The 57,671-nt window shown below is 57.1% G+C and carries 53 protein-coding genes, 3 tRNA genes and 2 pseudogenes (2 of these 58 cut by a window edge); 29 read left to right on the forward strand and 29 right to left on the reverse strand.

What is annotated here, in order from left to right:
• The 3 genes from Q1B13_RS00265 to Q1B13_RS00275 form a co-directional block, all read left to right on the forward strand.
• On the forward strand, window positions 1-70 hold the 3' portion of the coding sequence (locus tag Q1B13_RS00265; RefSeq protein ID WP_299076796.1) for a class I SAM-dependent methyltransferase. It extends 761 nt beyond the left edge of the window; the window shows 70 of its 831 coding nt (coding positions 762-831); its start codon lies beyond the left edge, outside the window; it ends in the stop codon at window positions 68-70.
• Between the two features lie 155 nt (window positions 71-225).
• Window positions 226-585 (forward strand): group 1 truncated hemoglobin, encoded by a 360-nt coding sequence (locus Q1B13_RS00270; RefSeq protein WP_299076799.1) that lies wholly within the window; start codon window positions 226-228, stop codon window positions 583-585.
• 3 nt (window positions 586-588) lie between these two features.
• Entirely contained in the window at window positions 589-1,611 is a 1,023-nt protein-coding gene (locus Q1B13_RS00275) for an adenylate/guanylate cyclase domain-containing protein (RefSeq protein ID WP_299076802.1), read from the forward strand.
• 147 nt (window positions 1,612-1,758) lie between these two features.
• On the opposite strand, the gene Q1B13_RS00280 is transcribed toward Q1B13_RS00275, so the two are convergent.
• From Q1B13_RS00280 to Q1B13_RS00320, 9 genes are all read right to left on the reverse strand, one after another.
• Window positions 1,759-2,352, reverse strand: a complete 594-nt coding sequence (locus tag Q1B13_RS00280; protein ID WP_298936904.1) for a GNAT family N-acetyltransferase — start codon at window positions 2,350-2,352, stop codon at window positions 1,759-1,761.
• Complete coding sequence (locus Q1B13_RS00285; protein WP_299076805.1) at window positions 2,345-2,743, reverse strand: ketosteroid isomerase-related protein; 399 nt, start codon at window positions 2,741-2,743, stop codon at window positions 2,345-2,347. The genes Q1B13_RS00280 and Q1B13_RS00285 overlap by 8 nt, the downstream gene beginning before the upstream one ends.
• Window positions 2,744-2,745: 2 nt before the next feature.
• Window positions 2,746-3,198: a low molecular weight phosphatase family protein gene (locus Q1B13_RS00290; protein WP_298936906.1), complete on the reverse strand. Its 453-nt coding sequence runs from the start codon at window positions 3,196-3,198 to the stop codon at window positions 2,746-2,748.
• Between the two features lie 3 nt (window positions 3,199-3,201).
• On the reverse strand, window positions 3,202-3,681 hold the full coding sequence (locus Q1B13_RS00295) for a UPF0262 family protein (protein WP_299076808.1): 480 nt from the start codon (window positions 3,679-3,681) through the stop codon (window positions 3,202-3,204).
• Window positions 3,682-3,777: 96 nt separating this feature from the next.
• A complete protein-coding gene (hisD, locus tag Q1B13_RS00300) occupies window positions 3,778-5,079 on the reverse strand; it encodes a histidinol dehydrogenase (protein WP_299076810.1) in 1,302 nt (433 codons plus the stop codon).
• Window positions 5,080-5,138: 59 nt separating this feature from the next.
• Window positions 5,139-5,657, reverse strand: a complete 519-nt coding sequence (locus tag Q1B13_RS00305; protein ID WP_299076813.1) for a GNAT family N-acetyltransferase — start codon at window positions 5,655-5,657, stop codon at window positions 5,139-5,141.
• Window positions 5,658-6,134: a DUF2948 family protein gene (locus Q1B13_RS00310; RefSeq protein ID WP_299076816.1), complete on the reverse strand. Its 477-nt coding sequence runs from the start codon at window positions 6,132-6,134 to the stop codon at window positions 5,658-5,660.
• Window positions 6,131-7,399, reverse strand: a complete 1,269-nt coding sequence (gene murA, locus Q1B13_RS00315) for a UDP-N-acetylglucosamine 1-carboxyvinyltransferase (protein WP_299076819.1) — start codon at window positions 7,397-7,399, stop codon at window positions 6,131-6,133. Before murA ends, Q1B13_RS00310 begins: the two co-directional genes overlap by 4 nt.
• A 6-nt stretch (window positions 7,400-7,405) precedes the next feature.
• Window positions 7,406-7,561: a hypothetical protein gene (locus Q1B13_RS00320; protein ID WP_298936911.1), complete on the reverse strand. Its 156-nt coding sequence runs from the start codon at window positions 7,559-7,561 to the stop codon at window positions 7,406-7,408.
• Window positions 7,562-7,644: 83 nt separating this feature from the next.
• Here Q1B13_RS00320 and Q1B13_RS00325 point away from each other — a divergent pair.
• Window positions 7,645-7,719: transfer RNA gene (locus Q1B13_RS00325), tRNA-Thr, on the forward strand.
• Window positions 7,720-7,904: 185 nt separating this feature from the next.
• Complete coding sequence (locus Q1B13_RS00330) at window positions 7,905-8,729, forward strand: FkbM family methyltransferase (RefSeq protein WP_299799550.1); 825 nt, start codon at window positions 7,905-7,907, stop codon at window positions 8,727-8,729.
• A 640-nt stretch (window positions 8,730-9,369) separates the two neighbouring features.
• Here Q1B13_RS00330 and Q1B13_RS00335 read toward each other — a convergent pair.
• Window positions 9,370-10,320, reverse strand: coding sequence for a GlxA family transcriptional regulator (locus Q1B13_RS00335; RefSeq protein ID WP_298936913.1), 951 nt, complete (start codon window positions 10,318-10,320; stop codon window positions 9,370-9,372).
• Window positions 10,321-10,487: 167 nt separating this feature from the next.
• Between Q1B13_RS00335 and Q1B13_RS00340 the strand changes: the two genes are divergently transcribed.
• From Q1B13_RS00340 to Q1B13_RS00355, 4 genes are read left to right on the forward strand one after another with little or no spacing between them, the layout of a single operon-like run.
• Window positions 10,488-11,198: a GntR family transcriptional regulator gene (locus Q1B13_RS00340; protein ID WP_299076825.1), complete on the forward strand. Its 711-nt coding sequence runs from the start codon at window positions 10,488-10,490 to the stop codon at window positions 11,196-11,198.
• 7 nt (window positions 11,199-11,205) lie between these two features.
• The gene (locus Q1B13_RS00345) at window positions 11,206-12,123 is read left to right on the forward strand and encodes a dihydrodipicolinate synthase family protein (protein ID WP_299076828.1); all 918 of its coding nucleotides are present in this window, start codon (window positions 11,206-11,208) and stop codon (window positions 12,121-12,123) included.
• A gap of 19 nt (window positions 12,124-12,142) precedes the next feature.
• Window positions 12,143-13,639 carry an aldehyde dehydrogenase gene (locus Q1B13_RS00350; RefSeq protein ID WP_299076831.1) on the forward strand — a complete coding sequence of 499 codons (1,497 nt, stop codon included), beginning with the start codon at window positions 12,143-12,145 and terminating at the stop codon, window positions 13,637-13,639.
• Complete coding sequence (locus Q1B13_RS00355) at window positions 13,636-14,976, forward strand: FAD-binding oxidoreductase (RefSeq protein WP_299076834.1); 1,341 nt, start codon at window positions 13,636-13,638, stop codon at window positions 14,974-14,976. Before Q1B13_RS00350 ends, Q1B13_RS00355 begins: the two co-directional genes overlap by 4 nt.
• Window positions 14,977-14,985: 9 nt before the next feature.
• On the opposite strand, the gene Q1B13_RS00360 is transcribed toward Q1B13_RS00355, so the two are convergent.
• The 6 genes and pseudogenes from Q1B13_RS00360 to Q1B13_RS00385 form a co-directional block, all read right to left on the reverse strand.
• On the reverse strand, window positions 14,986-15,720 hold the full coding sequence (locus tag Q1B13_RS00360) for an SDR family oxidoreductase (protein ID WP_299076837.1): 735 nt from the start codon (window positions 15,718-15,720) through the stop codon (window positions 14,986-14,988).
• Complete coding sequence (locus tag Q1B13_RS00365) at window positions 15,717-16,448, reverse strand: SDR family NAD(P)-dependent oxidoreductase (RefSeq protein WP_299076840.1); 732 nt, start codon at window positions 16,446-16,448, stop codon at window positions 15,717-15,719. Before Q1B13_RS00365 ends, Q1B13_RS00360 begins: the two co-directional genes overlap by 4 nt.
• Window positions 16,449-16,460: 12 nt before the next feature.
• A complete protein-coding gene (locus Q1B13_RS00370) occupies window positions 16,461-17,564 on the reverse strand; it encodes a mandelate racemase/muconate lactonizing enzyme family protein (protein ID WP_299076843.1) in 1,104 nt (367 codons plus the stop codon).
• Between the two features lie 71 nt (window positions 17,565-17,635).
• Window positions 17,636-19,198: a trimethylamine methyltransferase family protein gene (locus Q1B13_RS00375; protein ID WP_299799554.1), complete on the reverse strand. Its 1,563-nt coding sequence runs from the start codon at window positions 19,196-19,198 to the stop codon at window positions 17,636-17,638.
• A gap of 154 nt (window positions 19,199-19,352) precedes the next feature.
• Window positions 19,353-21,179 carry a BCCT family transporter gene (locus tag Q1B13_RS00380; RefSeq protein ID WP_299076848.1) on the reverse strand — a complete coding sequence of 609 codons (1,827 nt, stop codon included), beginning with the start codon at window positions 21,177-21,179 and terminating at the stop codon, window positions 19,353-19,355.
• A gap of 513 nt (window positions 21,180-21,692) precedes the next feature.
• Window positions 21,693-21,839 (reverse strand): annotated as a pseudogene (locus Q1B13_RS00385) (helix-turn-helix domain-containing protein); the annotation flags it as partial.
• A 514-nt stretch (window positions 21,840-22,353) separates the two neighbouring features.
• On the opposite strand from Q1B13_RS00385, the gene Q1B13_RS00390 reads away from it, so the two are divergent.
• The 6 genes from Q1B13_RS00390 (at window position 22,354) to Q1B13_RS00415 (ending at window position 27,530) form a co-directional block, all read left to right on the forward strand.
• The gene (locus Q1B13_RS00390; protein ID WP_299076851.1) at window positions 22,354-23,259 is read left to right on the forward strand and encodes a LysR substrate-binding domain-containing protein; all 906 of its coding nucleotides are present in this window, start codon (window positions 22,354-22,356) and stop codon (window positions 23,257-23,259) included.
• Between the two features lie 99 nt (window positions 23,260-23,358).
• A complete protein-coding gene (locus tag Q1B13_RS00395; RefSeq protein ID WP_299076854.1) occupies window positions 23,359-24,513 on the forward strand; it encodes an aromatic ring-hydroxylating dioxygenase subunit alpha in 1,155 nt (384 codons plus the stop codon).
• A 43-nt stretch (window positions 24,514-24,556) separates the two neighbouring features.
• Complete coding sequence (locus Q1B13_RS00400; protein ID WP_299077889.1) at window positions 24,557-24,796, forward strand: hypothetical protein; 240 nt, start codon at window positions 24,557-24,559, stop codon at window positions 24,794-24,796.
• Between the two features lie 124 nt (window positions 24,797-24,920).
• A complete protein-coding gene (locus tag Q1B13_RS00405) occupies window positions 24,921-26,393 on the forward strand; it encodes an NAD(P)/FAD-dependent oxidoreductase (protein WP_299076857.1) in 1,473 nt (490 codons plus the stop codon).
• Window position 26,394: 1 nt separating this feature from the next.
• Window positions 26,395-27,381 carry an alpha/beta fold hydrolase gene (locus tag Q1B13_RS00410; RefSeq protein WP_299076860.1) on the forward strand — a complete coding sequence of 329 codons (987 nt, stop codon included), beginning with the start codon at window positions 26,395-26,397 and terminating at the stop codon, window positions 27,379-27,381.
• Window positions 27,382-27,453: 72 nt separating this feature from the next.
• Window positions 27,454-27,530 (forward strand) — tRNA-Met (locus tag Q1B13_RS00415).
• Window positions 27,531-27,633: 103 nt separating this feature from the next.
• On the opposite strand, the gene Q1B13_RS00420 is transcribed toward Q1B13_RS00415, so the two are convergent.
• Window positions 27,634-28,194: a DUF2796 domain-containing protein gene (locus Q1B13_RS00420; RefSeq protein WP_299076863.1), complete on the reverse strand. Its 561-nt coding sequence runs from the start codon at window positions 28,192-28,194 to the stop codon at window positions 27,634-27,636.
• 248 nt (window positions 28,195-28,442) lie between these two features.
• On the opposite strand from Q1B13_RS00420, the gene Q1B13_RS00425 reads away from it, so the two are divergent.
• From Q1B13_RS00425 to speB, 10 genes are all read left to right on the forward strand, one after another.
• Window positions 28,443-29,714 carry an imelysin family protein gene (locus Q1B13_RS00425; protein WP_299076866.1) on the forward strand — a complete coding sequence of 424 codons (1,272 nt, stop codon included), beginning with the start codon at window positions 28,443-28,445 and terminating at the stop codon, window positions 29,712-29,714.
• A 134-nt stretch (window positions 29,715-29,848) separates the two neighbouring features.
• Window positions 29,849-30,142: a bacterioferritin-associated ferredoxin gene (locus Q1B13_RS00430; protein ID WP_299077892.1), complete on the forward strand. Its 294-nt coding sequence runs from the start codon at window positions 29,849-29,851 to the stop codon at window positions 30,140-30,142.
• The gene (gene bfr / locus Q1B13_RS00435; protein ID WP_299076869.1) at window positions 30,090-30,575 is read left to right on the forward strand and encodes a bacterioferritin; all 486 of its coding nucleotides are present in this window, start codon (window positions 30,090-30,092) and stop codon (window positions 30,573-30,575) included. The genes Q1B13_RS00430 and bfr overlap by 53 nt, the downstream gene beginning before the upstream one ends.
• Before the next feature lie 16 nt (window positions 30,576-30,591).
• Window positions 30,592-32,082, forward strand: a complete 1,491-nt coding sequence (locus tag Q1B13_RS00440; protein WP_299077896.1) for a di-heme oxidoredictase family protein — start codon at window positions 30,592-30,594, stop codon at window positions 32,080-32,082.
• Window positions 32,083-32,084: 2 nt separating this feature from the next.
• A complete protein-coding gene (locus Q1B13_RS00445; RefSeq protein WP_299076872.1) occupies window positions 32,085-33,095 on the forward strand; it encodes an imelysin family protein in 1,011 nt (336 codons plus the stop codon).
• A gap of 3 nt (window positions 33,096-33,098) precedes the next feature.
• Entirely contained in the window at window positions 33,099-34,187 is a 1,089-nt protein-coding gene (locus Q1B13_RS00450; RefSeq protein WP_299076875.1) for a DUF1513 domain-containing protein, read from the forward strand.
• Window positions 34,188-34,287: 100 nt separating this feature from the next.
• Window positions 34,288-36,177, forward strand: coding sequence for a biosynthetic arginine decarboxylase (speA, locus tag Q1B13_RS00455; protein WP_299076878.1), 1,890 nt, complete (start codon window positions 34,288-34,290; stop codon window positions 36,175-36,177).
• 23 nt (window positions 36,178-36,200) lie between these two features.
• Window positions 36,201-37,424, forward strand: coding sequence for a saccharopine dehydrogenase family protein (locus Q1B13_RS00460; protein ID WP_299076881.1), 1,224 nt, complete (start codon window positions 36,201-36,203; stop codon window positions 37,422-37,424).
• A gap of 104 nt (window positions 37,425-37,528) precedes the next feature.
• Window positions 37,529-38,698 carry a carboxynorspermidine decarboxylase gene (gene nspC, locus Q1B13_RS00465; protein WP_299076884.1) on the forward strand — a complete coding sequence of 390 codons (1,170 nt, stop codon included), beginning with the start codon at window positions 37,529-37,531 and terminating at the stop codon, window positions 38,696-38,698.
• A complete protein-coding gene (gene speB / locus Q1B13_RS00470) occupies window positions 38,695-39,537 on the forward strand; it encodes an agmatinase (protein ID WP_299076887.1) in 843 nt (280 codons plus the stop codon). Before nspC ends, speB begins: the two co-directional genes overlap by 4 nt.
• Here the strand turns inward: speB and Q1B13_RS00475 are convergent.
• The 3 genes from Q1B13_RS00475 to Q1B13_RS00485 all read right to left on the reverse strand — a co-directional run bounded on the left by Q1B13_RS00475 (window position 39,534) and on the right by Q1B13_RS00485 (window position 41,549).
• Complete coding sequence (locus Q1B13_RS00475) at window positions 39,534-40,124, reverse strand: HD domain-containing protein (protein WP_298933517.1); 591 nt, start codon at window positions 40,122-40,124, stop codon at window positions 39,534-39,536. The genes speB and Q1B13_RS00475 overlap by 4 nt on opposite strands.
• A gap of 75 nt (window positions 40,125-40,199) precedes the next feature.
• Window positions 40,200-41,339 (reverse strand): LPS export ABC transporter permease LptF, encoded by a 1,140-nt coding sequence (gene lptF / locus Q1B13_RS00480; protein ID WP_298933519.1) that lies wholly within the window; start codon window positions 41,337-41,339, stop codon window positions 40,200-40,202.
• Between the two features lie 134 nt (window positions 41,340-41,473).
• Window positions 41,474-41,549: transfer RNA gene (locus Q1B13_RS00485), tRNA-Trp, on the reverse strand.
• A gap of 102 nt (window positions 41,550-41,651) precedes the next feature.
• On the opposite strand from Q1B13_RS00485, the gene Q1B13_RS00490 reads away from it, so the two are divergent.
• Window positions 41,652-42,395 (forward strand): DUF374 domain-containing protein, encoded by a 744-nt coding sequence (locus tag Q1B13_RS00490; RefSeq protein ID WP_299076890.1) that lies wholly within the window; start codon window positions 41,652-41,654, stop codon window positions 42,393-42,395.
• Here the strand turns inward: Q1B13_RS00490 and Q1B13_RS00495 are convergent.
• The 5 genes from Q1B13_RS00495 to Q1B13_RS00515 form a co-directional block, all read right to left on the reverse strand.
• Complete coding sequence (locus tag Q1B13_RS00495; protein WP_120631929.1) at window positions 42,392-42,637, reverse strand: MoaD/ThiS family protein; 246 nt, start codon at window positions 42,635-42,637, stop codon at window positions 42,392-42,394. The genes Q1B13_RS00490 and Q1B13_RS00495 overlap by 4 nt on opposite strands.
• On the reverse strand, window positions 42,630-44,885 hold the full coding sequence (locus Q1B13_RS00500; protein WP_299076893.1) for a xanthine dehydrogenase family protein molybdopterin-binding subunit: 2,256 nt from the start codon (window positions 44,883-44,885) through the stop codon (window positions 42,630-42,632). Before Q1B13_RS00500 ends, Q1B13_RS00495 begins: the two co-directional genes overlap by 8 nt.
• Entirely contained in the window at window positions 44,885-45,364 is a 480-nt protein-coding gene (locus tag Q1B13_RS00505; RefSeq protein ID WP_299076896.1) for a (2Fe-2S)-binding protein, read from the reverse strand. Before Q1B13_RS00505 ends, Q1B13_RS00500 begins: the two co-directional genes overlap by 1 nt.
• Window positions 45,361-46,227 carry a xanthine dehydrogenase family protein subunit M gene (locus Q1B13_RS00510; protein ID WP_299076899.1) on the reverse strand — a complete coding sequence of 289 codons (867 nt, stop codon included), beginning with the start codon at window positions 46,225-46,227 and terminating at the stop codon, window positions 45,361-45,363. The genes Q1B13_RS00505 and Q1B13_RS00510 overlap by 4 nt, the downstream gene beginning before the upstream one ends.
• Window positions 46,228-46,355: 128 nt before the next feature.
• The gene (locus Q1B13_RS00515) at window positions 46,356-49,568 is read right to left on the reverse strand and encodes a reductive dehalogenase (RefSeq protein ID WP_299076902.1); all 3,213 of its coding nucleotides are present in this window, start codon (window positions 49,566-49,568) and stop codon (window positions 46,356-46,358) included.
• A 75-nt stretch (window positions 49,569-49,643) separates the two neighbouring features.
• Between Q1B13_RS00515 and Q1B13_RS00520 the strand changes: the two genes are divergently transcribed.
• Window positions 49,644-50,540, forward strand: coding sequence for a LysR family transcriptional regulator (locus Q1B13_RS00520; protein ID WP_299076907.1), 897 nt, complete (start codon window positions 49,644-49,646; stop codon window positions 50,538-50,540).
• Here Q1B13_RS00520 and Q1B13_RS00525 read toward each other — a convergent pair.
• On the reverse strand, window positions 50,537-51,388 hold the full coding sequence (locus Q1B13_RS00525; protein ID WP_299076910.1) for a LysR substrate-binding domain-containing protein: 852 nt from the start codon (window positions 51,386-51,388) through the stop codon (window positions 50,537-50,539). The genes Q1B13_RS00520 and Q1B13_RS00525 overlap by 4 nt on opposite strands.
• Before the next feature lie 101 nt (window positions 51,389-51,489).
• Here Q1B13_RS00525 and Q1B13_RS00530 point away from each other — a divergent pair, with 101 nt between their 5' ends.
• Window positions 51,490-52,197 (forward strand): SDR family oxidoreductase, encoded by a 708-nt coding sequence (locus tag Q1B13_RS00530; protein ID WP_299076913.1) that lies wholly within the window; start codon window positions 51,490-51,492, stop codon window positions 52,195-52,197.
• A gap of 30 nt (window positions 52,198-52,227) precedes the next feature.
• On the opposite strand, the pseudogene Q1B13_RS00535 reads toward Q1B13_RS00530, so the two are convergent.
• The 3 genes and pseudogenes from Q1B13_RS00535 to Q1B13_RS00545 form a co-directional block, all read right to left on the reverse strand.
• Window positions 52,228-53,449: pseudogene (locus Q1B13_RS00535) on the reverse strand (NAD(P)/FAD-dependent oxidoreductase).
• Between the two features lie 63 nt (window positions 53,450-53,512).
• Window positions 53,513-54,547: an ACP S-malonyltransferase gene (locus Q1B13_RS00540; protein ID WP_299076916.1), complete on the reverse strand. Its 1,035-nt coding sequence runs from the start codon at window positions 54,545-54,547 to the stop codon at window positions 53,513-53,515.
• A complete protein-coding gene (locus tag Q1B13_RS00545) occupies window positions 54,544-56,736 on the reverse strand; it encodes a thiamine pyrophosphate-dependent enzyme (RefSeq protein WP_299076918.1) in 2,193 nt (730 codons plus the stop codon). Before Q1B13_RS00545 ends, Q1B13_RS00540 begins: the two co-directional genes overlap by 4 nt.
• A gap of 147 nt (window positions 56,737-56,883) precedes the next feature.
• On the opposite strand from Q1B13_RS00545, the gene Q1B13_RS00550 reads away from it, so the two are divergent.
• Window positions 56,884-57,671, forward strand: partial view of a LysR substrate-binding domain-containing protein gene (locus Q1B13_RS00550; protein WP_299076921.1) — the 5' portion only. 115 nt of this gene lie beyond the right edge of the window; the window shows 788 of its 903 coding nt (coding positions 1-788); it begins with the start codon at window positions 56,884-56,886; its stop codon lies off the right edge, out of view.

Raw genomic sequence — 57,671 nt, forward strand, 5'->3', positions numbered from 1 at the left:
CGACACCTCAACCAATGGTTCCCTGAGCATCTCTTCTGAATATGTCGAAGTAATAATCAAACGTCATTAAATCACTGATACGTATCCTTAATCCCTTCTGGCTTCCCAGCCGGAAGGGCAACTAAGCTGTTGGCGATAGATAGGCTTAACTTGTCCAGAGAGGGTTTGTAGTCTCAAACTAAGGGGGCGCATCTTTGCTCTAACTCTGGTCGAAAGGAAATGAAGATGGCTGAAGGCACACTCTACGAAAAGTATGGAGGGTTTTCGCAGATCAGTAGGATCGTACTTTCCTTTTACGACATGCTTCTGGACAATGATGAGATCGGCCCTTTTTTTGATGACGTTGATATGTCTCGGATTGTCGACCATCAAACCAAGTTTATGGCATCGCTACTGGGTGGTCCTGCGTCTTACACGGACAATCAACTGCGCCAATTGCATTCTCATCTCTCCATCACCGACGCGCATTTCGATGAACTTGAAGAGGTGCTTAGAGGCACTCTGTCTCAGCATGGCATGACAGGCGAGGACATCGAAGTGGTGATTGCAGAGTTTGAGAAACGCCGCCCACTCATTGTTAGGTGACCTATGACTATTGAAGCAATAAACGAACAACTTCTCCGGGCCATTGGTGTTGGTGTTGCATTGCTGGACCGTCAAACGCTCCAATTCGGTTTCCGAAACGATACGTTTGATGAATGGTTCGGTGGCGATGCACAGCAGACCCAACTCCAGCAACTTTTTCCCGATCTTGACGTAAATGCGATGCAAGCTGACCTGACAAATGCCGGGCGATTTACGTCCGAAATCAGATTCAAAAAGAAGCGTCGAACGCTGGTGGTTGCTCTTGATTTTACGGCGGCGGAAGAAGACCTGCTTGTTCTGGTCTGTCAGAACATCACCCGCATTAAAGAGCTGGAATCAATGATTGATTCCTACTCGATGATGGTTGAACGCAACACGCGCGAGATCAAGCGGGAGAAAGAGCAGGTTGAAAAACTGCTGCTCAACATCATGCCCCGTTCCGTTTATGAGGAGTTCAAAACTTTCGGTGTGGTAACGCCGCAGATGTATGACCCTGTGTCTGTCCTGATGCTCGACTTTGTTGGTTTTACTGACATGGTCGCGTCCCAAGACCCTAGTGTGACCGTCACCGAGCTGAACGACATTTACAGCGCGTTTGACCGTATCGGCGAACAATTCGGTTGTGAGCGCATCAAGACCATTGGAGATGCCTATATTACTGTCGCAGGTTTGCCCGATCCAACGCCAGATCACGCCAAAGCAATCGCTAACACGGCCATCCGCTTTGTGCGATATTTAACGCGACGCAACCTAAGCCATCCACATCAGTGGCAGTGTCGTATTGGTCTGTCTACCGGTTCAGTTGTTGGTTCCGTTGTGGGTATCCAGAAGTACGTTTATGACATTTTCGGCCCAGCTGTTAATCTCGCCTCTCGTCTTCAAGAATTTGCAGATCCCATGCAGATCACGGTGCAAGATGATGTAGCAAACGTTCTCAAGGACACGTTTGATCTTAAGAGCATCGGAGAAAAGGCAATCCGTGGATTTGGAAATCAAACCATCTGGCAACTTTCTGACAGCAATTAAATTTTTGGACACATCGCATGTCGCGCTAGCTCTCCCATTTCATGAAGCGCTGAGAGTGTCCTCACATGCAGCGAAAGTCGGCGATCTAAAAGGAGCCATTGGTATTGCGAAGACTAAGGTCCGCTAAGCATCCAACGTAGCAAACACTCACAAGTCCCGAATCCAGAACTGCAGCGGCTTCAATGTTTCTCCTTCATCCCCAATATCCTTCCAGGAAAACTGCGCGACGACTCCTGGCAGAGGTTTATATCCTCGCGCCCTCCAGAATGCGTCCAGCGGGCGATGGTTCGCAGGCCGCATTGGGTGATCAGTAGGACGTTCGACACCGCAAAAGGCGCATTTGAGGTAGCCCAGTGCGCGGGCGTGCGCCTCGCGCAGGTCGAAGAATTTGTGGCCTACGCCTTGCCCGCGATAGGTGGGCAACAGGACGGATTCTGCGCAATAGAAGATGTCGTTGATATCCAGTCCGCTGCCGTCGAAGGCAGCCGCGAAGTCATCGGCGTGATCGGCCAGGGGTGCTCCGGTTGATGCGCCAATCAGCGTTTCGCTGTCAAAGGCGCCGACGACGATCGCTTTGTTGCTGTCTCGGTAGGCCTGCAGGTAGTTGCGTTCGTACTCCAGATCGCCGTCATAGAGATAAGGCCAGGCGCGGAACACCTCGATCCGCAGGAGAGCAACGTGGTCCAGCGCCTCGCCCAGCGCGTCGCCCGTCAGGGCGCGAACATCGGTGACCTTAGCCATCAGAGACCTGTTTGGTCCAGTCGGCGAGATTGTAGAAAGTGGTGACGCGAGTGATCTTGCCGTCTTTGAGGTCAAAGAACGATCCGGCGGGCAAGCGGTAGGTCTGGCCGCGCGCCTGTGGCAGGCCTTCGTCGGTTTCCAGATAGGTACCGTTAACAGTGAATTCGGCAGCGGCGCGGGTGCGGTCCTGAGCTTCGAAAATCACGATATCGGTCAGATTTTCGCGATAGCAGCGGTTCATATGGGCGCAGAAGGCGGCAAATTTCTCTTTGCCCACACGGATCTGCCCTTCGTTTACGTGATGGGCCACGTCATCGGACAGACAAGCCAGCATGCCATCGACATCACTGGCATTGAAGGCCTCGAAATAGGTTTTGACGGTCTGGTTCATTCTCACTCCGTTGGTTCGCCCCAGCGGCCTTTCAGATGCTGTACGATCTGATCGCGGGTCTGTCGGTAGTGATGTAACTTCTGTTCGCGGGTCTCGCCCATCCCGGTAGGGTCCATTATTGGCCAATAATCGACATCCAGGTGAAAAATACGGGTCAGTTCCAGCGCTTTTCGTTGGCTGGCGGGGGACAGAGAGACGATCAGATCAAACGAACTGAGGTCGTCGCCCCATTCCTGCATCTCGTCAAACGACCGCGAGCGGTGGCGCGACAGTTCCACCCCCATTTCCTGACAGACCGCGATGCAGAAGCCATCAATCTCGAGATCGTTATGCACGCCTGCGGATTGGACATATGTGCCGGTGCCATAGAATTTCTTCATGATGCCTTCGGCCATCGGGGACCGAACCGAATTGTGATCGCAACAGAACAGGATGGACTGTGGCAACGACTTCACGCGTCAGCCTCCGAAATGCAGCACGCAGATCAGCGTGAACAGACGGCGGGCCGTATCGGTGTCGATACTGGCCTTGCCCTCCAGCCGTTCCTGCAACACCCGGCTGCCTTCGTTATGGATACCGCGCCGCGCCATGTCGATGGTTTCGATCTGACTGGGCGGTAGGGTTTTGACCGCGTCAAAGTAGCTTTCGCAGATCTGAAAATAGTCTTTGACCACCTGTCGAAACGGACCCAACGACAAATGGAATTCCGCCGCTTTTTCGCTTGCTTCCGTCGCGATGTCGAACACCAAACGCTTGTCGCGGATTGATAGCTGCACATGGTAAGGACCATCGGGCACGGCACGGTCGTCCCGCGCGGGCAGCGCAAAGGTGTTGTCTTCCAGCAAGTCAAAGATGGCGACCTTGCGCTCCTGCTCGATCTCGGGGGTCGGCGGGGGCAGGTTTCGGTCGTCCAGTTCGATATGCGTAATTCGGGTCATTTTCGTGCGGTCCATTCAGATCAGAACAGACCTAACCCAAGCGCGCCGAGGGGGCAACGCCGCGATCGGCAACCACCCAAAAGACGTTGCGCGCCTTCAATCGTTCAATCTGTCCAGCCGCGCCTGAACGGACAGCCCGTGCGCCTCGAGGCTTTCGGATTGCGCCAATTTCGCGGCGGCAGGACCAATGATGCGCAAGGCTTGCGGTGTCATCCGGCTGAGCGTGGTCCGCTTTAGAAAATCCATCACGCTGAGCCCGGATGAAAACCGTGCCGACCGCGCCGTTGGCAGCACATGATTGGGGCCACCAACGTAATCGCCAATCGCTTCGGGCGTGTACTGGCCCAGAAAAATTGCACCGGCGTGAATGGTTTTGTCGCAAAGACCCGCCGGGTCGGCTACGCAAAGCTCCAGATGCTCGGGCGCGATGCGATTGGACAGCATCGCTGCCTCGTCCAGATTGCGAACGGTGATGACGGCACCGTAATCGCGCCAGCTGGCACCTGCGATGACACGGCGTTGCAGCGTTTCCAGACGTTTTTCCACCGCCTGCGCCACAGATCGCCCAAAAGCAGCGTCATCAGTGATCAGAATCGACTGAGCGCTTTCGTCATGTTCGGCTTGGCTGAGCAGGTCCAGCGCGATCCAGTCGGGATCATTGTCCTTGTCCGCAATCACCAGGATTTCCGATGGACCAGCGATCATGTCGATGCCGACCTTGCCGAACACCCGCCGTTTCGCCGCTGCAACATAGGCATTGCCCGGACCTGTGATCTTATCCACTGGCGGAATCGTTTCGGTTCCATAGGCCAGTGCGGCAATCGCCTGCGCCCCGCCGATGCGGTAAATCTCATCAACGCCTGACAATTTCGCTGCAAGCAGGACAAGCGGGTTCACCTGCCCGTCCGGGGTTGGCACAGCGATCGCCAAACGCGAAACACCAGCCACCTTGGCAGGGATTGCGTTCATAAGAACAGACGACGGATAAGACGCCAGCCCACCCGGCACATAGAGCCCGGCAGCGGAAACAGCTGACCAACGCCAGCCCAAAGTTGCGCCGGCATCATCCGCCCACTCGCGATCCTCGGGCATTTGTTTTTCGTGATAGGCACGGATGCGATCCGCAGCCAGTTCCAGCGCGACGCGATCTTGTGTCGTGACTGTGACGACCGCGTCGGCAATCTCGGACTTGCTGAAGGCCAGCGTGTCCGGGGTCAGTTCCAGCCGGTCGAACTTCGTGGTCAAGTCGATCACGGCCGCATCGCCCCGGCTGCGTACGTCTTCGATGATTTGCGCAACAACCGCGTCGACGTCGGGGCTCTCTTCGCGCTTGGCAGTTAGCAGCGCTTGAAAGGCGGCCTCGAAATCGGGCGATATGGTCTCAAGGAAAACGGGCATTATCTGTCACTCCGGGCGTTTCAACGGGACATATCGCTGGGATGGGCCAGCCTCAACCCTCAGTCCGTGGGGTGCAGCGATTTGCGCATCGCAAAACACGACAGGTCATTGCGTTCGCTGCACTGACCCGTGGCCACCCATCCGTTCTTCCGATAGAAAACCTGCGCGGTCCGTGTGGCCTCCAGATGGGCCTCGGGATGCCCGGTTGAAGTTATTTCTTGCTCAAGCTGGTTTAGCATAGCCACACCGAGACCGCGACCAGTGTGGTTGGGATCAACGTAAAGTAAAGTGATCTCGTCCATTCGCAGACCACCAACCGCTGCGACCTGTCCGCCATAGTCGGCAACCCAGAGTACAGACCCAGACTGAACCCAATCTCGGAGTGTTTCAGGGGTTTTGTTGGCCGTCCATTCTGCCAGTACCTGCGGATCGTCTTCATGATCCGCAGCGCATAGGCGCGTGATTGAGCGTATAAGCACATCGCTCATTTCAAACACATCAAACACAGTCGCCCGTCGCAGCTCTAACCCGTCGGGCTGCTTGTTGAACGCTTGTGGGATACCGCGCTTGTTTCCCATCTACTCGGGATGATGTGGCGCGTGACCTGACGGGGCTTTGTAAGGGCGGGTCACGTCCTTGAGCGTAGCATCCAGCGCCTCAACCGCTAGCCGGATTGCACCGTCACCTGCCAAGGTCAACAAAACATGACCCGCGCCATCTTCGCCGGGTTCAAAATCGACCGACAACAAAGACAAGATCATGTCCTGATCACTCCGGTCGATGCCCTGACTGGCAACAGACAGAACAGAATCGAACATCAAAACGGCCTGAACCCGCTCGAACGGCCGGTTCCGCCGCGCCGCCGCGTCCCTGTCTTCCCATCGAAAGCGATTCAACAGCAGGGCAAAGCGACGCTGCGATGGCTTCCATGTCATCTCGGTGACCGGAAAGATCGCGTCCTGCGACAGGGTCGATATCACCTGCAGGTCATCGCCATCTTCGGCGCCAAGGTTCAGCGCCGCCTCGCGCCCGTCTTCAAAACTTGCGTCTGTCATTGACCTTTGATCCGTTCAATCTTTGCGCCCACGCCTTCCAGCTTGCGCACCACATGCTCATATCCGCGATCAAGATGATAGACCCGACTGACTGTTGTTTCGCCCTCGGCGGCCAGTCCGGCAAGGATCAACGAGACTGACGCGCGCAGATCCGTCGCCATCACAGGCGCACCTTTCAGACGCTCGACACCCTTCACAGTAGCCGTCCCGCCATGTACCTCGATATCCGCGCCCATACGGACCAGTTCCGGAGCATGCATGAACCGGTTCTCAAAGATACGCTCTTCCAGCACCGAGGTACCCTCGGCTGTACACATCAGCGCCATTATCTGCGCCTGCAGGTCGGTCGGGAAGCCCGGGAAAGGTTCTGTCACTACATCAACCGCAGCCACACGACCATTCTTGCGCGCCACTTTCAGTCCCTTGTCGGTTTCTTCAACACTGACACCCGCCGCATCCAGCTTGGCTGCGAAGGATTCAACCAGCCGCATGCGTCCGCCCAGCAGCTCTACCTCACCACCGCAAATGGCCGGAGCCAGCATATAGGTGCCCAGCTCAATCCGGTCCGTCACTACCTGATGGGTCGCGCCGTGCAGACGGTCGACCCCCTGAATTTCGATCGTCGAAGTCCCCTCGCCCGCAATCTGCGCGCCCATCTTGCGCAGGCATTCGACCAGATCGACAATCTCGGGCTCGCGTGCGGCGTTTTTCAGAACTGTTGTGCCCTTGGCCAGTGTCGCGGCCATGACGATGTTTTCCGTCGCCCCGACCGAGGCAAAGCGCATTTCATGCGCGGCACCTTTCAACCCGCCAGCGGCCTTGGCGTAGAGGTATCCATCCTTCAGTTCAATCTCGGCCCCCAGGGCCTCGAGACCTTCGACGTGTAAATCCATCGGGCGTGCGCCAATCGCACATCCCCCCGGCAGTGACACAACCGCATGCCCAAAGCGCGCCAGCAAAGGACCCAGCACCAGATTTGAGGCGCGCATCTTGCGCACGATTTCGTAGTCGGCCGTCTGACTGGTCAAATCGTGACTGGACATCGCCTGAACCTGGCCATCTTGCAGCGAAGACACCTCGGCCCCCAGCGATTGCAGCAAGGCCGTCATTGTTTTGATGTCACTGAGGCGCGGCGCGTTGGTCAGCGTCAGCGGTTCTTCGCTGAGCAGAGTCGCGGGCATCAGCGTCAGACACGCGTTTTTGGCCCCCGCAATCGGTATCTGACCGTTCAGCGGCCCGTTGCCCGTCACCAGAATCGAATCCATCTGCTCTTATCCCTCGTCTTTGCCGACCTTGTCATCCGAAGTCGCGCGCGCCTTAGCCTGAGCCTTGCGCCGTGCAAGGTTGGCCTTGAGCGAAGCCTTCAGCCTGTCTTCGCGCGTTTCGCCGGATTTGCCGTGTTTTTTAGGTGAAGTTTTATCTGCCATTCCCTTTCTCTACAGGAGGCGAAAAAAACCGTCCAGACACCCTTGCGCCGCGTTTCGTTTAAGTCTAATCACCCGCCCACAGCGCTGCTGTAGCTCAGAGGTAGAGCACTCCCTTGGTAAGGGAGAGGTCGAGAGTTCAATTCTCTCCAGCAGCACCACCTTGCTTTTTAGATTCGCGATTTCCTTCAACAGACTGAAAGGAAAGGCAGAACCGATGACTCCACAGCCCGCCATCAGTTATGGGCTTGAGCCGAAAAAGACTTGGCTCCATATTCCAGTTCCAAATCAGTGTGCTCTAATGAGATAACAGTCTGGCTAAAAAATGAACAATGATCAGATTCAGATGTTGCGCACCAAATGCGCTTCGGTTCAGTTGCTGCTTTCAGAGAGCAGCCCGTTGAACGGTTCATTCGAAGGTGGCAGCGAGGTATCCCTTCGCACAGATGGCTCTATTTTTCCCCATGTGGCAAAACACGAAGAATGGAATTTTGGCGAGACACGGTTTATTCAACAAGCCTGTGTTGAAGGAGAGTATCACCTGATTGATGTCGGTGCGAATGTAGGACTGTATTCGAGACAGGCACTGATCAACTATCCAAACATCAAATCGGCATCGTGTTTCGAGCCGAGCCCGGACAATGTTGAGCACCTAAAGCGAAATCTGAAAGCAATACCAGCTGCATCAGTATTCGACTTCGCCCTGGGCACCTCAGATGGCGAGTTGACGTTTTACATTGATGAAATAAACGGTGGAAATTTCTCCTTTAATGAGAATGCCGTCACTGGGCGAAAACATCATGTGATCAAAGCCCCGGTCAGAAGAATTACAGAGAAATTGCTGGATGAATGCATGGGGCAACTCGCCACCGATCGCCGATTGATATGGAAATCCGATACCCAAGGTCTGGATGAGGTATTGATGAGTGAACTGCCGTTACGGTTCTGGCAACGCGTAGACTTAGCCGTTTTCGAAGGATGGCGGATCCCAAAACCTACCTTTGATACAAATGCCTTCCGCGCAGTTCTCGACTCCTTTGACCACATCTACCTGATAAGAAACAGAGGCAAGGGTTTGGAGCCGATAGATGCATCAAGTTGTATTGAATACCTGTCTGCAACAGATCGGAAATGGGGAGACATTTATATGTCTCGCAGGGAGCTACACTGAGTCAAATGCTCGCGGTAATCAGGGGCTATGGCGACTTCTTAGGATCAAATGTGAAACACCAAGTGATCACCGAAGATCGTATCCCGATCATTGAGCATTTTGAGGTCTGTTCTGATAGCTTGCTCCAAATACATCTGCCTCCAAGCCGGGGTCTTGCCGAAGTTTGAAAAGCCGGAAAGCCCGACCACTGCGCTAGATTCGGGAGGCGCAGATCGGGGCCAATAGCACAGAAGGAAAATGCCCGTTATCCTACCTAACGCGAAAGGCACGATGTTAGTGGTGCTGCCACCAATCTTGACAACGGAACCCGCTGCAAGTTCCTGTTGTATCCCTCCGGCGGCTGGCTCTGTAAGGGCGTGAAGCCAGTTTTAGAGCCAGGCGAGCCTTCGCAATGTTAATCATTATGGCAGCAGCCAACTCACAACGGACATGTTCTGGCAATAATTATGCCAATGTTTGCATGTATCTCTGCTCAACCCTGCCGATGTGTTTACAAGTCCAGTTTTAACGAGGGGGTCTTTCGGCGAGGTGAGTGGGGTGAGCGCAAGACCAGTTACTTGGCAATTCAGTTTTGCTGCTCACCCCGCATTTGTAATCGGAGCCAAGTGGATGGCAAGCACACATTAAAGCGCCCTGCATATCAGTCGATTTTGCTCTTTTGTGCATGCGGCGTTACGCCAAAACTTGAACGATAGACTCGGGAGAAATGTCCGGGGTTCTCGAACCCGCAGGCCATTGCGACCTCGGTGACCGAGGCCTCTGTCTGCAGCAGAAGCTTTTGAGCCCGCTCAAGGCGCATTTCCATAAAATACTTCTTGGGCGACGTGTTCAGATACTTCCCGAACAACCGCTCCAATTGACGGGTGGAAATCCCTAAATGGTCGGCAATGTGCGACGGGGACACCGGCGCGTCGATGCTGTCCTGCATTATATGGATCGCTTTGGCCAAATGTGCGTTTCGCATGCCATTGCGCGATTGCAGGGAAACGCGTTGTTTGGCGGTTGCGTTTCGGACCGCGTTATAAACCATCTGATCGGCGACATCGATTGCCAGCTCTTCGCCATGGTCCTGTTCGATCAGATGCAACATCAGATCCGCCGTCGCGGTCCCACCCGATGCGGTGATGTGTTTTTCGTCAGCAACAAAAACGCTTCGCACCAGATTGACCTCTGGAAAGGCCTCCATGAAAGCATCGTGGTACTCCCAGTGAATCGCCGCCTGCATTCCATCCAGAAACCCTGCCTCGGCCAACAACCAAGCCCCCGAGCATAATGCGCCAATCGATGTACCCCGCGCGCGCTCGCGCCGCAGTGTGGCCAACAACGGACGCGTGACATGGTCGCGCATGTGAATACCTGACAGGACAAACAGCTGGTCACATTTTGACAGCCCGTCGAGACCGGAATGAACCAGCGTGACCGAGCCGTTCGAGCACACCGCGTGTTCGCCATCCTCTGACACAAAAGACCATTCATACAGGTCTTTGCCGCTGACAAGGTTCGCAATGCGCAAAGGCTCAACCGCGCAGGAAAAGGCGAGGTGCGAGAACTCCTCGATCAGGACGAAGGTGATGTGCCCGGTTTGGCGCATGTATGGTACCGATTTACGATTCAGGGCCCAAAAGCCCAGGGTGTTTTCCAGGTCCCCTATGCTGCACGATTTTTTTCTGTATACAAGTTGTATTTATTTCGCATACACATCGGCGAGATGTCGGTCAGATCGCGATTCGACCCGACTGAGCCGCGCAAAGGTCAGGAATGAAAGACGACGCCAAATCACGCAAAGACCGTTTGAGGGATCACCTGAAGGTCTCAATCTTAACTCTAAGCTTGCGGCCCGGCGCAGATCTGGACGAGGCGGATTTGTCTGATGCGTTTGGATTGTCCCGCACCCCCTTACGCGAAGTATTCCGCCAGTTGGCAGGTGAGGGTTACCTGGACCTGCGAACCAACCGCAGCGCCCGCGTGTCCGAGATGTCCTACACCACGCTGCGCGATTTCTTTCTGGCGGCACCGATGATCTATGGCGCGATTTTGCGGTTGGCGGCCCTTAATGCGACGCCCGCGCAGATTGCGGACCTCAAAGCCGAACAGGAGACGTTCAAGGCGGCATTGCGATCCGGGTCTGGCGCGGACCGGGCGCTGGCCAATAATCGTTTTCACGAAGTCACCGGTGAGATGTCGGGCAATGTCTACCTGCTGCCCTCGTTCAACCGGTTGCTGATCGACCATGCCCGGATAGGCATGACATTCTATCGCCCGCAAGGTGCTCAGATGTCTGAAAACCTGTCGGTGGCCAGTCAGCAGCACGAGGCCATCATCGCCGCAATCGAGGCGCGCGATGACGCAGCAGCGGCGCAACTTGCCGAAGATCATTGGAACCTGTCGCGCGATCAGATCGAGCTTTTCGTGATGCCAGACGCACTGGATGTACCGATGGGCGCCCCGCCCCTGTCGAAACCTGCATGAGGACGGAATGAACCCGATATTCAGATTTGAGGGGATCTACACCCCCATCGTAACGCCGTATCACGGGGACGGCAGTGTCAACTGGGACGCCCTGTCCGAGGTAATCGAGTACCTGATTGAAAACGGTGTCCATGGGATGATCTCAGGCGGGTCCACCGGTGAGAACTATGCCCAAACCGTGGTTGAGCGTCTGGAACTGGCCCGGTTCACCTATGATCATCTGCAGGGGCGGTTGCCTTTGGTGGTTGGGACCGGAGCGATGCTGACGCCGGATTCAATCGCACTGGCCGCAGGCGCGCGAGAAATCGGTGCTGATGCGATCTTGTTGGCCAGCCCGCCCTATTCGGTACCAACTGACCGGGAAAACGCCCTGAATGCACTGGCCATCGACAAGGCCGCAGACCTGCCGGTGATGCTGTACAACTATCCGCATCGCACCGGCACAATGATGGGTGAGGAATTCCTTGACCGCGTTGGGCGCAGTCGAAATTTCTGCGGCATCAAGGAAAGCTCGGGCGACATCAATCGGGTGCATCTGCTGGCGCGAGACTATCCGCATATCCAACTGGGCTGCGGCATGGACGATCAAGCCTTGGAGTTCTTTGCTTGGGGCGCACCATTCTGGGTCTGCGGCGGATCGAACTTTCTGCCCGCCGAACATGTGGCGCTGTATCAGGCCTGCGTGATCGAGGGCAACTTTACCAAGGGCCGTCGGATCATGTCTGCGATGATGCCGCTGATGCGGGTGTTGGAACAGGGCGGCAAGTTCATCCAGACGATCAAGCATGGCGTGACCATGAACGGGATCGACGCAGGCGCAATGCGACCTCCGCTGAAAGGCCTGAACAAGGACGACAAGCGCGCGCTGGAACAGGTGACGCGCGTGCTGAAAAAGACAATCGCTGACATCGTGGCTGAAAAATAGGATTGGGGGGGTAAGAGACATGGATCTGCTGACACAGGACGAATACAAATCCATCGCCGCGGGCCTTGAATTGCCGACCGGAGCCTTCATTGACGGGGCGTACCGCCCGGCGATCTCGGGGCAGGTTTTTGAAACGATTAACCCTGCAACCGGCGATAAGCTGGCCGATATCGCATCCTGCGGTGCTGCGGATGTGGATTTCACGGTCGAAAAGGCGCGCGCGGCATTTGACGATGGGCGTTGGTCGAAGTTGCACCCATCTGATCGCAAGGACGTGCTGATCCGGCTGTGCAAACTGATAACCCGCAATGCCCGCGAACTGGCGGTGATGGAGAGCATCGACAGCGGTAAGACCATCTATGACTGCGAGACCGTGGATGTGCCCGAGACCATTCATTGTCTGAAATGGCACGCTGAAGCGATCGACAAGATCTATGATCAGGTTTCGCCTGCAAGCGATGATCATATCGCCATGGTGGTTCGCGAACCCATTGGTGTCGTGGGGCTGGTGCTGCCGTGGAACTTTCCGCTGCTGATGCTGGCCTGGAAAATCGGGCCAGCACTGGCCGCCGGATGTTCCGTCGTGGTGAAACCTGCGACGGAAACCTCGCTAACGGCCCTGCGGGTGGCTGAACTGGCGATGGAAGCGGGCCTGCCGCGCGGCGTATTGAACATCGTGCCAGGTGGCGGCGCTGAGGTGGGCGAACCCATCGGTCGGCATATGGATATCGACATGGTGTCGTTCACTGGCTCGACCGTCACCGGCAAGAGGTTCCTCAGCTATTCGGCGGAAAGCAATGCCAAGGAAGTTGTGCTTGAGATGGGCGGCAAAAACCCGGCCATCGTTATGGAGGATGCAGAGAACCTGGATCGTGTCGCGCAGCATGTGGTGAATGGGGCGTTCTGGAACATGGGCGAAAACTGCTCGGCCTCATCGCGCTTGATCGTCCATAAAGATGTGAAGGCCGAGCTGCTACAACGGATCGCGCACCATACAAAGCAGTGGAATATAGGCGACCCACTGGACCCGGAAACCCGCATGGGCGCGCTGGTCAGCGACGGGCATTACAACAAGGTTTGCGGCTATCTTGAGCAGGCCGAAAACGTGGTGATCGGCGGCAAGGCGGAAAGGGGATTTGTCGAGGCAACGGTGGTCGAAGTACCGAGCAACGACTCCAAGCTTGCGCGCGAAGAGATCTTTGGCCCTGTCTTGTCGGTGATCGAAGTGTCGGGATTTGATGAGGCCACTAAAATCGCGAATGACACTGACTATGGGCTTTGCGCCTCGATCTTCACGGCAAATGCAAAGCGCGCAATCCGTGGGGCCCGTGCGATCCGCGCAGGAACGGTTACGGTCAACAGCTTTGGCGAAGGTGACATCACTACGCCCTTTGGGGGCTACAAACAATCAGGTTTTGGCGGGCGGGACAATTCGCTTCACGCGCACGATCAGTACACCCAGCTGAAAACCATCTGGATCGATCTGGCGGATGATGCGGATGAGGCAGTGGATTGACACGATTCACCGCCAAACGCCTGCCCCGGCAAACCGGTCCAGCAGGGTGGAACGCCATCCTGCCGCCGCAGACGCCACTGACAGAGCTGGACCGGGACCTGACAGCCGATATCACAATTGTCGGCGGTGGGTTTGCGGGGCTTTCAGCGGCACGGCGATTGCATCAACTTGATCCGTCCCTGAAGATTGTCTTGCTAGAGGCGGGTCGCTTTGCCGAGGGGTCTGCCGGTCGCAACTCTGGCTTCATGATTGACCTGCCGCATGATCTGGCATCCGACAATTATGCCGGTGATGGGCTTGACGCGGATCAGGCGACGATCGCCCTGAACCGGCAAGCCATTGCCTTTGCAACCGACATCGCCGCCGAGTGCGAGCTTCCACAGGAAGCGTTCGATCCCTGCGGCAAGTTCAATGCCGCTGCCACACGGGGCGGAGACGCCCATAACCGTGACTTTGCCGCACATCTGAACCGCTTGGGTGAACCGCATACCCTGTATGACCGGCAACAAATGCAACTGATCACGGGCAGCCCGCACTACACCTCAGGCCTATATGCGCCCGGCACGGTCATGATCCAACCTGCCGCCTATACTCGGGCGCTGTCGTCACGTCTGGCCGGACAGGTCAACTTGTTCGAACAGTCGCCCGTCACCGGGTTTGAACAGCAAGGCACCGGATGGTTGGTCAACACACCCAAAGCGCGCGTTGCCACGGGGCGGATCGTTCTGGCCAATAACGGTCATGTCGAAAGCTTTGGATTCTTCCCTAGGCAGTTGATGCATATCTGCTTGTATGCCTCGCTCAGCCAACCCCTAAAAGCGGATCAGATCAAGGCGCTGGGGGGACAACCGCGTTGGGCGGTAACGCCTGCTGATCCGATGGGCACGTCTGTGCGGCGTGTCTCAGGCAGTTACGGTGATCGAATTCTGATCCGAACCTGTTCCAGCTTTCACCCAACGATTGAAACCAGCCAGATGCGCCTGCGCAACGCAGGCTGGGTGCATGATCGCAAGTTCCGTGAACGGTTCCCGAGCCTGCTTGGGGTTCAGATGGAACATCGCTGGGCCGGGATGCTTTGCCTCAGCCGCAATGGCTCTTCGGCGTTCGGAGAACTTGAAACCGGCGTCTATTCCGCTTGTTGCCAGAACGGTCTGGGGATCGCGCGGGGCACCTTACAGGGTATGGGGATTGCAGAGTTGATCCAAAGAGGCGGGTCTGAGATTGCCGATCACTTTCTGGCACAGCCTGACCTGCCGCGACTGCCGCCCGAGCCCTTCGCCTCGCTTGGGGCGAACAGCTATCTGATCTGGAAGGAATGGCGATCCGGCAAAGAGTGAAGCTGCCATTCAGGGCAGGCTGAGCTTTGCCATACGTCCGCCATCAACCGTGTAAATCTGGCCGGTGATGAACGCCGCATCATCTGACGACAGAAAGGCCACCAGTGCCGCGACATCGTCGGGCGAGCCGGTACGGGCGACGGGATGGATGCGTCCAATTTCTTGGCGGAATGCGTCAGGGTCCGGCATTGACGCAATGAATTCCATATTGAGTTCGGTGTCGATCCACCCAGGGGCGACCGCGTTACACCGGATACCTTCCGCACCGTGATCCACTGCAACTGCGCGGGTAAACCCGTGCAACCCTGCTTTGGAGGCGCAATAGGCCGCATGTCGGGGGTTGCTGCCCAGCCCTTCGATCGAGCCTATATTGACAATGTTTCCTCGGGTTTGCCGCAGGTGAGGCAGCGCGGCTTTGGTTAGCAAAAAAGGCGCCGTCAGGTTGACCGTCAGATTGCGCTGCCAGTCTTCAAGGCCGATGTCTTCGACCAGCGCCTCCTGCATCATGCCAGCGCTATTGACCAGAATGTCCAGATGCCCTGCCCTGTCGACTACACTTGAGACGATCTGATCCGGGCTGTCCGGGTCACCGAGGTCAGCCTCGATCCCTTCGAACCTCGGGTCTGCCCCGCGTTGGGCGGTGAAGACGCGCGCGCCTTCGTGTTGCAACCGCTCGGCTATGGCCCGCCCGATGCCGCTGCGTCCGCCGGTGACCAGCGCCGTTTTCCCCTCGAACCGCATCATGACACAGGTTTTCCGCCATTGACCTCAATCAGAGCGCCACAGACATAGCGGGATGCATCCGAGACCAGAAACATCACGACATCCGCGATGTCCTCAGGCTCGGCAATACGCCCAAGTGGAACGGTTTCCCCGAGCGATGCGATGGCTGACTCCGGGTCAAACCCGCGGTTTTCAAACCCCGAACGCAACATCGGTGTGTTCACTTCATTTGGGCAGACGGCGTTGATGCGAATACCTTGATGCGCGTGGTCCATTCCCATGCATTGGGTCAGTGACGCAATCGCAGCCTTTGTCATGCAATAGAGCGCGTGATTTGGGCCGGGGCGAAGACCCCAGCAGGATGCCGTATTGACGATAACCCCTCCGCCAGTGTCGGCTAAAATCGGGATCGCGGCGCGGCAAATGCGAAACGGGGCTTCGACATTCACGCCGACGGACAGCGACCAATCTGCGTCCGATGTGTCGGCTACCGACCCTCGAGTAATGACGCCGGCATTGTTGATCACAATATCCAGGCCACCCAGATGCGTGGCAGCACTCTGCGGCAAGGTATTGGCGTAGTCGGCATCCAGAAGATCGCCGGGCAAGTGGGCCTCGGCCTCTATCCCATCGACAGACCGATCTGCGACCGCGACGCGCGCACCAGCTGTGCGCAATCGCTGCACAATCGATGCGCCAATGCCACCTGCGGCGCCGGTCACCAAGGCCGCCTTTCCCGTCAATTCCATCTAGCCCCCCTTTCAGAAAGACGCGGCAGGCGCGCCAAACACGCTTTCATCCGGCAAGACGCCCAAACCCGGGCCCGTCGGCACCACGATATGGCCCTTTTCGATCCGAATTCCGTTCTCGACGTCGTAGTTGCCGTCGATATACGGCGCGGCCAGCCAAACGCCTTCAAGCAAATCCGGGCGAACTGTGGCCCCGATATGCGTACAGGCTGCAGCGATGACATCGCCACCCCAGCTGTCATCGCAGGTGTGAGGCAAATTTCGCGCCTCGCACAGATCACGGAATGCACGCATCGGGTGCAGCCCGCCGATCCGGGTGACTTTCATACCAAACCCATCGACCAGTCCGGTTCCCGCCGCCGAGATCACCGTGTTCAGGTTCGTACTGTTCTCATCCATATAGATGGCGTGATTCACTTGAGGCCGGATTTTTTGGAGATCCTCAACCGTGTTGCAAGGTTGTTCCATGACAAACGGTACTTCCGGACACTCTCGGCTGACCCGCAGCGCATCGCGTGTCGTCCAGTCCCGATTGCCATCCACAGCCAGACGCATGCCCGAGCCGCGGATAACCTGCCACACTTTGTGGATAGTTTCGATGTCCACCTCGACCGGACGCCCACCAACTTTCACCTGCAGACGGGGGTAGCCCTCGTCCCGTTTCTCAGCCGCGAGACGGGCGATATCGTCAGGAGCACCGACACCTGTAGCATAGTAGGACGGCACTGAGTTCGTAGCAGCGCCGCCGAGCAATGCAGAAACACTGACGCCCAGATGCTTGCCCAACAGGTCATGCGCCGCGATGTCGATTGCAGCTTTGGCATAGTTGTACCCGTTCAGCAGCCCATCCATGTGGCGATGCAGGGTCAGCGGCAGAACCTCGACCCCGATCAGACCGCGCGCCATCTGTGACAAAGCGGACCGGGCACCTGCCGCATGCGCCTCGGCGTAAGTCGGACCCACAGGACAGGTTTCGCCCCATCCTATTAGGCCGTTATCCGCAACCAGCTTGACCAAGGTGGTGTCCAGCGCCCAGACTTCCGCCTTCGCCATCGTGTAGGGGCCATTCTTCACAGGTAAGTCATGGCTGTAGATGTGGATTTCTGCGATTTTCAATCTTTGATCCCTGGTCCTTTTGCGCCAAAACGCCACCTAAATTGCCGGTGGCGCAGTGCCGGGCGCGTGCCCTAATATGTCTGATTCAACTCATCTGCGGCCGGAATTTCCCGTTCCCGGCGCGCGATATAACCCAGAAGCTCTTCGTTTTTCGCTTCGTCCAGGTTGGGTTCTTCATATTCAGCCAGAAGTTTGCGCGCGTGGTTCAGTGCACGTTCGGTGATCTCGACCTCGCCCTCGGCCGCCCATTGTTCTATGGAGTTATTGTCGAACATCTCGGGCATGAAGAACGCGGACTGGAAATTGTCCTGAGTGTGCGGATGGCCCAGATAATGCCCACCCGGCCCTACATCCGGCACCGCAGCCAGAGCCTGATCGAAATCACCCCATTTCGGTCCTTCAGCCATACGATATGCCATGGCGCATTGCTCGGCATCGACGATGAATTTGGCGACCGAGCAGTGCATTCCGGCCTCGTTCCAGCCAGCAGAGTGCCATATGTAGTTCGCACCGGAATGGATCACAGCCTGCAGCGTGGTCGCCGACTCATAGCCCGCCTGAGCGTCAAAGGTCTTGGCCCCGCCCAGCGTGTTTGATGTGCGCCAGGGCACTTGGTAGTACCGCGCCATCTGCCCGATCATGAAATTCATCAGGTTGATCTCGGGCGTGCCCGCCATGGGTGCGCCGGATTTCATCGACACGGTAGACAGGTAATGACCATAGATCGCAGGGGCGCCTTTGCGGATCACTTGCGTGTAGGCCAGCGCGCTCAGCGCTTCGGCATTCAGTTGGGCAACGGTGGCTGGCACGCTGGCCGGTGTATTGGCACCGCCCAACACGAAGGGCGAGCAGAGGACCGGTTGGTTGCGGCGGCAGAAGGCCCGCATTGCGCCCAGCATGGTCTCGTCCCACACCAGGGGCGAATTGCCATTGCAATTGCCGGTTGTGACGGCATGATTTTCAAGGAAGTCCGCACCAAACAGTATCGCGCACATGTCCAACACGTCCTCGGCATTCTTCGGCGAGGTGGTCATGCCCATAAAGGTCTTGTCCGAATGTTTCATCGACGAATAGGTGATCCGCAGGTGGCGCTGGCTGATCGGATGATCGTAGGGTTCCACGATGTGGTGCGCCGAAGAATGCAAGGCTGGCATCATGTGGCTAAGCTTGTGGAACATGGCCAGATCATCCAACGTCGGATTGCGACGCACATCGTCCAGATCCCGCAGGAAAGGCGCGCCAGTCATCGGCACGAAGATCGAGTGTTTGCCACCCAGCCGCAGGTTCTTTTTCGGATCGCGCGCATGATAGGTGAAGTCCGAAGGAATCGTGGCGATCAGTTCCCGCACCATGCCACGATCGAGATACACCAGCTCACCCTCTACCTTAGCCCCGGCCCGCTTCCAGTCTTGCAAGGCGATCGCATCGCGGAACTGGACGCCCACATTTTCGAGAATGTCCATCGAGGCGTTGTCAATCCGCTCAACCTGGCTTCCGTCCATCACTTCGCACAGCGGTATGGCGCGGGTCAGGCCCGGCAGCATGTCAAAGTTCGGTGCGGTGCGCATGGCGCGGCGGGCGGAACGTCCACCTGATCTGGTTGGTGTGCGGATATTCACAAGGCGATCCTCCATCTTATGATTAACTGTGAAGGATTCGAAGCTCGACCACCTCTCTGATTGCGATATGTGTTTGCAAGAAGCGACACGACGTTACAGAAGGTCGCCAATGCGAAAAGCGCCGCCCAAAAGGACGGCGCTTCGGTCATTTTCTTGTCAGGCCTTGGCTTTATTCAGCAGCCTGCGCGCTTTGCCCGGTGTGCTTGTCACGCTGACCGTCCCGGAACAGGGCTTTGCCCAGCGAGACACACATCAAGCCCATCACAATCGTAAACGGCAGCGCGCCGATGATCATGGCGTTGCGCAAGGCATCCATAGGGTTGTTGTCGCCTGCCGCCAGGATCAGTGCGCCGATCACAGCCGTCAGGATGACACCCCAGATGATGCGGTGCTTGACCCCGGTTTCCTGGCTGCCACCGGACATGATGGTATTCATCACCAGAATGCCCGAGTCAGCAGACGTGACCAGAAAGGTCATGATAAGGATCACGCACATAACGTTCAGCATGGACAGCAATCCACCATCGATCATGTAAGACAGGGTCACGAACAGCTTGTTTGTGTTCGATGCGCCAATGATCGCGCCTTCGGCGGCTCCGGCCAGTTCCAAATCAATCGCAGTACCACCCAGAACGGTCATCCATGCAAAGCATACCAGCGCCGGTGCGAACACGCAGCCCAGGATGAACTCACGCACGGTCCGACCTTTGGAGATGCGTGCCAGGAAGAGGCCCACAAATGGCGAGAACGCAATCCACCAGGCCCAGTAGAACGTGGTCCAACCCGACTGCCAACCAAACTGACGACCTTGTTCACCCGCTGCATAAACAGCAGCCAGTGTTTCCTCGTCCAATTCAGCTGCCGCACCTTCAAGACCGCTCTTGAAGCCATCAAAGCTGCCCCATGCGTTGGTTGCACCACCGATCAAGTCATCTGCATGCGCTTGTGCCGCCTCAGGCAGACCCGCTGCAAACGCATCCGCCGACAACGGACCATAGGCACCAAAGCTGAGTGACAGGAAGTTCAAGATATAGTCGACCATCGCCGCGCCGTAAGTGGTCAGCGCGAAAACGAACGAGCCAAACACGACAAATGTACCCAGCAGGATAATCGACAGAACCAGGTTCAGGTTCGACAGGTATTTAACGCCGCGGCCAACACCCGACACAGCCGAGATGATAGACAAGGTCATGATGACTACAAGGCCCGCGATCAGACCTACTTTGCTGGGGGTCGGCACTTCGCCCGTCAGGTCCATGATCCATCCCATACCGGTAATGGCATAAACACCGTCGATGAATTGGCTGACACCAAACCCAATGGTCACAGACACACCGAGGATGGTTGCAACCACGCCCAGAACGTCAACGACATGGCCAAGGAAGCCGTTCATCAGACGGCCAAACAGAGGCGTAAGCGCTGCGCGAATGGTCAGTGGCATATTGCGCGTATAGGCGTAGTAAGCCAGAGACAGGCCCGTTACCACATAGATTGCCCAGGCGTGGAAGCCATAATGCAAGAATGTGTAGCGGTACGCAGACTGGATCGCTTCTGGTTCATTGCCGGCAACTGCACCCGATACTACCTCGGGGTTTGATCCCCAAAGGCCCAGCGGTTCAGCCGTTGCGAAAACCATTAGGCCAACGCCCAAGCCCGCACCAAACATCATCGAGAACCAAGAGAAATTGGAGAACTCGGGCTTTTCACCCGGGGTACCCATGATCCGCTTACCGGTGGACGGGATGATTGCGACAATTGCCAGGAACAGGAAAAACAGGCCCACAATGATGACGTAGAAACTGTTGAAAACCTCCAACAACCTGCCGTTCAAGCTGCCCAATGTACTGTTTGCATTCGCAGGAAAAACCAGTGCCCAGAGTACCAGGGCAACCATGATACCTTTGCTGATCAGCGCGATCGGAACGCTGTAATTTTCATAGAATCCGGCATCAGCCGTTTCTATCTCTAGGTCCGTAAATGGTTCTCTAATTGACATAAGGTTCCTCCCTGTTGTCACTTTCTCTTTATGGGGCCGCTCGGGCCAATTGGCATTGGGTTGATGCGCCCGCCGCGCCTTCTATTCGGACCCCTTCAAGCGGCGTAGTGTTTACGGCCTCGGCTTTGGTGCGGAATACTCGCGGAACTCCCAGCAGTTTATGTCCGGCAGGCGCACTGTCTTGTGAATGAAAGGACGCGATCAAGTTCAGTGATGGCCACGTAAGACACCAAATTCGGCAATTTCGGATTGGGACAGAATGGAGTTGGAGAACGATATCAGTCAAACTCAAATAACTTTAACTGATTTCAGAAAACATGAAGCCGGGCGGCTCGTGTTGTATAGCTGCCATATCGGAAGATTTGCCAAGTTGATCATGGGATAACGGACGGATAGCCGCTCAGGTGCCTTCGCCGCAAACTTTTGACTTGATTGCCAAGAGCACGCCCGGCGGAATTGCAAAGTTGTTTGACAACCGTTGCAAACAGCCGCGCAAAGCGCAGTCAGGCAGTCATACAGCTTACGCCAACGATAATAGGTTTGTTCGCTCACGCCGATCTGGCGCACCGTATCCACAATCGTCATCCCTTGTCCTTACTGAACTTCGCCCTGTCGAAGCTTCGATACGATCTCTTCGGGCTCTGCCCGTTTCCCAGCCATTCGCTGATCCTTCGAATTGCCGTATGACGCCATCCCTGTTAGCGAGCGACTCTCCGGGGGCGATTCCGCAGCTGGCCACACCTTCTGTCGAATAATCCTCACATGGCTCGGCCCGGGGCAAAAATGGCTGAACATCATGGTTGTTCCCTTCGAAGCCGCAGAAACAATAAGCCGGAACCTCATGCCATCCTTTGTTAGCTTTAGGGGCTCTGATACGACAGAACACCCATAGGTTTCGTCGGACGAGCGATAATAAACCGCCGGCGCAGTGGCGTCGGAAGAATAACGCGCGATGTAAAGCCGCTGCCTAAGAGAATGCGACACTCACATGTAAGTATGGCGGCTTGCTCATCTTATCATCGGACTGTCACCGACCCTTTCTGTCGGTTCGACGACCTATTCAGCAAACATAAGCGTCAAATGCACCTTCAGCGCATCATCTGCTGGTCTTCAAGGGTAAAAAATTTCATACTCAAGCGAAGCAAACTAATCCGAAGCCAGTGACAAGACCCGAATGTCCCGACGCCATTACAATCTGCCCCCCTTGACCACCTTGTCCGCTTTTGAGGCCGCAGCACGACATCAGAGCTTTAAAAATGCCGCAGAAGAGCTTTCGGTGACGCCCGGAGCAGTCAGTCATCAGATCAAGGCGCTGGAAGGGTATCTTGAGACAGTTCTGTTTCAGCGCAAACATCGAAGCGTCGATCTGACCGATGACGGTAAGGCACTGTACGAAGTGCTGTCGACCTCTTTTCGTCGAATTTCACAAACCCTGTCTACCATCCGGGATCGGTCGTCAGCGGAAAAGGTCACGATAGGCTCCACAACGGCCGTGGCAGCGCTTTGGCTATCGCCAGCGGTCATTCGGTTCTGGCGCGAAATGCCGGATGTGAACGTGAATCAGATATCCCAGGACAGGCCCTTCAAGGATCGGCCGGATCTGGATTTTTTCATCAGATATGGGCGCGACCGGGATTCAAACCTGTCCCACACGCCCTTGTTTAGGGATCATCTTGTCCCCGTTGGTAGCCCGCAAGTGGCGGGAAACCTGGCGGGTTTAAGCCTGGAAGAGCTGGCCAGCCAACGCCTGATCCATCTGGATTCCGAGGATCGCAGCTGGACGACCTGGCCAGAGTGGTTCCAGCAACTTGGGTATCAAAGCAAGATCCCAATCGAATCCAGCGTCAACAGCTACTCTGTTGCGTTGCAGCTTGCACGCAAAGGCGCTGGATTGGTGCTTGGATGGCAGCGGTTGATTCATCCCATGCTGCAGTCTGGGAAACTGGTGGCCATCGGGCCGCATAACCTGACCGCACCCAACCAGTTTTACCTTGTGGGGCGCCCCGAGGAAGAGCTCTCGGAAAGCGCCCGCGCGCTTAAGAATTGGATCGTTCAGGAGGTTTACGCCAGCTCGGTTTAGATCAACTAAACCTTTGATGAGCTTTTCTGATATTGAGGCCGACCCATAGTCTCCGCCAATATGAAAGTGTCAGGTTTGTCCCAGCCTCAGGAGAGTACGATGAACAAGCACAGCCCGCTGTCGTCCGTTCTGACCGACGTAAACACGGCCAACGGCCTGCCCAACGAGCACTACATTGACCCGGAAACGTTCGCCGAAGAAAAGCGCTCGGTCCTGTTTGCGAACTGGTCCGGCATTGGGTTTGGCAAGGACGTTCCCGAAGCAGGCGACGCAAAGCCTGTCGATTTTCTGGGCATGCCACTACTGATCGTCAGGGACCGCGATGGCGAGGTCGGCGTGTTTCAGAACACGTGCCGTCACCGCGGCATGATCCTTGTGGATGCGCCCAAAAAGATCGGCGGCGCCATTCGTTGCCCGTATCACAGCTGGTGCTACAGCCTGAAAGGTGAATTGCGGGCGACCCCGCATGTGGGCGGCCCTGGCCAGAACAAGCACGAAGACGTAAACACCAAGGATCTGGGTTTGGTGCGCATTCAGTCACATATCTGGCGCGACGTGATCTTTGTGAATATTGACGGCAATGCCCCGGCGTTTGAAGACGCGCATGGCGCTTTGTTGGAGCGTTGGAAGGAATTCGATACGCCTATCTTCCATGGCGGTGATGAATCGTCCTTCAAGCTTGAAGTCAAAACCAACTGGAAGCTGGCCGTCGAAAACTATTGCGAAAGCTATCACCTGCCCTGGGTTCACCCGGGCCTCAACAGTTATTCCCGATTGGAAGATCACTATAACATCGAAGAGCGTGGTCATTACTCCGGTCAGGGCACTTTGGTGTATCGCCAATTGACCGACCAAAACGGTGCGAAACTGTCCGATTTCCCCGGTCTCGGCAGCCAATGGGATGAAGGCGCGGAATATATTGCCCTTTATCCCAACGTATTGCTGGGCATACAGCGTGACCACAGCTTTGCAATCATCCTGGAGCCGGTGGATCACGAAAACACTGTCGAACATATCGAGCTGTATTACGCCAATAGCGAAGGCGACACGCCCGAACATAACGGGTTGCGCGCCTCAAACGCGCAATTGTGGAAGACTGTGTTTGAAGAAGATGTTTTCGTTGTCGAGGGCATGCAGAAAGGGCGCCATGGCATGTTGTTCGACGGCGGGCGGTTCTCTCCGGCGATGGACGGACCGACCCATAACTTCCACCACTGGGTGGCAACTCAGATCGAGAACGGCCGCGCCGAGTGATTGGGGCTGCAATGCGCTGAGGGCTTGAAGGGCCAATTTGACAATGGACAAAGGTGCTTTGGACAAGCTGCTGCTGGACGCGCATTCCAGAAACGACCACAAGGATCTCGTCCGCTACTACGGGTTGGCGGCGGACGAGAGTGAAGCGAAAGGTGACATTGATGCAGCCTGTTTCTATCTGACCCATGCCTTTGTCTTTGCACTTGAGGCCGGCACACCTGAGGCCGACGCTTTGAACGCAAGGTTGGCTGAACACGGGCGAGCCGAAAGACTGATGTTCTGACTTTGTATACAGGCACTCGAGCCGCCACTGAACGGTCGCATTCCCCCACGAGACCCTGTTCACATGTCAACATCCGCCTATAGTCTCGGGACATAGCAACGGGTCGTTTGAAAGGAACAGGCAGATGGATCACAGCACAGAAATGCTGATCGTTGGCGCCGGTTTCTCGGGTTTGACCATGGCGATCGAGGCCAGGAAACGCGGCATCAAAGATATTGCGGTCCTTGAGAAAGCAGACGACATCGGCGGTACGTGGCGCGAGAATACGTATCCCGGTGTGGCCTGCGATATCCCGTCTCACTTGTATTCGATGGCCACCCACCTGAATCCAGACTGGAGCCGCGCCTATGCTGGCGGCGCCGAAATTCAGGCCTACCTGAAAAAGATTACGCAAGACGAACGCTTGTACGATCTGTGCCACTTTCAACAGCAGTTGAAATCCGCCAAATGGGATGGCGCGCGCTGGCAGGTGGAAACACAGAACGGACAGCGCTGGTCCGCCCGTTTTTTGGTCTCGGCCATCGGCGCGCTGCACATCCCCAGCATTCCGGATATCCCGGGGGCCGATAGCTTTCCGGGACCCTGTTTTCATTCGGCTGAATGGGACCACGACGTAGATATCGCTGGCAAACGGGTTGCCGTTGTGGGCACCGGCGCCTCGGCGGTGCAATTTGTGCCGGAAATTGCGAAGACCGCCGAACATGTCACCATCTTTCAACGCAGTGCGCCTTATGTATTGCCGCGCCCTGATGGCCCGATTGGCCCCTGGACCAGACGTCTCTATGCGCGCATACCGCTGTTGCCCCGGCTGCGACGCCAGCTGATTTTCAGGGTGTTTGAATTCCGTCATCGTGTCTTCCGAGGTGAAGAGCGGATGGTGAACTTTGCGATGAAGATGTGGCGCAAGTCGCTGGAGGATGCATTTCCAGATCCTGAGGATCAAGCGCGGCTGACCCCGGACTATCGAATTGGTTGCAAACGCATTCTAAGTTCGAACGACTGGTACCCAGCACTGGCCCGTGACAATGTCAGCATTGTCCCCAATGGCGTGGCATCGATTGACGGAAGCCAGATCAAAGCGGCGGATGGCACCGAAACGCAGACTGACATTTTGGTCTGGGGCACAGGCTTTCACGTGACCGATGCGACGGACGGGTTGGACATTACCGGCACAGACGATCTGACTTTGCGCGAAGCGTGGGCAAACGGGATGCAGGCCAATCTGGGAACAGCGATTGCGGGCTTTCCAAATTTCTTCATCCTGTTGGGGCCGCACACGGGATTGGGCCATAACTCGGTTGTTCTGATGATCGAGGCACAGGTCGCGCATGTCGGGCGTGTGCTGGCCGAAATGGCCCGTGACGGGTTGACGGTTATTACGCCGGACGCCGCAAAACAAGCTGCCTTCACGCAGGAAATGCAAGACCGTCACACCGAAAGCGTCTGGCAGGTTGGCGGCTGTACCTCTTGGTATCAGGATGCTGCCGGGCGCAATACAACGCTGTGGCCCGGAACTGTTGGTGAATATCAAAAGCGCATGGCACAATCGGGATTAGAACAGTACGTGACCGGCCCGGTCAGCCACGGAGAAACATGATATGACGACGATCCTGATCCTCATCACGGTTTTCGCTGCCTTCCTGATTGGCATGAACCTCTGGACCCGTCGGTTGACGCGCGAAGGCCATGAAACGGTGCCTCAGATGGGCAAGATCCTTCCGATCAACGGTGGTGCAATTCACTATGTCGAAAAGGGGGATCCACAGGCCCAGACAATTGTCATGATCCACGGGTTGGCCGGTCAATTGCAGCACTTCACGTATGCTTTAATGGATGATCTGGCTGAGGATTATCACGTCATTGCCTTGGATCGCCCGGGATGCGGGTATTCGACCCGAGACACGGCTGATCTGGCGCGCCTGCCTGAACAGGCTCGGATGGTCGATGAGTTCCTTGAAGCCAAGGCGGTGTCTAGCGCTGTATTGGTGGGTCATTCGCTGGGCGGCGCGGTGTCTTTGGCCCTGGCGCTGGACAATCCCAGACGGGTTTCAGCCTTGGCGCTTTTGGCGCCCTTGACGCATAAGCTGGATGCAACGCCCGCCGTATTTAAACCGCTGGAAATTCGCACTGAATGGCTGCGCAATCTGATCGGTCACACGTTGGCCGTGCCTTTGGCCGCCAAAATGGCACCACATACCTTAGGCGCCGTGTTTGATCCCGAGGTCCCGCCCGAAGATTTTTTGGATCGCGCCGGCGGTGCGCTTGGCCTGCGTCCTTCTGCCTTCATCACGGCGTCGCAAGACGTTGTCGGGGTGGATGACAGCATCGGCGCACAAAGCGCGCGCTACCCTGAGCTTCGGATACCGGGCGGCATCTTATACGGGTCACAGGATGCAATCCTGTCACCGTCTCAGCACGGAGCACCGATGACCAAATTCGGACTGACCGACGAAGAGATTGAGGGGCTGGGTCATATGATCCTGATCACCAAACCGGATGCCTGTGCCGCGTTTATCCGCAAGATCGCAGGGGCCGCCGAATTGCCTGAGGTCTCCGCTCTGGAAACAGGCCCCGAAAACGCCTGAAAGAATCCACTTGGTTCGGGCTTTTCCCCCTTGACCCTCCCCGGTGCCTCCCTTAAATCGCCTCTCACTTGTGGCGGAGTAGCTCAGTTGGTTAGAGCAGCGGAATCATAATCCGCGTGTCGGGGGTTCAAGTCCCTCCTCCGCTACCAAATCACTCGCATCAAGCAAGCTAAGAAGATGCGAAAGCAGTCTTTCCGGCGCCGAGTGCCGTGAGTTTTCAGAAATTCAGAAGCGTCAATTGTTGCCAACCATTCACTGAATGGCCGAAATATCCAGAATTGGTGTTGCTGGCGTGACGTCGAACGCGTGACTCTTGTCTGATAATTCAACCCGTACCCTGAGTTCTTGCACATTCTCAAAACGGTTAAAAAACGCAAATTCGATCGCGCCGAGCGCGTTCATATCCTGGCACTGAATTGCATAGTCGGCTTGGAATTCAGCATGATACTCATCCGCTGTGGTATCAGCCTCGCCCGCCTCACCTTCATCCTTCTTTCCGAAGCCTTCGTTTGTCAATATCACGTTGGCCGATGTCGTAATACAACCGGCGTCTTCGGAAATAACAAACAGTTCTAATGGCTTAGATAAATCAGAAATGGCGACGGCAACCAATGCGCGGTCATCATCACTGTCGGCGGGTCTTTCGAATCCGATAATATCAAAGCTAGGGACTGCAAGTGACAGAGTGAACTCGGCGCCCGCAAAAGCCATGTCCAACGATCCGGAACCGTGCTGGTGCCGAAAATCCAGTTGCGTTGCCTGGGCCGCCACAGCCGCCGGGCAAAGGGACAGTGCAAGAACAGCGCGCTTCATTAACCAAATACCACCACAATCAGAATCACGGCGATCAGTCTAACCCGAATCAAAGGGTACGCAATGCTCCCCTTACGTCCGGACTTCGCCAGATATGGGTAGTGTAGGCCCTTATTACAGGGATTATGGCAATCCCGACAATAAAACTCAGGTTGACATTACTGACTAAATCACTCAGTTAAAATGTCCGTGAAAACTGTGTGCCACCAGCGCGCGCAGAGATGTCTGACAGGAAAGATACGAACCCCATGAACAAGTTATTAGTTGCCGCCAGCGCTCTGACTCTTTGTGTCGCAACCGCTGCCGTTGCCGGTGATGCGCCCGCAAAGGCAGACGTGTTGAATACTTATGCCAACATTGCCGAAGCCAAGTATGATGACAGCCTGATTGCTGCTAAATCTCTGCAGGCCGCTGTCAACGCTCTGATCGCCAATCCCTCGGAGGCGACCCTGAACGCAGCGCGCGCGGCTTGGATTGCGGCACGCGTTCCTTACCAACAGACCGAAGTCTACCGTTTTGGAAACCCAATCGTCGATGACTGGGAAGGTAAAGTGAATGCGTGGCCGCTGGATGAAGGCCTGATCGATTACGTTGACGCGGCTTATGGCGGTGCAACCGATGAAAACGAGTTTGCCGTCCTGAATGTTGTTGCCAACCCCAGCTTCGAGCTGTCTGGTGAAACCATTGATGCAACCGAAATCACTCCGGAACTGTTGGGCGAAACCCTACATGAAGCAGACGGAATCGAAGCCAATGTCGCAACCGGATATCACGCCATCGAATTCCTGCTGTGGGGCCAGGACCTGAACGGCCACGGCACTGGTGCGGGCAACCGCCCAGCGACCGATTATGCCCAAGGCGACGATTGCACCGGCGGCAACTGTGACCGTCGTGCCCAATACCTGAGCGCGGCGACCGACCTGCTGGTCAGCGATCTGGAATGGATGGCGGCCCAGTGGGCTGAGGGTGGCAATGCCCGCGCGGCCCTGACCAAGAACGAAGCAGCTGGTGTCAGTGCAATTTTGACCGGCATGGGGTCGCTGTCTTATGGCGAACAGGCCGGTGAGCGGATGCGTCTTGGCCTGATGCTGAACGATCCGGAAGAAGAGCATGATTGCTTCTCGGACAACACGCATAATAGCCACTACTACGACGGTCTTGGTGTGCAGAACGTTTATCTGGGCAGCTATACGCGTATCGACGGTACACCTGTCTCCGGCGCGTCGCTGGCGGACCTGGTGATTGCAACCGACCCCGCGCTGGACGCCGAAATGAAGGTCAAGCTGTCGAACACGATGCAGGCTCTGGGTCGCCTCAAGTCGACCGCCGAGGCAGGTTTCGCCTATGATCAGATGCTGGAACGCGGCAACGCCGGTGGCGAAGCGCTGATCATGGCTGGCGTCAATGGCCTGGTCGACCAGACCAAGACGATCGAGCGCATCGTAACCGCCCTGGAATTGGATCAGATCGAATTTGAGGGATCGGATAGCCTGGACAACCCTGACGCTGTCTTTCAGTAACTCATAAAACTGTCGGGAAACATGCTTGAAACCGTGTTTCCCGGCGCTTGTGTCACGCCTTATTGCTATTGCAAGCAGATCCAAAAACATTAACTTACTATTTGAGTAAGATACCTGAAATCGGTCGAGTCGCCATGATCGTATGCCACTGCACAAATATCTCTGACCATGACATTCGTTCCGCCATTGATTGGATGCGGACGTCAGATGCTCAGACAATTATCACGCCCGGAAAAATCTACCATGCCCTTGGAAAATCGGCGGATTGTGGCGGGTGCATGCCCCTTTTCCTAGACACAATGCGGTCAAACGATAATCTTGAAGTACCCATGCAACTTCGTGCGCTACGCACCGGAGTAACACAGGAGAGTGCAGATGAAGGGCGACCCAAAAGTCATCGACTACCTAAACAAATCACTGCGGCATGAATTGACGGCGGTCAGCCAATATTGGCTGCATTACAGATTGCAAGATGACTGGGGCCTGAGCGGTATGGCCAAGAAAAGCCGCGAAGAAAGCATCGAAGAGATGCAGCACGCGGACAAGCTGATCGAGCGCATCTTGTTCCTTGAAGGACACCCCAACCTGCAGAAGCTTGATCCTCTGCGGATCGGTCAGACTCCGAAAGAAACACTGGAATGCGACCTTGCTGCCGAAATCGATGCACGGTCGCTTTATAAAGAAGCCCGCGAACACTGTCAGAGCGTCGGAGACTATGTGTCGATGGCCCTGTTCGAAGAGTTGATGTCCGATGAAGAGGGACATATCGACTTTCTCGAAACGCAGCTCGACCTGCATGAAAGGATCGGCGAAGCCAACTATGCGCAACTTAACGCGTCGACAATGGACGAAAGCGAGTAACCTTATCGCTGTGTCGGTGGCCACCTTGCTGGCCACCCCTTCTCTGTCAGCTGAGCTGCAGGATTCTCATCTCAAGGTTATCCCCCGGACTGACGCCGAACGCGCCCGCATTTCTGCGGTCACTAGCGTGCCCGATGACTTTCGTCAGCCCCAGAAGTTCGAGGAACTGTCAGCCGGGGCCGCGACAGTGCGCGCGCGCAGCAACGCCGATGCGTTTTCGCAGTCTTCCGGCAACTTGGGATTCGAGCAAGAGCTGGATTTCAAAGTTGGCAACGGATTGTTCAAGAAAATCTGGGTCTCGTCGCCGTCATCGACGCTTGCGTCGGATGGGTTGGGACCGCTCTATAATGCGCGTTCCTGCCAGAGGTGCCACATAAAGGACGGGCGCGGGCATACGCCAAACGGGCCGGATGACAACGCCATTTCGATGTTTCTGCGGGTATCCATTCCGGGAAATGTCGATGGCGGTTATGCCGAGATTGAGGACTATATCGCCACCCGGCCTGATCCGAATTACGGCGGCCAAATGCAGGATTTCGCGCTGGCGGGCTATCCAGCCGAGTACCGGCTGGACATCACGTATCAGGAAGTTCCGGTCGAACTGTCCGAAGGTGAAACTGCATCGCTGCGTCGCCCCACCTACAAGGCCTCTGATCTGGGATATGGACCGCTACACCCGCAGGCAATGCTCAGCCCTCGGGTGGCACCCCAGATGATCGGGCTGGGCCTGCTCGAGGCGATTCCGGTCGAGGATTTGCTGTCCAAAGCCGATCCGGATGATTTGGATGGGGATGGCATTTCAGGTCGGCCCAATATCGTTTGGTCGGTCGAGTTTGGCGAACCGATGATGGGTCGATTTGGGCACAAGGCCGGGATGCCCACCGTGATGGAGCAATCAGCGGCGGCCTTCGCCGGCGATATCGGCATTTCCAGCCCGCTCTATCCAGACCCGGATGGGGATTGTACCGAGGCTCAGATCAAGTGTGTCGCCGCCCCGCATGGGGATCAGGATGTGCGCGTGTTTGAAATCGATCAACAGGGTATGGATCTGGTGGCGTTTTACAGTCGCAATCTGGGCGTTCCCGGACGTCGAGACGCGGATGATCCGCGGGTGTTGCGCGGCAAAGAAGTGTTCCACACCTCTGGTTGCGTCGCTTGCCATACGCCCGCCCATGTCACCCACCGCATGGAAGACCGCGCTGAACACAGCTTTCAGCTGATCTGGCCCTACACCGACCTGCTGTTGCATGACATGGGCGACGGTCTTGCTGATAACCGCCCGGAAGCCCGCGCCACGGGCCGGGAGTGGCGCACAACGCCGCTGTGGGGCATTGGTATGACCGAACGTGTGTCCGGGCATACCCAGTTCCTGCATGACGGGCGGGCGCGTAGCCTGCTCGAAGCGATTCTTTGGCATGGGGGCGAGGCACAGTCTGCCCGCGATACTGTTGTGACCATGCCCAAAGCTGATCGTGACGCCCTGATCCGTTTTCTGGAGAGCCTTTGACCATGCGCGCCCTAGCCCTGATCCCCCTTCTTTTGTTGCCTTTTTCTGCCGCAGCACAGGATCACACTCCAATCCTGACGGATGTGGCCGAAGCCCACATATTACCCCGCTTTTCGACACTGGCTGAAGCGACAGAGGTGTTGACGACAACTGCCCGAACAGACTGCGACCCGGCCTCAGCAAACCTGCGGGCCACATATGGCCGTGCTTTTGATAACTGGATTTCTGTCAGCCACCTGCGGTTCGGCCCCACTGAAACCGAAGATCGGGCTTTTGCTATGGCATTTTGGCCCGACACGAAGGGCTTCACACCCAAGGCGTTGTCGCAGCTTATTGCTGATGAAGACCCGGCCGTGGCCAATGCCGAAGCCTTTTCGCACATATCCGTTGCAGGCCGTGGGTTTTTCGCCTTGGAACGCATGATCTACGATCCCGCGTTTGCGGAACAGGGGACTGCTGCGTATCGCTGTGCACTGATCCAGGCGATTGCGGCGGATATTGATGCAAATGCCGATACGATTGACAATGATTGGCAAAGCTATGCTCCGACGCTAACACAGCCCGGCGCGAACAGCCGCTACCGCACACAGGACGAAGCAATGCAAGAGCTGTTCAAATCGCTGTCCACCGGCCTGCAATTCACAGCAGACACGCGGCTTGGCCGGCCGCTGGGAACGTTTGACCGTCCTCGCCCCAAACGAGCCGAAGCGCGCAGATCCGAGCGATCCTTGCGGCATGTTGAACTGTCGCTGATCGCATTGCGAGACCTTGCCGTGCGCCTGTCCGTTGACCACCCGGAAATCGCTGAAGATCTGGACATGTCCTTTGGGATCGCCATTGGCGACGCCCAGTCCATCGACGATCCGGCTTTGGCCGGGCTTGCAACACCTCAGGGTCGTTTTAGGGTTGAGGCCCTACAGCAATCGATCAACGATATTCGCATGATCACAGCGTCCGAGCTTGGTCCGACATTGGGCATCAGTGCTGGATTCAACTCACTGGACGGGGATTGATCCATGACCAGCCGCCGCCATTTTCTGGCCGGACTCGCCGCTGCAACCCTGTCGCCCATTCGGGGTTGGGCATCGGTCGGCGCGCCCGATTTTCTGGCGGCAGGTCTTTTCCCTGATGGTTCTTACCGGTTGGCCGGATTGGACGCGCAAGGCGCAATCCGGTTCTCACTGCCCTTACCCGCTCGTGGCCATGCCGCCGCCGCCCACCCGTTCAAAGCGCAGGCCGTCGCCTTTGCGCGGCGACCGGGGACCTTTGCGTTGGTCATCGATTGCGCAACTGGATCAGAATTAGCCGTGCTTCAAGCGCCCCTCGGACGCCATTTCTATGGCCATGGAACGTTCTCAGCGGATGGTGAACGGTTCTATGCAACCGAGAATGATTATGAGGCCGCGGAAGGTCGGGTCAGCATCTGGGATGCCAACAGTTTTGTTCGACTGGGTGAGTTTTCCTCGGGCGGCATAGGCCCGCATGACATGCGGCTGATGCCAGATGAAAAAACACTGGTCATCGCAAATGGTGGGATAGAAACCTACCCGGACACCGGCCGCACCAAATTGAACCTGCCGACAATGCGGCCCAATCTGACCTATGCTAACCTGTCAGGCACCCCGCTTGCACAGATGGAGCTGCCCAGCGCTTTGCGCAAAAACTCGATCCGCCATCTGGCAGTCCGAGGCGACGGTTTGATCGCGTTTGCCATGCAGTGGCAAGGCCCTCAGACCGACCATCCGCCGCTTTTGGGCGTGCACCGGAGTGGTGAAAACGTGGGCCTGTTGACCGCGCCCGAGGCTGATCAGGCCACTCTGCAAGGGTATGCGGGCAGTGTCGCGTTTTCGACAGATGGCCGGACAATCGCTATCACCTGTCCGCGCGGCAATGCGCTGCATCGATTTGACGTGGCCAGCGGAACGTTTGAAGACGGGTTTGCGCTCGAAGACGTCTGCGGTTTGGGTAGCGGCGCGGACGGGGGGGTGGTGTTCACCACCGGGACAGGTGTTTTTGGCACACTGACTGGCGCGCAACCTGCAATCTCGGCGCGCGCGGATTGCCAGTGGGATAACCACCTGATCCCGATCCGTCGGCACTTGTGAAATTCGGCAATCTCGGTCGCATAGTTTACACTTGGAAGAATCGAACTGCTGCCGTATGGGCGGTGCGAAACTGCCACCCGAACAGCAAGGACTGATCTGATTGAAACAGACGCCCGCCGCACCGCATTCCGTCTACGGGGTTGAGAAATGGGGTAAGGACCTCATTGAGGTGACGGAGCAGGGCGAAATCGGCCTGCGCAACCCGATGGCGCCCGAGGCCGCAGCGATCAGCCTACCGGGCATTCTGAAAGATCTGGACGAACGCGGCATCAAAGCGCCGGTGATCCTGCGCGTCAGTTCTTATCTGGAACACGAGATTGTCCATATCAACGAGAGCTTTCGCAACGCAATTGAACGCACCGCGTATCAAGGTAGCTATCGCGGCGTTTTCCCGATCAAAGTGAACCAGCAGGCACAGGTCATCGATCGGATCGTCGAGTTCGGCAAGAAATACAACTACGGGCTTGAGGCCGGATCAAAGCCGGAACTGGTTGTGGCCCTGGCCCATCGGTTGGCTGGCGAGGCGCTGATTGTCTGCAATGGCGTCAAAGATGCCGAGTTCATCCAACTGGCCATCCTCAGCCGCAAGATCGGGTTCAACACAGTCATCGTATTGGAAAGCCCGAAAGAGGCCGACACGGTGATCGAGGTCTACAATGAGCTGGGCATCGAGCCCCTGATCGGCGTGCGGGTGAAACTGACCAACCAGATCAGCGGGAAGTGGGAAGAAAGCTCGGGTGATCGATCTGCCTTTGGCATGAACACTGATCAGCTGGTCGCCGTGGTGGACAAGCTGAAAGCAGCCGGTTTGCTGCATTGCCTGAAACTGCAGCACTCGCATCTGGGGTCGCAGGTTCAGGACGTGAACGATGTGCGCCGCGCAGTGGGCGAGGCCTGCCGCTATTACACCGAACTCACGCGTGAGGGCGTACCGTTGACCCATCTGGACCTTGGCGGAGGCATGGGCGTGGACTATACGGGCGAGAAGAAAGCTGCTGAGAACTCGATCAACTATACGGTCGAGGAATACTGCGCCAACGTGGTCGAAACTGTGGCCTATGCCATGGACGAGGCCGAGGTGGATCATCCTACGCTGGTCACCGAAAGCGGCCGCGCAGTGGTGGCAACATCGTCGATGCTGGTATTCAACGTGCTGGAAAGCACTTTGTATGACGCACCCAACGGACCAAAGGTCGAAGCGGACGATCACCATCTGGTCTCAGATCTTGCGGCGATCAACGGCTATCTGAGAAGCGACCGCTTGCAGGAATGCTGGAACGACGCGAATTTCTATCGCAATGAGCTGCGCGCGCTGTTCCGCCGCGGCTATATCGACCTGCGCCAGATGGCCCGCGCCGAACGCATCTACCTGTCGCTGATGGCCCGCCTCAAGACGCTCGCAGCCAGCGACGATCTGGAAACTGATGTGGACGATCAACTTGAGAAGGTGGCGGACATCTACCACTGCAACTTCTCGCTGTTCCAGTCGCTGCCTGATGTCTGGGCGATCGACCAACTTCACCCGATCGTACCATTGCAGGGCCTGAACCAAACGCCTGATCGTCGCGCGGTGCTGTCGGACATTACTTGCGACAGCGACGGGAAGATTGATCGGTTCATCCTGGCCGACGGTGTCTCGCCCAGTCTGCCCGTGCACTCACTACCCGAAGATCAGGAATACCTCATGGGTGTTTTTTTTGTCGGGGCCTATCAGGAAACGCTGGGCGATCTGCACAACCTGTTCGGCGACACCAACGTCGTCACCATTGACCTGCGCACAGACGGCGGCTTTGACCTGCTACACGAACAAGAGGGCGACACGATCAGCCAGGTTCTGTCCTATGTAGAATTCGACCCAAACGACTGTGTTGCCGCGTTTCGCAAAATGGTGGACGAGGCGATCTCGACCGGTACTCTGAAAGCCAGCGAACGCAAAACCCTGATGAGCGCCTATCGCGACTCGATCAACGGCTACACCTATTACGAATAACCCCCTGAGAGGAGATCACCCCCATGGGAACTTTGAGTGGCAAAACACTGGTTGTTGGCGCAGGCGGCGTATCCCACGCAGCCGTGCACAAGATGGCGATGAATTCGGATATTTTCACCGAAATCACTCTGGCTAGCCGGACCAAATCAAAGTGCGACGCCATCGCCGCAGCCGTGAAGGATCGCGTCGGTGTTGATATCGATACCGCCGAGTTGGACGCCTACAAGGTCGAAGACACGGTCAAACTGATCAAGGAAACCGGAGCTGAGCTGCTGGTGAACCTCGCCCTGCCCTACCAGGATCTTGTACTAATGGATGCATGTCTTGAGGCTGGTATCCACTACCTCGACACCGCCAACTACGAGCCCGAGGATGAGGCCAAGTTCGAATATCACTGGCAATGGGCCTATCAGGAACGGTTCAAAGCGGCGGGCCTGACCGCCATCCTCGGCTCGGGCTTCGATCCGGGCGTGACATCCGTCTTCGCCAAATGGCTCAAGAAACACAAGCTGGACACGATCCGTCAGATCGACGTGCTGGATGCCAATGGCGGCTCCAACGATCAGGAGTTCGCTACCAACTTCAACCCCGAGATCAACCTGCGTGAAGTGTTAGCCGAGGTGCGCCATTGGGAAAACGGCCAATGGCAGCAAAGCCTGGCGATGACCCACAAGGTGGAATTCGACTTCCCCGCCATCGGCCCCAAGAACATGTACCTGATGTATCACGAGGAATTGGAGTCGCTTACAACTCACTTCCCCGAGATTGAGCGTGCCCGCTTCTGGATGACCTTTGGCGACGCCTACATCACCCATGCCAAGGTGCTGGAAAATGTCGGCATGACCCGCATCGACCCGGTGATGCATGACGGCAAGGAAATCATCCCGATCCAGTTCCTGAAAACCCTGCTGCCCGATCCCGGTGATCTGGGTGCCGAAACCAAGGGCAAAGCCTGTATCGGCGACATCGCCACAGGTCAGGCCAAGGACGGCTCGGGCGAGAAAACCTATTATATCTACAACATCTGCGACCACGAAGAGTGCTATGCCGAGGTCGGCAGCCAGGCCGTCAGCTACACCACCGGCGTCCCCGCTATGATCGGCGCCGCGCAGGTGCTCAAAGGCAACTGGCGTGATTCAGGCGTGTGGAACATGGAACAGCTCGACCCGGATGACTTCATGGACATGCTCAACACCCATGGCCTACCTTGGCAAATCCACGAACTGGATGGCCCGGTCGAATTCTGACCCTTCCGGGCGGTTACACCAACCGCCCTGCTTCATCTGGCCCAAAATACCTCGGGGGTCCGGGGGCAGAGCCCCCGGCCTCTCCTCCAACGGAGACGCCGACTATGTCCGACATGATGACCACGCAAGCCGGTGATCCGGGCGCGTTTCGCGCCTTAGACCTAAGCCGTGTGCCCAGCCCGTGTTTCGTGGTCGACGAAAAAGCCGTTGAACGGAACCTGCGAATCCTGTCCGACATCGGCACAAGGTCCGGTGCCCATGTCTTCAGCGCACTGAAGGCGTTTTCGATGTTCTCGCTTGCCCCGCTGGTGCGCCAATACCTCGGTGGCACCTGCGCCAGCGGCATCTTTGAGGCCCGTCTCGGCCGCGAAGAATATGGTGGAGAAGTCGCCACCTTCTGCGCTGGCTACAAAGACGCAGACATCGACGAGATCCTATCGCTGTCCGACCACATCATCTTCAACTCTCCCACTCAAAAGGACCGGTTCCTGACCAAAGCACATGCCGGCGGAGTGCAGGTCGGCCTGCGTATCAACCCCGAACATTCCGAAGGCGAGATACCCAAATACGACCCCTGTGCGCCCTGCTCGCGTCTCGGTACGCCGGTCAGTCAACTGACCGCTGAGACCCTGAATGGGGTCGACGGATTGCACATGCATACGCTCTGCGAACAGGGTTTTGAACCTTTGCGGCGCACATGGGAAGCGGTCGAGCCAAAACTCAAACCGTTCTTGGGTCAACTCAAATGGCTGAATTTCGGCGGCGGCCACCATATCACCCGCGACGACTATGATCGCGAGGGGCTGATCGCGTTCATAAAGGACATCCGAGAAAATCATCGCGTCGACGTCTATCTCGAACCTGGCGAGGCGGTGGCGCTGGATGCGGGCATTCTGATCGGAGAAATCCTCGACCTGCCGACCAATGGCATGAACCTCGCGATCACCGATATCTCGGCTACCTGCCATATGCCCGATGTGATCGAAGCCCCTTATCGCCCGGCTCTGATGGATGAGGCCGAGGCAGGCCATACCTACCGCTTGGGCGGGCCCTCGTGCCTGGCGGGCGATGTGATCGGTGACTATACGTGGAACAAACCGCTGCAGATCGGTCAACGCTTTGCCTTCCTCGATCAGGCACATTATTCGATGGTCAAGACCAACACGTTCAACGGCGTGCCCCTGCCCACCATCGCCCTGTGGAACAGCGAAACAGACGCACTGAAAATCATCAAGCAGTTCAACTACGACGACTTCAAAGAGAGACTCTCATGAGCATTTTCCTCGACAGCGAACTGACCGTGTCCGAGCGCACCGAAGGCGCGCGTTTCCGCGTTATACCTGTGCCGCTTGAGCGCACGGTCTCCTACGGGTCTGGCACCGCCAAAGGCCCCGACGCCATCATCGACGCCAGCAATGAACTGGAACGCATCACCGGCCACGCCGAACCCTGCGTCGAGGGCATCTTTACCGAAGCGCCCGTCGATTGCGATGCCTCTTTGTCTGAGATCATGGAACGCATCGCCCAGCGCGCCGAGGCCGCCATCCGCGCTGGTAAAGTGCCGGTTACGCTGGGCGGAGAGCATTCGCTCAGCTATGGCGCGGTGATGGGCGTGGCGCGCGCCCTGAACCAGCCAATCGGCATCGTCCAGATAGACGCCCATGCCGACCTGCGCAACGCCTATCAGGGCGAGAAACACTCCCACGCCTCAGTCATGCATCTGTTGGCCGAAGAAGGTATCCGACTGGCGCAGTTCGGCGTCCGGGCCTTTTCAACCGAAGAGGCCCAAAGTCGTTTGAAAAACCATGTCTTCCATGTCGACGCCGAGGAACTGGTGACTGGCAACATCCATGCTGTCGACCTGCCCGATGACTTTCCGGAACTGATCTACGTCAGCTTTGACGTAGACGGGTTGGACCCGTCGCAAATGCCTGCCACCGGCACGCCTGTGCCCGGTGGGTTGGGATACTATCAGGCGCTACGACTGGTCGAACACGCATTGAAAGGCCGCAGATGCGTCGGGTTCGATGTGGTCGAATTGGCCCCTGACGACAATACGGCTTGGGACTTCACCGCCGCGCAGATCGTCTATCGCCTGATGGCAGCCTGTTAATCCTCAGCCGTTTCGTTCAGTTCCATATGCCCTTCGCCCTTGTTCAACACGCGGCGCAGCATGGGTTCAAAGAATTCTAGCGGCTTCGTCGAATAATTTGGGTCAAACGCTTTCTGATCATACTCATGGCAGAAGTAGCGACAGTCTTCCCAATACGGGCTGTCGCGATACTTGTCGCGGGCATTGCGGTCACCACCCAGATGGTGGTTGTAGTAGTAGCCCTGAAACACGCAGTGATGCTTGAGGATCCAATGAGTTTTCTCGCTGACATAGGGCTTCATCATCGCTGCTGACAGCTCACCGTGATTGTAGGGCGACAAGATATCGCCGGTATCATGGATCAATGCCGCGACTACGAGTTCTTCTTCCGCGCCATCCTCATAAGCCCGAGTCGCCGCTTGCAGACTGTGTTGGTAGCGATTGACCGGATAGGGCGTCGAATCCTCATCTAAGGATCGGATTGCATCGAGAATTCGGTCTGGCAAAGCGGCATTATAAGCCTCTTCATACTCCATGACCGCATCCCAATCAGCCTTGGTGGCCTCTTCAAAACTGGTCCAAGTAGGCTTGTGGCTTTTGTCCAGCATGGCTTGTCCTTTCGGTTATCACCTGACGCGCAGAAAACGAAGTTCCACGCTACCTGTCAAACCCAGCCTGTTGGGTCAGGCAGGCGAGGGTTCGGCCCTTCCGACCGGATCGCGTTTTCGAAACAGCGGTCGGCCTGCGAAAATCAAAAACACACAGGATATGAAAACACCCATAACGGCAGGCAGGTATAGCAACCCCCAAAGCCTTGGGTCATCGATCACCACCGGTGATACAAATCCTCGAACCCCTTCCAGCAAGACCAGAATGGTAAAAGCGCCAAGGATCTGAGGCCATAGTCCGAACCGCGAAAAGCTGCCCAGCATCAGGGTCGAGTACCCGGCCAACGACACGGCAATGCAAATGGCGATCCATGAAAACCGCTGATGCAATTCTTCGACCAATTGTCCGAGAGAGAATTCCTCAATTGCGGCGATGGTTTCGCGATCCTGTATCAACTCGATGGTTGGGATGGCTTCGAGGCTGCGCCGGGCCATTGCTCCGGTGCTGGTCAGTTCTGATATGTCATATGACGCGTCCTCAAACAGGGTGGAGGAAAGAGTTCTTCCCTGCTTATCAAGACGCAGGGCGATGCCGTCGACCATCACCAGATGAATGCCCATGTCGCTATTGACCAGATAGGCCGTTGCGCTGGAATAACTAACGGCATCTTCGGCATCGCGCCGATCCGACACGAACACCTCGTGCAGGGTTCCATCAAGATCGATCCGACCGATATAAACCGTTACACCCTCGGCAGGGTGCAAAAACTCACCTTCGTTCAACAACTGTGCGGTTACATCCCCTGCCACTTCGGCTTGCCGCACTTCCAGCTGCTCGACCGAGGCTGGGCGCAGAAAGACGCTGATAACCGCCATCATCAAGCCAGTCGTCAAGCCAAATAGAAAAACTGCCCGTGCCAGACGCCACGGGCTGGATCCGGTGGCCAACATCACCGTCAACTCGCTTTCCCGACTCAGACGGTTGGTGGCGTAGACAGCGGCTGCAAACACGGCCATAGGCATGACTGTCCTGATTAGCGTGGGCAGGGTCAGGGCCGTGAATTCGAGAAACACCATCGCCGACTGCCCACCGCTGATCACCCTGTCAAACAGGCTGACTGATCTAGTAATCCAGAATACTCCGACCAGAACCAAAGTGAAAAAGCCGAACAGGACCAGTAGTTGTCGCAGGAAGTAGCCATCGAAACGCGACATGTATCCTCACTCAGGTGCATCTAAATTGCGGCGACCATAAGCCATTCGCCGGACAGAGGAAACCGAGATTGACGCTCTGGATTTACACGATCAACGGCGACGTTGCCGCATAGATGCCAAAAAACTATTGAGAATGGCAGGGGCAGCAGGGTTCGAACCCGCGACCTACGGTTTTGGAGACCGTCGCTCTACCAACTGAGCTATACCCCTATCGTGCGCCCCAGATATGACAGCCGCGCGGCGGACTCAAGAGGCTTTTTCAGATTCGGATACACTTCGCGATCGGACAAACAAGTTGCGCATGACGTGCAGTTGGGTAAGACAAGATCCGGTCAGGAAAAGGAACCCCGCGTGAATATCCGCAAAGAGATTGCAGACAGCGAAGCCGTTCTGAACTGGGTCGCACGGCGGATTGCCAGCTATATTCGGTTGGTGCATCGCAACACGCGTTGGCAGCGCATCGGGTACGAAGAACTGGATCAACTAGCCGAACAAGGGGAACCCGTCATCGTGGTGCTGTGGCATCAACGGCTGGCGCAATCGCCTTACTTTTTTCCGCTAGACAAGGGGCGCATCTGTTCGATCACATCGTCGGCACGGGCAGGAAGCATGGTGGGGCGGGTGCAACAATTGTTCGGGATGGACACAATTGCCATGTCCAGCCACAAGCGTCACGTCGCGCTGTCGCGCGAAGTTCTGGGCAAGATGAAACAGGGGATTTCCATTGGAATTGCCGCTGACGGCCCACGCGGACCAGAGCGTGTTCTGTCAACTGTGCCGCTGATCTGGGCTCGCGCATCCGGAAAACGTGTGTTCGGCATTACCTATTCTGCCCGACATGGACGAGAAGCCGGGACATGGGACCGTCTTTTGATGCCTCGCGTGTGGCGTAATGATGGTGTGTTTCTGTGCCGGGAATGGACGGAAACTGTGCCGCGCAAAGCCAGTGAAGAACAGATTGAAGCCCTGAGACTTGATCTGGAACAACACATGAATGACATCACCGCCGAAGCTGACCGGATGGTCGGGCGAGAGCCCTGGTCACCCCAGCCCTAACCGCCCCTGAGGCGCTGCATCAGGTAAACTTCGCTGCCTTCGGGAATGGGTTCTGTCAGACCGCTGGCAATGACACGGCCGTCGATTGCAACAGACACTCCGGCATCAATCGGGCCCTGCAATTGCGGATGGACCCGAACAAGTTCGCGCAACAATTCGCCTGTGGTCGCTGCCTTGACCTCAACCACTTCCAGACCCCCGGTCAGAGACCGGAGGCCGGACCAAAGGTGAACCTCAACCATTGTCCTTAAGCGCCGCCAGAATACGGGGCGGTGACATTGGCAGTTGGCGCATTCTAACACCTGCCGCGTTGGACACCGCATTTGCGATGGCGGCCAGAGGTGGCACGATGCCGGTTTCGCCAACGCCGCGCACACCAAACGGGTGGCCGGGGTTGGGCACTTCGACAATCACCGTGTCGATCATTGGCAGGTCACTGGCCACAGGGATGCGGTAGTCAAGGAAGATCGAGTTCTGCAGACGGCCATCGTCGCCGTAAATGTATTCCTCGTTCAGGGCCCAGCCGATACCCTGCGCGGCACCCCCTTGATACTGGCCTTCCACGTAAGTTGGATGGATCGCTTTGCCGGCGTCCTGAATGACAGTATACCGCGTGATCGCGGTTTTGCCGGTTTCCGGATCCACCTCTGCATCTACAATATGGGTGCCAAAGGAAACGCCTGCGCCTTCGGGCGTCGCTTCGAAATGGCCAGATATAGGGCCACCGGTTGACCCCATATCCGCTGTGATGTCCGCCAAAGGCATCGGGTCAAAATCGCCCGCGTTTGGACCGGAAGGCACTGCGCAACCATTTTCCCATTTCACCGCATCAACCGGGATGCCCCATTTGGCCGCCGCCCGTTCGCACAGCTTGTCGACCGCGTGATGCGCCGCTTTGATCGTCGCAAGACCGCTGGCATAGGTGACGCGAGATCCGTGTGACACGTCGTTGTAACCAAGTGTGGCAGTGTCCGCGATGGTCACCCGTATGTTTTCATAGGGGATGCCCAGAACCTCGGCCGCCATCAGCGCCATCGACGCGCGCGAGCCGCCGATGTCGGGCGTACCCACCATCAACTGGGCTGAGCCGTCTTCGGACAAGGCAAGCGACACCGACGTCTCTCCGCCATGGTTGAACCAGAAACCGCAGGAGACCCCACGCCCCTGCCCCGGTTTCAGCGGGGCCGCGTAATGCGGGTGCGCCTTGGCAGCCTCCAGCGTTTCGACCAGACCGATGCGTTCGTAGCGTGGGCCATAGCTGGCTTTGGTGCCTTCATAAGCTGCGTTTTTCAGGCGTACATCAATTGGATCAAGGCTCAGTTGATTGCACAACTCGTCAATGACGGATTCGACGGCGAAGGCCCCCATCGGCGCGCCCGGCGCGCGATAGGCGGCCTGTTTCGGACGGTTGGCCATCACGTCATACCCAACTTGATGCACATTGGTCAGGTTGTAGGGCGCAAAACCGCACATTGCGGTCATGTCCCCCGGCGCACCGGGGAACGCCCCGCCTTGCAGACGGAAGATGCCCTGCGCACCGGTAATGATGCCGTCTTTCTTCATACCGATCTTGATGTCCATCGACGCCGATGAGGTCGGGCCAGTTGCACGGAACACCTCGGACCGGGTCATCACCACTTTGACCGGGCGGTTGGCCTTGCGACTCAGCGCCAGTGCGACCGGTTCAATAAAGACGGTGGTCTTGCCACCAAAACCGCCGCCAATTTCGGACGCTGTCACGCGCAATTGCGAGGTTTCGATCCCCAGCAATGCCGCACAGGTTTTTTGCGCGATCCAATGGCCTTGCGTGGTGCACCAAAGCTCACCCTTGCCGTCACTGCCCAGCATGCCCAGGCAGGCATGCGGTTCGATATAGCCCTGATGGGTCGCTTCGGTCACAAAGCTGTCTTCGATGACCAGATCAGCCTCGGCAAAGCCAGCTTCGATGTCTCCGTGGCCACTTTCGTGATAGCGTACGATGTTCGGGTGCATACCTTCCGGCACGGAATAATCCGCAGCACCTTCGCGGATCACCGGCGCGTCTGGTGCCATCGCTTGGTCGACATCAGTGACATGCGGCAGCACTTCGTATTCAACCTCGATCAACTTCAGCGCATCGCGCGCCGCAAGTGCCGAGGTAGCCGCCACAGCCGCCACCGCATGGCCGTCATACAGCGCCTTATCGCCTGCCATGACATTTTCAAGGACGTTCCAGAATTCGCCTTCCAGACCTGGCTTGAATGGCACATCGGCAAAATCCGCACGCGTTACAACGGCTTTGACATCCTTATGCGCGTCAGCTTTGGACGTATCGATTTTGATGATCCGCGCGTGGGCGTGGGGCGAGCGCAAGATCGCGCCATGCAGCATGCCCGGTGCGGAAATGTCGGCACCAAACTTGGCGCGGCCCGTAACCTTATCCAACCCGTCCGGACGATCCGGTCGCGTGCCCACAAAGCTGAATTCTGATTTGCGATCGTCGAGTGCCATTACGAAGCCTCCCGCAGGTCAGCAGCCGTATCCATTACGGCGCGAATGATCTTGTCATATCCGGTACAGCGGCAAAGGTTGCCTGCGAGCCAATACCGCGTCTCTTCCTCGGTGGGATTGGGGTTCTTTTCCAGCAGCGACTTGGCAGCAACCAGAATGCCCGGAGTGCAGATGCCGCATTGCAGGGCAGCATATTCGATGAACTTCTTCTGTAGCGGATGCAGAATGTCACCTTCGGCTATGCCTTCAACGGTTTCAATCTGTTTGCCGTCTGCTTCAACGCCCAGCATCAGGCAGGAACACACCAGACGACCGTCAACGGTGACCGAACACGCTCCGCAATCGCCGGTGCCACAGCCTTCTTTGGCGCCGGTCAGGTTCAATTTGTCGCGCAGACAATCCAACAGTGTTTCGCGGGCATCGCAGAGGTATTCTACCGTGTCTCCGTTCACGGTGGTGGATACGTGAAACTTGCTCATACATGTTCTCCCTTTGCGCGGGCATAAGCGATTTTTGCAGCGCGCTTGGCCAGAACGCCGGCAACTTCGGTACGGAATGCGATTGTGCCGCGCTTGTCATTGATCGGGTTACAGGCGGTAGACGCGGCCGTGGCCAGCGCGTCCAATGTATCTTCATCCAGTGTCGTGCCGATGATAGCCTTGGCGCAATCCTCAACCAGCAAAATAGTCGGTGCGACGGCGCCCAATGATACGCGCGCCTCGGTGATGGTATCGCCGTCCAGACGCAGGTTCACACCCACACCGACAACGGCAATGTCCATTTCCGTGCGCGGAATGAACCGCAGATACGCGTCACCGCCATTGTCGCCACGAGCAGGAATATGCACAGCAGAAACCACCTCTCCCTTGGTAAGCGAGGTCTTGCCAGGCCCGGTCGGAATATCAGCGACCGGAACGACGCGATCTCCATCGGGTCCGGTCACCGTAACAGTGACACCCGCCGCGACCATCGCCGGTACGGAATCGGCCGCCGGAGACCCGTTGCACAGATTGCCCGTCAGCGTCGCCCGCCCCTGCACCTGAGTCGAGCCGATCAGATCCATCGCCTCGACCACGCCTGGCCAGTCTTTGCCAAGTTCGGCATGCTCGCTCATCTCGGCGCCGGTGGCAGCGACGCCCAACGTCCAGCTGCCATCAGCATTGCGGGTAATGTCGTGCACACCGTTGATTTTCTTAATGTCGATCAGCGTATCAGGCGTCACCAATTCCGAGCGCAGTTGCACCAAAACATCGGTGCCGCCAGCCAGAAACCGTGTGATGCCCGTCGCATTTGCGGCCAGAGCCGAGGCTTCGGCAAAGCTGGCAGGGCTGTGATAATCCATGAAAATACCTCGCACCTGTTGATCAGGATTCACTGGGGTTCGCAGGGGACGTTAGTGCAGCAACCTGGCCGCGTCCATGGCTGGGGCGACCTATTTTTTCATCGATGAATGTCGTTTCCTGACTACGGCTAAAGATCGATTTCCACAATCCCATCCGGTTCTGCAGCGCGACTCTGGCACAAGATCATCGCGCCTTCGCGTTGCTTTTTGGACAGAACGAAATCGCGGTGATCAACCGCGCCCGAAATCACGCCACATTTACAGACACCGCAAATCCCGTCCGAGCATTTTACATCTATGTGAATGCCGGCCTCGTTCAGCACCTGGGCCGCATCTTTGTCAGCGGGCACCGACATTTCCCGGCCCGAGTTGGTCAGCTTCAGGGTAAACGGGTGATTTTCGTATTCCGGTTGTTCGGGAACCGAGAAATACTCCAGATGCCGCGCCTCTTCCGGAAATCCCTGTGCCTCGGCTGCCTGAATCACGCCGTCCATATAGCGATCTGGACCGCAGGTATAGACGTGCCACCCGTCCTGGTAGCCCGCCAAAATCGCCCGCAGATCGGCGCGGGTTCCTTCATCAGAGAAGTGATAGTGTACACGATCTGCCCACGGGGTCATCGCCAGATCTTGCAGATACGCAGCCACAGAACGGGTGCTCGCAGAATAGTGCAGCTCAAAATCCTTGCCCAGCGCGTGCAAGCGGTGGGCAAAAGCAATCATCGGTGTGATGCCGATCCCGCCGCCCATCAGAAAGGTCTTGCTCGCCGCTTCCTCAAGCTCAAAATGATTGATGGGTTTTGAGATGAAGACCTTGCGGCCTTCGCTAAAAATCCGGTGCAGCAGGGCCGATCCACCACGTCCTTCATCCTCGCGCAGCACACCGATCTGGTAGGACATCCGCTCCGACGGATCCCCGGACATGGAGTACTGGCGCAGAAATTCGGGCGCCACGAGCACATCCAGATGCGCCCCGGCACTCCATTCAGGCAGCGGTGTACCGTCCATGGTTGAGAACTCGTACTTCGAAACATCTGCCGTCATCTTGTCAACTTTTGACAGCTTGACCCGCATCACCGGGGCATCCCCGGAAATCTGATAGCGGTGTACAACAGACATATCACCTGCGGCCTTGCGGGCCTTGTAGTCATCGGCAGAAACCATCGCCTCATAGGCGGCAATCCCGGCCTCGCGGTCCATCGCGAATGGATAGGGCCACGGGTGCGGGGCCAGATAGGCCGGATACACAGCAAGCGTCTGGTCCTCGTATTTCAGGTCCAGGTCTCTTTGCAGATCGCGCCGATTCAAAGGGTGAACCGAGGGACGATAGGCCCCGTCCGACTGCAACTCGATATCCCACCACCACTTCTTGGTGTCGTTCAAGCCACCATTTCCCACGGCATCGTCCAGTTTAGCCAAGGCCGGCGCGGCTTGGGGGATATTCATCGCGGCCCACCGGAACGGGCGTTCCTTGAAGATACCTTCCAGATTCCACGGGCAGGTTTTCATGCACCGCCCGCACATTGATCCTCCGGGCGTGGTGATCCGATAGGTGGCGCATTTCTGGCTGTCGGACTTCCAGATTTCATAGCCGTTGAACATCAGCTTCGGACCGGCCGTGATCGCCCCAGAAGGGCATTCCCGCGCGCATTTATTGCAGCTTTCGCAGAAGGTCTGCAGACCAAAATCGATGGGTTTGTCATGCCCAATCGGCATGTCGGTCGTCACTACACCTGATTTCAGGCGCGGCCCCAGATAAGGGTTGAGAATAACCTCACCGATCCGGCTGACCTCACCCAACCCGGACAACAGCAACAACGGAGGCTGCAAGACCTCGCCATCCATCACCGTATGCGCCTTGGCTTTGTAGCCGAGGTTCCGGATCTGCTGTGCGATCACGCCGCCCAACAGAGAAAACCTCAGATACGCGCGCATGGATTGGGCGACGCTGATCCAGTCATCCCCGCTGGCGCCTTCCATCGTCTCATAGCCCTGATCGATGATCATGCTGACGGCCTGATCATGGGGCGGAACGATTTCTTCCCCAGTGGCGTCATGGGAATACCAGGTCCATTCCGGGCAGCGGCTGAGACCGACGGCATCGACACCCAGAAAATAGCTTGCGGCTTTGATATTCGCAGCGTTGCGTTCAGCGTCGGTGGGTTTTGGACCCTCGGCGCTGTCGCCATCCTGCAACAAGACAAACGCCCCCAAAGCGCGGCGTTGCGCAAAACTGGGCGCGGATTTCCGGACATAGTGCCCGCCTTTGGCCGCATCCTGCAGAGGTTTGCCCATATCGCCGAACTGCGCGCGGGCGAACATGTCGGCCCGCTTGGGGACACGGGCAACATTCTGTTCATCGATATAGGTGGTGGGATCGTCCACACGCTTAAGCTTTTCGAAGGGATGCGCGCCATCGGCATAGCGCCGCTTGGCATATGCGTCTCGGTTCAATGCGTTCTTGGCAAACCCGGCGCCCAGCCACCAGGCCGGTCCTTGCGTGCGAAACCACGGCTGCTGCGACATCGGTTGCAGGGGCCGGTCATGCGCGATCTCCATCTCGGTGGTGACTGCGGCCAGACCGAACCGTTTCCCCAACCAAGGCACAACGACCTCATCATCTTCGACCGAGGCCAACCCGGCCGCCACCGCAAGCTTTCCCAGATCGACCTCAGAAGACATGGCGGTATGTGCCCGCGCATCAAAACCCAGCAAGCGGATGTAATTGGCGATCACAACCGCATTTTCAGTGGCCAACAAACAGCTGCGATGATCCTGCGCGTCCATGATCCAATCCGCGCCTGGTTCGTCCGGTTCCGGGTCGCGGTTGTGCTCGTACAAAAACACGATGGCATGACGGTGGCTATCGATCGGCCCCGGCGTCGCCTCCATGCTGTCCTTCAGGTCGGCCATTATGACGTCGATGCCTGACGCCAGTGTCTTGGTTTGCCGCGTGCGCAAGGCATGGGCCAGCCGGTTGATATCCGGGTTGTGGCGAGGCTCATCCAGCAAAGCTGCGGGTGGCAATGGGGCGCACCCCATCATCGAAGCATCATTGAAATACCCAAATGCTTTCAGATGATTGGCACGCGCCCGCGGGTCAACCGGGATGTCTGCCATAGACGGATTAATCAACCCATTCCGAATCGCGTCCATCATGGCCTGAAACTCACCCATCGCGTTGACGATATTGTCAGGTTGATTGGGCCGATGAAAACTGAGCACCGGCATCGGTTGAGTACCGGACAGGTCGGGCAATTGATCTTGCCGCGCCAACCGCTCCAGCGGGTAGGACCCCATATGCACAGGTCGGTCTTTGTCCGAGAAAAAGCGGATCCCCATCGTGCGCCTCCTGTTCTTTAGGATCACCTACCCCGCCATGGACAGCAAATCCATTCATGAATAATCATAGACGATATGAACAAAACTGATTTCACTGACTTGGACGGAAAAGTCCTGCGCACATTTCTGACAATCCTCGAAGAAAGTTCTGTCTCCAAGGCGGCTGACAGGTTGGGAGTGACACAATCCGCGATCAGCCACACGCTTGGAAAACTCCGGCAGGTTCTAGGTGATCCGCTGTTTGTCCGGTCGGGTCAGGGATTAACTCCGACCGAGCGTGCGCTGTCGTTAAAGGATCCAGTTCAAAGCGTTCTGGACGGAATGCGGGCCCTGACGCAAGAGCGCCCTTTTGACCCGCTGGCAGAAGAGATTGCCATTAGAATCGCGACCAATGATATGCCACGAGAGCTGATATTTCCCGAGTTGCTGCGGGTCAACCGTGCGAAAGGGATGCAGTTGCGACTGGAGTTCATGCCTTCTGGTGTCCCGGACCCCGATCTGCTGCGCAGTGATCGTTGCCAGTTGATGCTGACGCCGTTGCCGCCGGATGGACCTGACATCCTGCAAAAGCGATTGCTTACCAGCCCGCTGATGGTGTTCTACGATAGCGCCAAGCGGGTGCCGCCGGACAGCTGGCAGTCTTACTGTCAATGCGACCATGTCGAAGTTCAGTTTCCGGACGGGCGTAACGCACGTGCTGTGATGCGCGGTGTGGATCAAAGCCAGATCCGAGCGCCAATTGTCACCCTGCCTCATTTCAATGCGATACCGTCCTTCGTGAAAAACAGCACGCTGATTTCGACCGACACCGCACTGATGAAGAAAGGCCCGCTCGCGTCGCTGGATGCTGCGCCGCTGCCGTTTGAATGCGATCCGGTTTCGATTTACATGATCTGGCATCAGCGCTCGGCCAACGACCCGGCGCATCAGTGGCTGCGCGCCCAGATCGAAGACATCATTGCAACCCTTTAGACTTGCGAGACCAACCAATCTCGCATCTTGGCCACCAAATCGGGTTGGCGCGGCTTTTGAGGCGTTACGACGTAGAAACTGAGGTCATCGACCAACACCTGATTCAGCGGGCAGACCAACCGTCCCAGCGTAATCTCGGACGCCACAAGGGCCGCATTTGCAAGCGCAAGACCCTGTCCCGATACAGCTGCATCAATCGCCAAACTGGTTTGACTGAAATTCATCATCCGTGGTTTGCCCTGCAGCCCTGCACGTTCAAGAAACAGCGGCCAGAGACCGTGAGAATCGCTGAGCAGCACCTGCCGGGTCAGATCGGAGGCATTTGTCACTCGTTGCGCCAATTCTGGGGAACATACGACTATAAACTCGGTAGAAAAAAGTGGCACTGCTTGCATTTCTTTGCCCAACGGTTTGCGGCTTTGACGGACAGCAATATCAACACCATCCCTGTTGAAATCGGCAAGTTTCTCGCGCGCATCAACCTGAACCTGAATATCAGGGTGCCGTTCTGTGAAATCATTCAGCCGCGGCACCAACCACTTGGACGCAAAACTGGGCGTGACCGATATTGTTACTTGCCCATAGGGTGAAAATTCATCAACCGCGCCTTCGATCAATCGAAAGGCACGACGCAAGGGCGAGTGAAAACGCCGCCCGGCCTCGGTCAAGTTCAACCCACGTGGCAGGCGGTCGAATAGCTGCTCGCCCAGCCGCGCTTCAAGTCCGCGCACCTGTTGTGCAACCGCCCCTTGGGTAACGCCAAGCTCTTCTGCAGCAAGGCGAAAGTTCAGATGTCGGGCCGAAGCTTCGAACGCGCGCAGGGCATTGAGTGGAGGAAGGGCTTGCATGGTACCACACTGTAGATTTTCTACAGCATTAGGGCAGAAGAACTGATTGGTCAAATCTGTCCACAAGGCCCATGCTGCAGCCAGACAAGAAATGGAGCGAAATGATGACAGACAAAGTGGCCCTGATTACAGCAGGCGGCAGCGGCATGGGGGCAGACGCTGCACGGCGGTTGGCAGCTGACGGATTCAAAGTGGGCATTCTGTCTTCCTCGGGCAAAGGCGAGGCACTTGCACGTGAGCTGGGCGGCGTGGGTGTGACAGGATCGAACCAATCCAATGATGATCTGCAAAAGCTGGTGGATACGACCATGGCGCATTGGGGACGGGTCGACGTGCTGGTCAACTCGGCAGGTCACGGGCCGCGCGCAGGCGTTTTGGAGCTGACGGATGAGGATTGGCATCAAGGCATGGACGTCTACTTCCTGAATGCAGTCCGCCCAACCCGTCTGGTGACGCCGATCATGAAGGCACAGGGTGGCGGCGCGATCATCAACATCTCGACCTTTGCGGCGTTCGAACCGGACCCTGTGTTCCCGACGTCGGGCGTGTTTCGCGCCGGGTTGGCCGCATTCACCAAGCTGTTTTCGGACAAGTATGCCGCCGAGAATATCCGGATGAACAACGTGCTGCCTGGCTTCATCGATAGCTTGCCCGAGAAAGAAGAGTTCCGGTCGCGCATCCCCATGGGGCGCTATGGGCGCAGCTATGATGAGATCGCTTCGGTCATTTCTATGCTGGCGTCCGAAGGCGGCGGTTACATCACCGGGCAAAACATCCGCGTGGATGGTGGTATCACCCGGTCTGTTTAAGCCATCAGGTTCGCGCCTTGATAAAATGCGTCAGTGCCGCGCCTGTTTCGAAATAGGCGCGGCGCAAACCTGTCCAGCTTTCGCGATGTTCTGGAACCACAGGCACCGGCAGGCAGGACGATCATCTTTCAGCAAGCTTTCCGCCATCAGCCGCCCGAACACCGTTCCGGGTCCGATGCCGCGCCCGGAAAACCCGTGCACCGACAATGCATTTGGTCCAATCTGGGTGATCTTTGGAAGGTGGTCCGACGTAATGGCAATGCGCCCATGCCACCCTTGCTCCAAAGGCTGGTCCGACAATTGAGGATAAAGCGCAGCCAGTTTCCGTTTGGCCCAGGCAGAATGCGCCCCACGCCCCGCGTTGCGCAGATCACCCATACCCCCAATGATCATGCGCCCATCCTGATCTAACCGGAATGAGGTCATGATTAAACCGGTGTCCCAACATCCCTCGCCCTGTGGTAGGAAGCTTGCGCGCAGACTATGCGACAGGGGCGCAGTGGCATATTGAAAGTAGTAAACCGGTACATAGGCGGGTGCCGTGTCCTTTAACCTCTGATGATAGGCGTTTGTGGCCTGAATGATCGATCTGGCCTGAACCGTGCCGCCGGGCATAGTCAGAACCCAGCACCCATTCCGATACTGAATGGTCTGAACCGGGCTTTGCGTGAATAAAAGCGCTCCTGCTTCTGATGCGGCCCGGGCCAGACCGACCACATAGGACAGGGGCAGAATTGTCCCGGCGCGCGGGTCGAACAGCGCACCGTGAAACGTTGTGCTGCCAGTTCGGGCAAGCGCAGCTTCGGCCGATAAAAGCTCTACCGGCGCCCGCAGTGCTGAGTTGTGCGTGCCGGGTTTGAATGTCGCGAAAGCCGGTCGCGGAATGTGCACAATGCAGGGTCCCGTTTTGGACAGGTTCGCACGCGATCTCGTGCACATCGATCAACGCAAAAACATCCGAAGGTGCTTTGGCCAGCAAATCGATCAAGCGATCCCCAACGTCTTGCCCCAGATACGATCGAATCTCGTCAGGGGGCAGCCAAAGCTCTGCATTCACCAGCCCGACATTGCGACCCGATCCACCATACCCGATGTCATGCGCCTCGAGCAGGCAGACAGATGCCCCTTCCTTTGCCGCCGTAAGCGCAGCCGAGCAGCCCGTATAGCCGCCGCCAATGGCAGCCAGATCGACCGTCAGGTCGGCTGACAAGTGCGCCGTCTTCAATGCTGCTCTGCAAGTGTCGCGCCACAACGCGTGTTCGTGGGTGTTGACTGTGAACCTCGGTGCATTTTCGGCGGGATCACTAGCCCGCTTCTATGCCGTCGCAAGAAACCTTTGATCGTCGCGGCCCATGGCGATCACAACGGGTGAAGCCTCTTGTTCTGCGAGAAAGGCAGATTTATTCGCCATACCCCGCCACTCGGCCTGAACCAGCGATTGCGCCGCCGCGCCACTCAGCGTTGCCCCAGGGCCGGTCACGATAAACAAGTCCGGCGCGAACTCGCGCGCAGCCGTTTGCACAGCGCGGGTGAAATCGTAGGCCTCGGTCACCTGATGGCCCAGGGTGTAATCCCACAACGCCGCGGTATCGCTTGCGCCCGGCCACCAGATCTTGCCGCGCCCGTCAATCAGGGGGTGCTTTGGTTGTTCGAACAGATCTGCGCCCAACCGCGCCCGACCTTCTGCTGCAACGGGTGCCTGCAGTCGGGTGTGAAACGCGGCGTGGTTCGGCAAACGCATTGGAAAGCGTTCCTGAACCGAAGGTTGGGACGCTTCAAAGGCCGCCAATCCGGTCTCGTTCCCTGCCAAGACCAACATCCCACCCAGATCAATCGACAGCGCCAGATCATGATGGTCCAGTGCATCAATACGTACGACATCTTCAATCAGGGCAGTTTTTCGATCCGGATCATTGGCCCAACTGTCATCCGTAAAGGGATAGACCAGTTGGCCGCCGATCAGATGCTCCTGCATCAAGGTCCCCATGATGTTGACGACGCGAAACCCGTTCTCATCACTCAATGCGCCAGCGGCGGCGAGCGCGATGTACCAACCCATGGAATTACCTGTAACCGCCACAACCTCGATATCGTCGGCGAGTGATTGCGCATCAGCCAGCGAAGCCGCGTAGATCAAAGGCGAGGCCACGTCGCCACGCGAGTATTTGCCAACCGTAAAGCGCTTGGCGCCGTCCAATGCAGTAACCACTTCTTGACCGGCCTCAGCCCGAATGGCATCAAACTTTTGGAACATTGGCAAGCGTTCGGCATGGTGCCGGTGCAGATAGCCCAGTTCAGGTTTGTTGTAGGTGCCCCGACCGGGGCAGATCACAACGGCTGTGCGGGTCATGTCTTGGCTCCGGTCAGTGCGATGGCCGCCGAAACGATATCGTCTCTCGATGGCAGAGGTGCGGCATAGGCCGGGCCGGTGGCGATGAAACTGTCTTCGGCCACGACGCGCGCGACAGATTTGCGCGCATCTTCTTCACAGAAAAACGTCATCAAAGCCTCAGATTGACTGCCAGTATGGCGGCATTCATCAACGATCAGAACGTGTTTACAGGCTTCCGTCGCCTGTCTCAGCGCGTCGACCGGCAGCGGGGCCAACCAACGCATATCGATGATCCGAGTGTTTAGTCCAGCGGCGTGCAACTGTTGCAGCGCCTGTTGCGACAGGTAGTGCCCATTGCCATAGGTCACGATGGCCAGATCTGTGCCGTCGTCGTGTACCCCGACCTCGCCCAACGCGACCCGTTGATCGGGTGATGGGTAGGTTGTCATCCAGCCACTATCCTGCGTCCGGTGCAAATCCCGCATGGGGTAGAGCGCGATGGGCTCAAGAAACACTACCACCCGCTGTTCTTCCCGGGCCAGTCGGACACATTCGCGCAACATCTGCGCCGCGTCTGATCCGGTCGAGGGGCAGGCAATGATCACGCCGGGAATATCACGCAGGACGGCCAGTGAGTTGTCGTTGTGGAAATGGCCCCCAAAACCCTTTTGGTATCCCAACCCGGCGATCCGTAGAACCATTGGGTTGGTAAACTGCCCGTTCGAAAAGAACGGCAGGGTCGCAGCTTCGCCCCGGATCTGATCTTCGGCATTGTGCAAATAGGCCAGAAACTGGATTTCGGGGATCGGAATGAAACCGTTATGCGCCATACCGATTGCCAAACCCAGGATAGACTGTTCGTCCAGCAGCGTGTCGACCACCCGGTCCGGCCCGAACCGCTGCTGCAACTTTTGCGTTACGCCGTAGACCCCGCCTTTGCGACCAACGTCCTCGCCCATGCAGACGATCTCGCCGTGTTCCAGCATTAGATCGGTGAGCGCCCAGTTGATCAGGCGACTCATGGGTTGGGGATCATCCATCGCACGCAAATCTGCACCAAACGCCATGGCGCGGGCCTCGGCGCTGTGTCCATTGGTGGGTGCGCAATCGCGTTTTGGCGGAACGAGACTGGCCATGACCTCTTGCGCCGTAGTCAGGTGTGGGCGGGTCGCGGCCTCGGCTGCTATGCGATCAGTGCGGGCGCAGGTTTGTTCGTAGATCTTCAGCGCCTGATCTGGGGACAGGGCAGCTGCCTGATCCAGAAGGCGCACGGAATGCAAAAGCGGATCATTGGCCTCATCTGCCTCAACCTCGGACTTTCGCAGGTAAGTAGTAGGAACGTCTGCCCCGGCATGGCCATAAAGGCGCACAGTCTTCAGATGCAGGAACGCAGGTTTGCGGCGCGTGCGCACATAGTCGGCAGCCTGCCTCGCAATCGCGTAAGTTTCGTAGAGATCGAGACCATCGGCCCGAAAATACTTGATTCCCGGCCGATGCTCCATCGACGCCTGAATCCAACCCTTCGGTGTTTTGACCGAAATGCCAATGCCATTGTCTTCGCACACAAAGAGCAAAGGCAAAGGGGTAGATTGCACACTGGTCCAACCAGCTGTGTTGATCGCGCCCTGCGCTGTCGAATGGTTGGCAGAAGCGTCGCCAAAGGAACACATCGCAATTCCATCTTCGGGCAATTCCCGATGCTCGGGATCATGACGCCGCGCTGCACCCAGCGAATAGGCCGCACCAACTGCCTTTGGCAGGTGGCTGGCGATGGTCGAGGTCTGTGGCGGGATGTATAGCGCCTTGGATCCCAACACCTTGTGACGACCTCCGGATGTCGGGTCCTCCTTGGAACAAGCAAAGCTGAGCAGCATATCCCAGGCGATCTGCTGTCCCGGCACCTGTTCGGCCCGTGCGATCTGAAAGGCCGCATCGCGATAATGCAAAAACGCGATATCTGTCGGACGCAAAGCATGGGCAACCGCCGCCATGCCTTCATGCCCCGACGACCCAATCGTATAAAACCCCTGCCCGGCCTTTTGCATCGCTCGACTGGTACGGTCTAACGCACGGCTGAGCACCTGCGAGCGGAACAGCGAAACCGCGTCTGTCGCGCTCAAACCCGCCTGAGGCGGCGCGCCGTCGGGCAGATCGCCCTTGGCAACCCGAGACAGGAAATTCTCATGAACAATCTGAGCGCGGTCCATGCTTTGGCCTTTTCAGTCTAAGTGGGGCGACCCCGGTTTTCGATGCGCCGGCTGGGAAACCCCCAACAAATCACACAATTCCTGTATCTCGCTGGCCCCGGTAAAACTCCAGTGATATTCAGACGCAAAGGTATGAGGATTTATCATATGATCGCGCCCCGCCGCTTTCTACCATCAATTTCGTCGCTGCTGGCATTAGAGGCTGTGGACCGTCTCGGCAGCGCCTCGGCAGCGGCCGAGGAGTTGTCGCTGACCCAAAGCGCCATTAGTCGGCAACTCAAGGCGATGGAAGAACAGCTGGGGGTCGAGTTGATCCAGCGCACCCAGATGCGGCTGAACCTCACCCCTGCCGCCAAAGACTATGTTCAGACAGCGCGGGCATCCTTGCACCAACTGGCGCAGGCATCCCTTAAGCTAAAGGCAAACCCGACCGGCGGATCGCTACACCTGTCGATCCTTCCCGCCTTTGGTATGCACTGGCTGGCCCCAAAGCTTCAGGACTTCGCCCGCCGCCACCCGGAAGTGACAGTAAACCTGAACACGCGCCTGCGGCGGTTCGATTTCGACACCGAGCCCTTTGACGCCGCTTTCCATTTTGGCCAACAAAACTGGAGCGGGGTGAACTACATGCAGATCATGCATGAAGAGGTCTTGCCGGTTTGCGCCCCGACGTTGCTACCGGAACGCGCAGAAAGCATCGACTGGCTGACCAATGCCCCCCTGCTGCACATCGAAACACGACCCGACGGTTGGGAACGGTGGTTCACCGCGCAAGGTCATCCGATCAAGGGATTGCAGGGCATGGTGTTCGATCAGTTTTCTACCATGATTCAAGCAACTATTCATGGTTTAGGCGTCGGGCTGTTTCCCAGCTATCTAGTGGCCGAAGACCTGAAGAATGGCCGCCTCGCGCAGGCCTGGGACGGGCCCGAGGT

Source organism: uncultured Ruegeria sp., assembly GCF_947489545.1.
Lineage (GTDB): Bacteria > Pseudomonadota > Alphaproteobacteria > Rhodobacterales > Rhodobacteraceae > Ruegeria.

Coding starts and splice junctions, on each gene's coding strand:
- Q1B13_RS00475 (WP_298933517.1), bottom strand. CDS start 40,124: ATGCTGGACAAAAGCCACAAGCCTACTTGGACCAGTTTTGAAGAGGCC.
- Q1B13_RS00420 (WP_299076863.1), bottom strand. CDS start 28,194: ATGAAGCGCGCTGTTCTTGCACTGTCCCTTTGCCCGGCGGCTGTGGCG.
- Q1B13_RS00515 (WP_299076902.1), bottom strand. CDS start 49,568: ATGGGGATCCGCTTTTTCTCGGACAAAGACCGACCTGTGCATATGGGG.
- Q1B13_RS00520 (WP_299076907.1), top strand. CDS start 49,644: ATGAACAAAACTGATTTCACTGACTTGGACGGAAAAGTCCTGCGCACA.
- Q1B13_RS00460 (WP_299076881.1), top strand. CDS start 36,201: ATGGGAACTTTGAGTGGCAAAACACTGGTTGTTGGCGCAGGCGGCGTA.
- Q1B13_RS00450 (WP_299076875.1), top strand. CDS start 33,099: ATGACCAGCCGCCGCCATTTTCTGGCCGGACTCGCCGCTGCAACCCTG.
- Q1B13_RS00365 (WP_299076840.1), bottom strand. CDS start 16,448: ATGGAATTGACGGGAAAGGCGGCCTTGGTGACCGGCGCCGCAGGTGGC.
- Q1B13_RS00330 (WP_299799550.1), top strand. CDS start 7,905: ATGTTGCGCACCAAATGCGCTTCGGTTCAGTTGCTGCTTTCAGAGAGC.
- Q1B13_RS00430 (WP_299077892.1), top strand. CDS start 29,849: ATGATCGTATGCCACTGCACAAATATCTCTGACCATGACATTCGTTCC.
- Q1B13_RS00390 (WP_299076851.1), top strand. CDS start 22,354: ATGTCCCGACGCCATTACAATCTGCCCCCCTTGACCACCTTGTCCGCT.
- Q1B13_RS00335 (WP_298936913.1), bottom strand. CDS start 10,320: ATGCGCCAAACCGGGCACATCACCTTCGTCCTGATCGAGGAGTTCTCG.
- Q1B13_RS00275 (WP_299076802.1), top strand. CDS start 589: ATGACTATTGAAGCAATAAACGAACAACTTCTCCGGGCCATTGGTGTT.
- lptF (WP_298933519.1), bottom strand. CDS start 41,339: ATGTCGCGTTTCGATGGCTACTTCCTGCGACAACTACTGGTCCTGTTC.
- Q1B13_RS00500 (WP_299076893.1), bottom strand. CDS start 44,885: ATGGCACTCGACGATCGCAAATCAGAATTCAGCTTTGTGGGCACGCGA.
- Q1B13_RS00405 (WP_299076857.1), top strand. CDS start 24,921: ATGGATCACAGCACAGAAATGCTGATCGTTGGCGCCGGTTTCTCGGGT.
- Q1B13_RS00495 (WP_120631929.1), bottom strand. CDS start 42,637: ATGGTTGAGGTTCACCTTTGGTCCGGCCTCCGGTCTCTGACCGGGGGT.
- Q1B13_RS00445 (WP_299076872.1), top strand. CDS start 32,085: ATGCGCGCCCTAGCCCTGATCCCCCTTCTTTTGTTGCCTTTTTCTGCC.
- Q1B13_RS00545 (WP_299076918.1), bottom strand. CDS start 56,736: ATGGACCGCGCTCAGATTGTTCATGAGAATTTCCTGTCTCGGGTTGCC.
- Q1B13_RS00375 (WP_299799554.1), bottom strand. CDS start 19,198: ATGGAGGATCGCCTTGTGAATATCCGCACACCAACCAGATCAGGTGGA.
- Q1B13_RS00305 (WP_299076813.1), bottom strand. CDS start 5,657: ATGGGAAACAAGCGCGGTATCCCACAAGCGTTCAACAAGCAGCCCGAC.
- Q1B13_RS00395 (WP_299076854.1), top strand. CDS start 23,359: ATGAACAAGCACAGCCCGCTGTCGTCCGTTCTGACCGACGTAAACACG.
- Q1B13_RS00530 (WP_299076913.1), top strand. CDS start 51,490: ATGATGACAGACAAAGTGGCCCTGATTACAGCAGGCGGCAGCGGCATG.
- hisD (WP_299076810.1), bottom strand. CDS start 5,079: ATGCCCGTTTTCCTTGAGACCATATCGCCCGATTTCGAGGCCGCCTTT.
- speB (WP_299076887.1), top strand. CDS start 38,695: ATGAGCATTTTCCTCGACAGCGAACTGACCGTGTCCGAGCGCACCGAA.
- Q1B13_RS00510 (WP_299076899.1), bottom strand. CDS start 46,227: ATGGATTATCACAGCCCTGCCAGCTTTGCCGAAGCCTCGGCTCTGGCC.
- Q1B13_RS00540 (WP_299076916.1), bottom strand. CDS start 54,547: ATGACCCGCACAGCCGTTGTGATCTGCCCCGGTCGGGGCACCTACAAC.
- Q1B13_RS00280 (WP_298936904.1), bottom strand. CDS start 2,352: ATGGCTAAGGTCACCGATGTTCGCGCCCTGACGGGCGACGCGCTGGGC.
- nspC (WP_299076884.1), top strand. CDS start 37,529: ATGTCCGACATGATGACCACGCAAGCCGGTGATCCGGGCGCGTTTCGC.
- Q1B13_RS00320 (WP_298936911.1), bottom strand. CDS start 7,561: ATGGCAGATAAAACTTCACCTAAAAAACACGGCAAATCCGGCGAAACG.
- Q1B13_RS00380 (WP_299076848.1), bottom strand. CDS start 21,179: ATGTCAATTAGAGAACCATTTACGGACCTAGAGATAGAAACGGCTGAT.
- Q1B13_RS00270 (WP_299076799.1), top strand. CDS start 226: ATGGCTGAAGGCACACTCTACGAAAAGTATGGAGGGTTTTCGCAGATC.
- Q1B13_RS00340 (WP_299076825.1), top strand. CDS start 10,488: ATGAAAGACGACGCCAAATCACGCAAAGACCGTTTGAGGGATCACCTG.
- Q1B13_RS00350 (WP_299076831.1), top strand. CDS start 12,143: ATGGATCTGCTGACACAGGACGAATACAAATCCATCGCCGCGGGCCTT.
- bfr (WP_299076869.1), top strand. CDS start 30,090: ATGAAGGGCGACCCAAAAGTCATCGACTACCTAAACAAATCACTGCGG.
- Q1B13_RS00345 (WP_299076828.1), top strand. CDS start 11,206: ATGAACCCGATATTCAGATTTGAGGGGATCTACACCCCCATCGTAACG.
- Q1B13_RS00525 (WP_299076910.1), bottom strand. CDS start 51,388: ATGCAAGCCCTTCCTCCACTCAATGCCCTGCGCGCGTTCGAAGCTTCG.
- murA (WP_299076819.1), bottom strand. CDS start 7,399: ATGGATTCGATTCTGGTGACGGGCAACGGGCCGCTGAACGGTCAGATA.
- Q1B13_RS00310 (WP_299076816.1), bottom strand. CDS start 6,134: ATGACAGACGCAAGTTTTGAAGACGGGCGCGAGGCGGCGCTGAACCTT.
- Q1B13_RS00425 (WP_299076866.1), top strand. CDS start 28,443: ATGAACAAGTTATTAGTTGCCGCCAGCGCTCTGACTCTTTGTGTCGCA.
- Q1B13_RS00360 (WP_299076837.1), bottom strand. CDS start 15,720: ATGATGCGGTTCGAGGGGAAAACGGCGCTGGTCACCGGCGGACGCAGC.
- Q1B13_RS00505 (WP_299076896.1), bottom strand. CDS start 45,364: ATGAGCAAGTTTCACGTATCCACCACCGTGAACGGAGACACGGTAGAA.
- Q1B13_RS00285 (WP_299076805.1), bottom strand. CDS start 2,743: ATGAACCAGACCGTCAAAACCTATTTCGAGGCCTTCAATGCCAGTGAT.
- Q1B13_RS00295 (WP_299076808.1), bottom strand. CDS start 3,681: ATGACCCGAATTACGCATATCGAACTGGACGACCGAAACCTGCCCCCG.
- Q1B13_RS00400 (WP_299077889.1), top strand. CDS start 24,557: ATGGACAAAGGTGCTTTGGACAAGCTGCTGCTGGACGCGCATTCCAGA.
- Q1B13_RS00410 (WP_299076860.1), top strand. CDS start 26,395: ATGACGACGATCCTGATCCTCATCACGGTTTTCGCTGCCTTCCTGATT.